General features: G+C 41.7%; 47 protein-coding genes. 24 read left to right on the top strand and 23 right to left on the bottom strand.

Annotation, left to right across the window (positions count from 1 at the left end; translation table 11 throughout):
* Positions 1 to 130: 130 nt before the first annotated feature.
* From hisA to AWN68_RS08870, 6 genes are all read left to right on the top strand, one after another.
* Entirely contained in the window at positions 131 to 844 is a 714-nt protein-coding gene (gene hisA, locus AWN68_RS08895) for a 1-(5-phosphoribosyl)-5-[(5-phosphoribosylamino)methylideneamino]imidazole-4-carboxamide isomerase (RefSeq protein ID WP_068414250.1), read from the top strand.
* Between the two features lie 33 nt (positions 845 to 877).
* Positions 878 to 1,639 (top strand): imidazole glycerol phosphate synthase subunit HisF, encoded by a 762-nt coding sequence (gene hisF, locus AWN68_RS08890; RefSeq protein WP_068414245.1) that lies wholly within the window; start codon positions 878 to 880, stop codon positions 1,637 to 1,639.
* Positions 1,636 to 2,250, top strand: a complete 615-nt coding sequence (hisIE, locus tag AWN68_RS08885; protein ID WP_068414242.1) for a bifunctional phosphoribosyl-AMP cyclohydrolase/phosphoribosyl-ATP diphosphatase HisIE — start codon at positions 1,636 to 1,638, stop codon at positions 2,248 to 2,250. Before hisF ends, hisIE begins: the two co-directional genes overlap by 4 nt.
* Before the next feature lie 60 nt (positions 2,251 to 2,310).
* Complete coding sequence (locus AWN68_RS08880) at positions 2,311 to 3,132, top strand: transporter (RefSeq protein WP_068414240.1); 822 nt, start codon at positions 2,311 to 2,313, stop codon at positions 3,130 to 3,132.
* Positions 3,133 to 3,146: 14 nt separating this feature from the next.
* The gene (gene ctlX, locus AWN68_RS08875; protein WP_157716144.1) at positions 3,147 to 4,061 is read left to right on the top strand and encodes a citrulline utilization hydrolase CtlX; all 915 of its coding nucleotides are present in this window, start codon (positions 3,147 to 3,149) and stop codon (positions 4,059 to 4,061) included.
* A gap of 241 nt (positions 4,062 to 4,302) precedes the next feature.
* Positions 4,303 to 4,668, top strand: a complete 366-nt coding sequence (locus AWN68_RS08870; protein WP_068414236.1) for a hypothetical protein — start codon at positions 4,303 to 4,305, stop codon at positions 4,666 to 4,668.
* Between the two features lie 60 nt (positions 4,669 to 4,728).
* Here the strand turns inward: AWN68_RS08870 and AWN68_RS08865 are convergent, their stop codons facing one another.
* The 4 genes from AWN68_RS08865 to AWN68_RS08850 form a co-directional block, all read right to left on the bottom strand.
* Positions 4,729 to 8,004 (bottom strand): S41 family peptidase, encoded by a 3,276-nt coding sequence (locus AWN68_RS08865; RefSeq protein WP_068414260.1) that lies wholly within the window; start codon positions 8,002 to 8,004, stop codon positions 4,729 to 4,731.
* 218 nt (positions 8,005 to 8,222) lie between these two features.
* Positions 8,223 to 8,729 carry a hypothetical protein gene (locus tag AWN68_RS08860; RefSeq protein ID WP_068414235.1) on the bottom strand — a complete coding sequence of 169 codons (507 nt, stop codon included), beginning with the start codon at positions 8,727 to 8,729 and terminating at the stop codon, positions 8,223 to 8,225.
* A gap of 167 nt (positions 8,730 to 8,896) precedes the next feature.
* Positions 8,897 to 11,620 carry a WD40/YVTN/BNR-like repeat-containing protein gene (locus AWN68_RS08855; protein ID WP_084362810.1) on the bottom strand — a complete coding sequence of 908 codons (2,724 nt, stop codon included), beginning with the start codon at positions 11,618 to 11,620 and terminating at the stop codon, positions 8,897 to 8,899.
* A gap of 167 nt (positions 11,621 to 11,787) precedes the next feature.
* Complete coding sequence (locus tag AWN68_RS08850; RefSeq protein WP_068414232.1) at positions 11,788 to 12,198, bottom strand: DUF3052 family protein; 411 nt, start codon at positions 12,196 to 12,198, stop codon at positions 11,788 to 11,790.
* A gap of 176 nt (positions 12,199 to 12,374) precedes the next feature.
* Here AWN68_RS08850 and guaA point away from each other — a divergent pair, with 176 nt between their 5' ends.
* The 3 genes from guaA to hemL are packed head-to-tail and all read left to right on the top strand — an operon-like array spanning position 12,375 to position 17,032.
* Positions 12,375 to 13,904, top strand: a complete 1,530-nt coding sequence (gene guaA, locus AWN68_RS08845) for a glutamine-hydrolyzing GMP synthase (protein WP_068414231.1) — start codon at positions 12,375 to 12,377, stop codon at positions 13,902 to 13,904.
* A gap of 2 nt (positions 13,905 to 13,906) precedes the next feature.
* Entirely contained in the window at positions 13,907 to 15,733 is a 1,827-nt protein-coding gene (locus tag AWN68_RS08840; protein WP_157716143.1) for an ABC transporter substrate-binding protein, read from the top strand.
* 6 nt (positions 15,734 to 15,739) lie between these two features.
* On the top strand, positions 15,740 to 17,032 hold the full coding sequence (gene hemL / locus AWN68_RS08835) for a glutamate-1-semialdehyde 2,1-aminomutase (protein WP_068414228.1): 1,293 nt from the start codon (positions 15,740 to 15,742) through the stop codon (positions 17,030 to 17,032).
* Here the strand turns inward: hemL and AWN68_RS08830 are convergent.
* From AWN68_RS08830 to AWN68_RS08820, 3 genes are all read right to left on the bottom strand, one after another.
* Complete coding sequence (locus AWN68_RS08830) at positions 17,029 to 18,195, bottom strand: DUF3667 domain-containing protein (protein WP_068414225.1); 1,167 nt, start codon at positions 18,193 to 18,195, stop codon at positions 17,029 to 17,031. The genes hemL and AWN68_RS08830 overlap by 4 nt on opposite strands.
* Positions 18,196 to 18,371: 176 nt before the next feature.
* Positions 18,372 to 19,523, bottom strand: coding sequence for a DUF2911 domain-containing protein (locus AWN68_RS08825; protein WP_068414220.1), 1,152 nt, complete (start codon positions 19,521 to 19,523; stop codon positions 18,372 to 18,374).
* A 74-nt stretch (positions 19,524 to 19,597) separates the two neighbouring features.
* Entirely contained in the window at positions 19,598 to 20,107 is a 510-nt protein-coding gene (locus tag AWN68_RS08820; protein ID WP_068414217.1) for a DUF4442 domain-containing protein, read from the bottom strand.
* 50 nt (positions 20,108 to 20,157) lie between these two features.
* Here AWN68_RS08820 and AWN68_RS08815 point away from each other — a divergent pair, with 50 nt between their 5' ends.
* Genes AWN68_RS08815 through AWN68_RS08800 form a run of 4 tightly spaced genes read left to right on the top strand, consistent with a single transcriptional unit; the run spans position 20,158 to position 25,128 of the window.
* Complete coding sequence (locus AWN68_RS08815; protein WP_068414211.1) at positions 20,158 to 21,273, top strand: NAD(P)/FAD-dependent oxidoreductase; 1,116 nt, start codon at positions 20,158 to 20,160, stop codon at positions 21,271 to 21,273.
* A gap of 41 nt (positions 21,274 to 21,314) precedes the next feature.
* Positions 21,315 to 22,793 carry a Na+/H+ antiporter NhaC gene (gene nhaC, locus AWN68_RS08810; RefSeq protein WP_068414210.1) on the top strand — a complete coding sequence of 493 codons (1,479 nt, stop codon included), beginning with the start codon at positions 21,315 to 21,317 and terminating at the stop codon, positions 22,791 to 22,793.
* 32 nt (positions 22,794 to 22,825) lie between these two features.
* Positions 22,826 to 23,377 carry a 3'-5' exonuclease gene (locus tag AWN68_RS08805; RefSeq protein ID WP_157716142.1) on the top strand — a complete coding sequence of 184 codons (552 nt, stop codon included), beginning with the start codon at positions 22,826 to 22,828 and terminating at the stop codon, positions 23,375 to 23,377.
* Positions 23,378 to 23,412: 35 nt separating this feature from the next.
* On the top strand, positions 23,413 to 25,128 hold the full coding sequence (locus AWN68_RS08800) for a M28 family peptidase (protein ID WP_068414204.1): 1,716 nt from the start codon (positions 23,413 to 23,415) through the stop codon (positions 25,126 to 25,128).
* A gap of 75 nt (positions 25,129 to 25,203) precedes the next feature.
* On the opposite strand, the gene AWN68_RS08795 is transcribed toward AWN68_RS08800, so the two are convergent.
* Positions 25,204 to 25,638, bottom strand: coding sequence for a peptidylprolyl isomerase (locus AWN68_RS08795; RefSeq protein WP_068414202.1), 435 nt, complete (start codon positions 25,636 to 25,638; stop codon positions 25,204 to 25,206).
* Between the two features lie 81 nt (positions 25,639 to 25,719).
* Here AWN68_RS08795 and AWN68_RS08790 point away from each other — a divergent pair, with 81 nt between their 5' ends.
* Positions 25,720 to 26,169, top strand: a complete 450-nt coding sequence (locus tag AWN68_RS08790) for a DUF4442 domain-containing protein (protein ID WP_068414199.1) — start codon at positions 25,720 to 25,722, stop codon at positions 26,167 to 26,169.
* 11 nt (positions 26,170 to 26,180) lie between these two features.
* Here the strand turns inward: AWN68_RS08790 and AWN68_RS08785 are convergent, their stop codons facing one another.
* The 7 genes from AWN68_RS08785 to AWN68_RS08755 form a co-directional block, all read right to left on the bottom strand.
* Positions 26,181 to 26,687: a GreA/GreB family elongation factor gene (locus tag AWN68_RS08785; RefSeq protein ID WP_068414196.1), complete on the bottom strand. Its 507-nt coding sequence runs from the start codon at positions 26,685 to 26,687 to the stop codon at positions 26,181 to 26,183.
* A gap of 202 nt (positions 26,688 to 26,889) precedes the next feature.
* On the bottom strand, positions 26,890 to 27,423 hold the full coding sequence (locus AWN68_RS08780) for a DUF1003 domain-containing protein (protein ID WP_068414190.1): 534 nt from the start codon (positions 27,421 to 27,423) through the stop codon (positions 26,890 to 26,892).
* Between the two features lie 76 nt (positions 27,424 to 27,499).
* Positions 27,500 to 27,904: an OsmC family protein gene (locus AWN68_RS08775; protein WP_068414187.1), complete on the bottom strand. Its 405-nt coding sequence runs from the start codon at positions 27,902 to 27,904 to the stop codon at positions 27,500 to 27,502.
* Positions 27,905 to 28,627: 723 nt separating this feature from the next.
* On the bottom strand, positions 28,628 to 28,924 hold the full coding sequence (locus AWN68_RS08770) for a hypothetical protein (RefSeq protein WP_068414180.1): 297 nt from the start codon (positions 28,922 to 28,924) through the stop codon (positions 28,628 to 28,630).
* 6 nt (positions 28,925 to 28,930) lie between these two features.
* Entirely contained in the window at positions 28,931 to 29,431 is a 501-nt protein-coding gene (locus tag AWN68_RS08765; protein ID WP_245657990.1) for a sigma-70 family RNA polymerase sigma factor, read from the bottom strand.
* Positions 29,432 to 29,950: 519 nt separating this feature from the next.
* A complete protein-coding gene (locus tag AWN68_RS08760; RefSeq protein WP_068414179.1) occupies positions 29,951 to 31,117 on the bottom strand; it encodes an alpha/beta hydrolase-fold protein in 1,167 nt (388 codons plus the stop codon).
* Between the two features lie 458 nt (positions 31,118 to 31,575).
* Positions 31,576 to 32,298: a hypothetical protein gene (locus AWN68_RS08755; protein WP_068414177.1), complete on the bottom strand. Its 723-nt coding sequence runs from the start codon at positions 32,296 to 32,298 to the stop codon at positions 31,576 to 31,578.
* Between the two features lie 289 nt (positions 32,299 to 32,587).
* Here AWN68_RS08755 and AWN68_RS08750 point away from each other — a divergent pair, with 289 nt between their 5' ends.
* On the top strand, positions 32,588 to 33,925 hold the full coding sequence (locus AWN68_RS08750) for a M24 family metallopeptidase (protein WP_084362811.1): 1,338 nt from the start codon (positions 32,588 to 32,590) through the stop codon (positions 33,923 to 33,925).
* A 693-nt stretch (positions 33,926 to 34,618) separates the two neighbouring features.
* Here AWN68_RS08750 and AWN68_RS08745 read toward each other — a convergent pair.
* The 5 genes from AWN68_RS08745 to AWN68_RS18985 form a co-directional block, all read right to left on the bottom strand.
* On the bottom strand, positions 34,619 to 34,990 hold the full coding sequence (locus AWN68_RS08745) for a type II toxin-antitoxin system death-on-curing family toxin (protein WP_068414175.1): 372 nt from the start codon (positions 34,988 to 34,990) through the stop codon (positions 34,619 to 34,621).
* The gene (locus AWN68_RS08740; protein ID WP_053224831.1) at positions 34,987 to 35,175 is read right to left on the bottom strand and encodes a hypothetical protein; all 189 of its coding nucleotides are present in this window, start codon (positions 35,173 to 35,175) and stop codon (positions 34,987 to 34,989) included. The genes AWN68_RS08745 and AWN68_RS08740 overlap by 4 nt, the downstream gene beginning before the upstream one ends.
* Before the next feature lie 533 nt (positions 35,176 to 35,708).
* Entirely contained in the window at positions 35,709 to 36,173 is a 465-nt protein-coding gene (locus AWN68_RS08735) for a MaoC family dehydratase (protein ID WP_068414174.1), read from the bottom strand.
* Positions 36,174 to 36,239: 66 nt separating this feature from the next.
* Positions 36,240 to 37,349: a DNA polymerase IV gene (gene dinB / locus AWN68_RS08730; RefSeq protein WP_068414172.1), complete on the bottom strand. Its 1,110-nt coding sequence runs from the start codon at positions 37,347 to 37,349 to the stop codon at positions 36,240 to 36,242.
* A 49-nt stretch (positions 37,350 to 37,398) separates the two neighbouring features.
* Positions 37,399 to 37,554, bottom strand: a complete 156-nt coding sequence (locus AWN68_RS18985; protein ID WP_157716141.1) for a hypothetical protein — start codon at positions 37,552 to 37,554, stop codon at positions 37,399 to 37,401.
* Positions 37,555 to 37,580: 26 nt separating this feature from the next.
* On the opposite strand from AWN68_RS18985, the gene AWN68_RS08725 reads away from it, so the two are divergent.
* The 8 genes from AWN68_RS08725 to AWN68_RS08690 all read left to right on the top strand — a co-directional run bounded on the left by AWN68_RS08725 (position 37,581) and on the right by AWN68_RS08690 (position 43,554).
* Positions 37,581 to 37,769 (top strand): hypothetical protein, encoded by a 189-nt coding sequence (locus AWN68_RS08725; RefSeq protein WP_068414169.1) that lies wholly within the window; start codon positions 37,581 to 37,583, stop codon positions 37,767 to 37,769.
* A gap of 34 nt (positions 37,770 to 37,803) precedes the next feature.
* Positions 37,804 to 38,268 (top strand): DUF2452 domain-containing protein, encoded by a 465-nt coding sequence (locus AWN68_RS08720; protein ID WP_068414163.1) that lies wholly within the window; start codon positions 37,804 to 37,806, stop codon positions 38,266 to 38,268.
* 64 nt (positions 38,269 to 38,332) lie between these two features.
* Positions 38,333 to 39,799 (top strand): alpha-L-fucosidase, encoded by a 1,467-nt coding sequence (locus AWN68_RS08715; protein ID WP_084362809.1) that lies wholly within the window; start codon positions 38,333 to 38,335, stop codon positions 39,797 to 39,799.
* Between the two features lie 86 nt (positions 39,800 to 39,885).
* Positions 39,886 to 40,674 carry a SprB repeat-containing protein gene (locus AWN68_RS08710; RefSeq protein WP_068414158.1) on the top strand — a complete coding sequence of 263 codons (789 nt, stop codon included), beginning with the start codon at positions 39,886 to 39,888 and terminating at the stop codon, positions 40,672 to 40,674.
* 10 nt (positions 40,675 to 40,684) lie between these two features.
* Positions 40,685 to 41,107, top strand: coding sequence for an OB-fold protein (locus AWN68_RS08705; RefSeq protein WP_157716140.1), 423 nt, complete (start codon positions 40,685 to 40,687; stop codon positions 41,105 to 41,107).
* 9 nt (positions 41,108 to 41,116) lie between these two features.
* Positions 41,117 to 41,674 carry a YceI family protein gene (locus tag AWN68_RS08700; protein WP_068414152.1) on the top strand — a complete coding sequence of 186 codons (558 nt, stop codon included), beginning with the start codon at positions 41,117 to 41,119 and terminating at the stop codon, positions 41,672 to 41,674.
* Between the two features lie 4 nt (positions 41,675 to 41,678).
* The gene (locus tag AWN68_RS08695) at positions 41,679 to 42,539 is read left to right on the top strand and encodes a DUF5777 family beta-barrel protein (protein WP_068414150.1); all 861 of its coding nucleotides are present in this window, start codon (positions 41,679 to 41,681) and stop codon (positions 42,537 to 42,539) included.
* 217 nt (positions 42,540 to 42,756) lie between these two features.
* Positions 42,757 to 43,554: an endonuclease/exonuclease/phosphatase family protein gene (locus tag AWN68_RS08690; protein WP_068414147.1), complete on the top strand. Its 798-nt coding sequence runs from the start codon at positions 42,757 to 42,759 to the stop codon at positions 43,552 to 43,554.
* A gap of 74 nt (positions 43,555 to 43,628) precedes the next feature.
* Here AWN68_RS08690 and AWN68_RS08685 read toward each other — a convergent pair whose 3' ends face one another.
* The 3 genes from AWN68_RS08685 to AWN68_RS08675 all read right to left on the bottom strand — a co-directional run bounded on the left by AWN68_RS08685 (position 43,629) and on the right by AWN68_RS08675 (position 48,535).
* Complete coding sequence (locus AWN68_RS08685) at positions 43,629 to 46,394, bottom strand: M14 family zinc carboxypeptidase (protein WP_068414144.1); 2,766 nt, start codon at positions 46,392 to 46,394, stop codon at positions 43,629 to 43,631.
* Between the two features lie 89 nt (positions 46,395 to 46,483).
* Positions 46,484 to 47,227: a sulfite exporter TauE/SafE family protein gene (locus AWN68_RS08680; RefSeq protein ID WP_068414141.1), complete on the bottom strand. Its 744-nt coding sequence runs from the start codon at positions 47,225 to 47,227 to the stop codon at positions 46,484 to 46,486.
* Positions 47,228 to 47,275: 48 nt separating this feature from the next.
* Entirely contained in the window at positions 47,276 to 48,535 is a 1,260-nt protein-coding gene (locus AWN68_RS08675; RefSeq protein ID WP_068414252.1) for an aspartate kinase, read from the bottom strand.
* 74 nt (positions 48,536 to 48,609) lie between these two features.
* On the opposite strand from AWN68_RS08675, the gene fbp reads away from it, so the two are divergent.
* Positions 48,610 to 49,605 carry a class 1 fructose-bisphosphatase gene (fbp, locus tag AWN68_RS08670; protein WP_068414138.1) on the top strand — a complete coding sequence of 332 codons (996 nt, stop codon included), beginning with the start codon at positions 48,610 to 48,612 and terminating at the stop codon, positions 49,603 to 49,605.
* Positions 49,606 to 49,926 lie beyond the last annotated feature (321 nt).

Raw genomic sequence — 49,926 nt, 5'->3', positions numbered from 1 at the left:
AAAAGTTTCCCTAATTGACTATTGACTATTGACTATTGACTATTGACTATTGACTATTGACTATTGACTATTGACTATTGACTATTGACTATTGACTATTGACTAATTACCAAATACTAGACAGCAAACAATGCACATCATACCAGCCATAGATATTATAGATGGAAAATGCGTTCGGCTCACGCAGGGCGATTACGCTCAAAAGACCGAATACGCTTCAGATCCGCTTGTTGTAGCCCAAAAATTTGAGGAAGCAGGCATCAAACGACTTCATGTAGTCGACTTGGATGGCGCCAAAGCCAGCAAGATCGTAAACGAGCCTACTCTCAATAGAATCGCTTCAAACACCAATCTGCATGTCGATTTTGGCGGAGGCGTAAAGTCCGATGAAGCCATTGATATGGCTTTTTCGGCTGGCGCAGCACAAATAACGGCTGGGAGTATTGCCGTAAAAGACAAAGCTCTAGTGCTGAGTTGGCTTAAGAAGTATGGTACCGATAAAATCATCCTCGGTGCCGATGTGCATCACAACGAAGTCCGCATCAACGGTTGGCAAGAAGGTTCGGGAATGAATATTTTTGATTTTCTGGAAGACTATGTGAGCGCAGGAATTGAATACGTGATATGTACCGATGTAAGCAAAGATGGCCTGTTACAAGGGCCTTCATTCGATTTATATGATGATATTCTGAAGCGTTATCCGAAGCTAAAGCTGATTGCGAGTGGTGGAGTGGCTGAATTGGACGACCTCAAGAAGCTTGAGCAGGCAGGTATGTTCGGAACCATTGTGGGTAAAGCCTATTATGAAGGAAGAATTAGTCTAGACGAGCTAGCCTCATTTTGAATGAACAATAAACAAAGAACTTAAAACAAAGAAGTGTTAACAAAACGAATCATACCCTGTCTCGACATTAAAAATGGGCGCACCGTTAAGGGAGTCAACTTTGTTGATTTGCGCGATGCAGGCGACCCAGTAGAGCTTGCTGCGATATACGCGGCCGAAGGAGCCGATGAATTGGTGTTTCTGGACATTACCGCTACGGTAGAAAAACGAAAGACGCTGATAGAATTGGTGAAGCGCGTGGCGTCCCAAATCAATATACCGTTTACGGTGGGCGGAGGCATCTCTTCCATTGCCGATGTGTCTGCTTTGCTGAATGCAGGAGCGGATAAGATTTCGATCAACTCATCAGCCGTGATGCGTCCCGAATTGGTGACCGAGCTGGCGGGGGAATTCGGAAGTCAGTGTGTAGTGGTGGCCATCGACTCTCGGTTTGTAGAGGGCGAACACATCGTTCATGTGAGTGGTGGACGCACCGCTACCGAAAGAAGAACTTTGCTTTGGGCGAAAGAAGTGGAAGAGCGAGGCGCTGGAGAAATACTCCTGACCTCCATGGATCATGACGGAACCAAAGCCGGTTTTGCCAATGAACTTACGGCTAAAGTTTCGGGCTCAGTTTCAATTCCTGTCATTGCTTCGGGCGGAGCGGGCAACCAAGAACACTTCCTCGATAGCTTTACAATTGGCCTTGCCGATGCCGCTTTGGCAGCCAGTATTTTTCACTTCAAAGAGGTGTCAATTCCAGATTTAAAAAATTATTTAAAGGGCTATAATATCCCAGTAAGAATAGAGAAATGAGAGTACTGAAAAACACAAACGAAGTAGACTTTTCAAAAGGGGATGGGCTAGTTCCTGTCATCATTCAAGACCAAGTTTCGAACAAGGTTTTGATGCTTGGTTATATGAATGCTGAGGCCCTGGAAAAAACCTTATCAGAAGGCAAAGTGACTTTCTTTAGTCGTTCTAAAAATCGACTATGGACAAAAGGGGAGACTTCTAATAATTACATTAATGCCAAAGAGGTTTTGATTGATTGTGATAGCGATACCTTATTGATAAAAGCAAAACCAGAAGGTCCAACTTGTCATAAGGGAGATGATACATGTTTCGAAGAAAGTAACGAAATTGGAGTTGAGTTTCTGGATCAGTTGACAAAAGTGATTAAAGAGCGAAGAACAAAATCACCAGAAGAATCGTATGTCTCTCATCTGTTTTCTAAGGGCATGAATAAGATTGCCCAGAAGGTAGGAGAGGAAGCGATTGAGTTAGTGATTGAAGCAAAAGACAATGACGAATCACTGTTTTTGAATGAGGGTGCTGACCTCTTATTTCATTACATGGTGCTCTTGGAAGCTAAAGGCTACACTTTGAAAGATGTGATTTCAATTCTTAAAGAAAGACATAAGTAAATGATAGTTAAATATCTGATTTATAATTTTTAATGTTAAATTTTTAGACGAGTCTAAAAAATGAAAAAAGGTGTATTTTTTACCATGTTGGCTTTCAGTTTGTTGGCCAATGGAGTTTTGGCGCAAGAAGCCAATGAAGGATCAGTGGGAGCGCTAATTACGGATCGTCCTACACAGACTTACTCTTCGTTTGTATTGCCAAAAGGTGCTTTTCAAATTGAATCTGGGATCGGGTATTCAAGGATTGACTTTCCTGCGAATGGAGCTTTAACTGATAAATTCATGGCGGAAACTTTTACTTTAAATTTCCTTCAGATGAGGTATGGAGTGAGTGATAAGGTGGAGTTGAGGTTGGCTCAGAATGTTTATGTAAACCGTGGAAAAGTCGGTGGCGATGTAGTCAGTAATGGAAATGTTCAATTTGCTTCAACTTGGATAGGTGCAAAGTTTCATGTCTTAAACGAAGATGGGTTTGTTCCTCAGACCTCGTTTTTAGCAGAGTATGTTACCGATGTTTTTGATCAAGATATGGGACAGGACTTGATTAATCTCAGGCTGAACTTCTCCAATACTTTGAACGAAAAATTGACTTTAGGCTACGGCCTTGGAGGCTTCGTTCCTGTCAAAAGTGGTCCTTTTTATTTAGAGTATTCTGTGGTGGGTTCATATGCTTTTCAACCCAATTGGGGAGCCTTCCTTGAGCTGTATGGGACCCTAAGAAACGACTGGGTAAATACCCATAATGTAGACATGGGTTTAAGTTATTTGGTGAACAACAATTTTCAATTGGATGTGTATACTGGATTTGATTTGACTAATAATCTTGGCGATACAGATTTTATTTTTGGTCTTGGTTTTTCTACTCGAATTCTCAAAAAATAATGTTTCCTTGCGGCATGTCTAAACAAGCTGCCAAACGAATCATGATGATGAGGCCGAAACACTTCGGTTTCGATCCTTCTACTGCTCGTTCAAATTCTTTCCAAAGTCAAGAGGGTGCCAATGAAATTGCTGCCATCGAGAACAAGGCCAAACTGGAGTTTGAAGAGGCGGTGAGTAAGCTGCGCTCTGAGGGAATTGATGTGATTGCTTTAGATGATTCGGACAACCCGGTGAAACCGAATGCAGTTTTCCCAAACAACTGGGTTTCGTTTCATGACGATGGGAGAGTACTCCTCTATCCAATGATGACGGAGAGCAGAAGATCGGAGAGGAGAGAAGAGGTGTTGACTCAGCTTGCTGAAGAAGGAATTAAGGTGGATGAGGTTATCGATCTTTCTGGATATGAGGCGGAGGAGAAATTTTTAGAGAGTACTGGCAGTATCATCCTCGATTATGACCACAAACTTCTCTATGCCTGTATTTCCACAAGAACTCATCCAGCGGTATTGGATAAGTTTTGCGAACTGATGGGCTATGAAGCCGTTGTTTTTGAGGCCTTTAATAAAACTGATGAGGCCATTTACCATACCAATGTGTTGATGTGCTTGGCCGCTAAGTATGCTGTAATTTGCCTAGATGCGATTCCTCTTATTCAACGCGAAGATGTATCAAGTGCTTTAGAGCGCACGGATCACGAAGTGATTGAGATCACCATGGATCAAATGTATGCTTTTGCCGGTAATATGTTAGAAGTACTCAATAGTGAAGGGGAGTCAGTACTGGTGATGTCCCAAACTGCATATGAATCACTCTCTACTATTCAAAAATCAAAACTCTCCAGCTATTCGAAGCTGGTTTCTATTCCAATTCCTACCATTGAGAAGTATGGTGGTGGGAGTATCCGTTGCATGATGTGTAAGGTGGAATAATTCTCTTTTTTGCAGTCCAAAAACGAAATTGGTTACTTTTTTATTTGTTTGATCGGTTGTTTACTTTATGTGAGCGGTAATTTCCCGATTTTATATTTGGTGTATCTCTGATTGACAATAGGTTCATTTTGTTGTTTAGATTATCTTTAGAATTATTTATAACTATCTGGTTACGAGTAGCTATGTATTGATTGTAGTTCATTTTACCTTAACTTTGTTGGCTTAAAATAAGGGAAAGTGTATGCTGTTGATGGTGGGGTATGATGATGAGTTGAATCATGTGTTTGGAAAGATAGAGGGGGCTTTGACCAAAGACATTGCATCTAGCTATCTATCTAAAGTGGCAGAAATTGCCCAAGAGAATAAGTGTCGTAAAGTAATTACTGATCTTCGGGAGGCAGAGTTATTTGCTAACCAGAAGGAAATAGAAATTTTGAGTAAAGAACTAAAGGGAATAGGTATTGAATTTGGCCTTAAACGGGCAGTTCTAATCTCCAAAAACATAAATGATTATAAAGTCTGGGAGAATTATAATTTCCGCAATGGCTTCAAAGACATACGCTTATTCTCTGATGAAGGAGTAGCTTTGGAATGGATGAAATTATAAAAAAGAGATACCCTTGAATAAAAAGAAGGCCGTGTGAATTGATTCACACGGCCTTCTTTTTTAGTTTCCTTTTTTAGCAGGAGTTGGATACGAAGGAGGAGTGACTTTCTTCGCTCCCTGTGCACTCAACAGTTTTAACACTTCTTGCACCGCTCTTTCTAATTGAGGGTCATTGCCTTGAGACAATGCTTTAGCGTCCTGTCTTACAGTAATATCTGGGGCTACCCCTTTATTTTCAGCTACCCATTCATTTTTAATAGGGTCGAAAACAGCGTTGTCTGGTGCGGTAAGTGAACCGCCATCTACCAAAGCATAATGCGTTGAAGATTTAACAAGGCCACCCCAGGTGGTCGCGCCAATCAATTGTCCTGCTTTCTGCTGACGGAATACCCAAGGGAAGAAGTCTCCTCCAGAACCAGCCATTTCGTTGATCAATAACACTTTTGGTCCCAAAATACCTGCTGGTAACTGAAATGGTCTACCATTCGGTACTTCATTGGTGAGTCCTGCTCTTACCTCACGGGTCATTAAATCCACCATGTAATCATCAAGCAAACCACCACCATTAAAACGTTCGTCAATTACAGCTCCTTCTTTATGTTGCTGAGCGAAGTAGTATCGGTTAAATGATACATAACCAGGGCCACTGGTGTTAGGGATCCATACATAAGCCAAACGGCCATTTGAAAGCTCATCTACTTTACGCCTGTTGTCTTCCACCCAAGCCCTTTGTCTCAAGGCATTCTCACTACTGATTGGTTCTGCAATTTCTGTCCATGAATCTTTAAAACTTGGCTTGTCATTGAAGTGCAATAGAGTTTGCTGACCTAATGTGCCATCCAGAAATTCAAATGGGTTTTCCGAGGTCGTTAGCTCTTTCCCATTAATTCCAACCAAATAATAGCCTTCCTTCACTTTCATGCCGGGTCTGTCTAATGGACTAGTAAGTCCAGGATTCCAGCTTTCCGTGGTAAAGATTCTAGTAATCTTCCAGTAGTTTTTATCAGCTACAAGGTTAGCGCCTAGCAACCCTACTTTAGAGCGATCAACGGAAGGAAAATCCCCACCACCAACAAAACTATGGCCTACGGACATTTCTCCATTGACTTGGTCTAATATGTAATTCAGATCGGTTCTGTGACGGATGTACGGAACAAGTGGAGCATATCTTTCATATACTTTCTGCCAATCACGACCGTGCATATTCGGGTCATAGAAATAGTCTCTTTCATAACGCCAAGCTTCTTCGAACATCTGCTTCCATTCCTGTCCACGGTCTAGTTTCATTTGAAGGTCTACTTTGACCGATTTGCCGCCTTTTCCGCTTGAACCAGATGGGCTAGTTACCTGCCAGCTACCATTCACCTGAACTAACATTTTTTTACCATCTGCTGAAATGGAGTATTGACCTACTCCTGTAAGGAATTCTTCAGACTCCCTTTTTTCTAGGGTGAATTTGTTGAGGGTTAAGCTCCAACTTCCCGCTTTTCTTTCGCTAATAAATACGCTTCCTTTCGGGCCAGCCATTGTAGAAGTATAGTTGGAAACTGGTAGCGGAAGGGTAATGGTGCGTCTTTCAATGTTTTGAACATCAATGCGCAATGCCTCATCTTTCTTCTCTTCTGTAACTTCCTTATCCTTATCCTTGTCTTTATCTTCTTTGTCTTCCTCCTCTTTCTTTTTCACCTCTTCTTCATCGCTGCGCGGAACAAAAGGAGATATGGCATCTTCTTGAAGTAGCATAACATAGGCCGCGTATTGAGGATCAGCAGACATGGAGCTGGTGTTTGCCCAACCAGAAGCCAAAGCCAAATCTGTACTCGCCAAGAAATACATATGTTTTCCATCTAAATCCCAAGCAGGAGAGAAGGAGTCTGCCATTTCGTTGGTAACGGTTTTAATGCTTTTGTCAACGGATGACCACACCATGATTCTTCGGAGGTTATTGAAGCCTGATTTGGCATAGGCCAGATATTTTGAATCGGGAGACCATGTAATGCCTGTTGAACCTCGTTCTAGATTACTCCCGCCAACATCAGCAGTGATAATCGTTTTACTTTCTAAGTCCAACACTCTAATCCTTACATCATCGTCTACAAAAGCGATTTTCTTACCGTCAGGCGACCAAGTAGGTTCCCACGCCATTTTTGATTCTCCAATGTTAATGCTTTCTGCTTCAGAAAGGCCGTCTTGCTTGGCGAGCATTAATGCATATCCTTTCCCGCTGGCGTCTGAAAACCAAGCAATTTGATCTCCATTTGGTGACCATATTGGTGCACGATCGGCTGTATTTGAGCTTTGCGTAATATTTCGGGCATCACCAAATTCGGTAGGGACCGTAAATATTTCACCCCTGGCCTCCATGATTACCCTTTTGCCCGAAGCAGAAAGTGAAACCGAGCGTGCCCTTCTGCTTACATCTTCCCATTGGGTTTCGAACCAAGGAAAATCGCCCACCACATTAATATTCAGTTGCGTTGTTTTTCCACTGGTAGGGTTTAGCTTATGCAAATACCCTTCTCTTTCAATAATCAATTCATTGTCACCCTTGCCTAACCATTTAACATCGGTGTCTTTGAATTTGGTGATCTGTTTGAATTGACCTGAGCGTGTTTCGTAAGCCCATACATTCATGATCCAATCTCGGTCTGAAAGGAAGTAGATCGTTTCGCCCATCCATACGGGCAAAATGTCAATGGTCTTTTCGTTAGAAAGTAGCGTCTCATTTTGGCTGTTCAAATCCAGAATAATGAGGGGAGTGTTCTGTCCGCCTCTGTAATTTCTAAATTCACTTTCCCAACGGCTCATTCGATCTAGAATGATTTGATTTCCATTCGGAGAATAGTCTCCATTATTTCCCCATTGGGCACTTACTTGGGTAGAAGGGCCTCCATCTTTAGGGATAGTCCACAAATGATTGATTGAAGTAGGAGCACTTTCTCTGGAACTAGCATAGAGCACCTTTTTGCCATCGGGTGTCCAGCCTCTCGCTATGGCCCCGGAAGGGTGGAATGTGAGTCGTTTGGGCATACCGCCAGTTACTGGGATGGTAAACACCGAGTTGCCTCCAGAGCGATTCGAGGTGAAAGCAATTAAGTTACCATCGGGTGAAAAATGTGGATCACTTTCAACGGCAGGAGTACTTGTTAAACGCACTAGGTTTTGACCATTGCTATCGGTAAGCCATAAATCTCCTCCATAAATAAAAGCGATGTGTTGTTTGCTCATGGTGGGTTGGCGCAATAACCTTGTTCCTTGTGCTTTTACACTAAAGCCAGAGCAGCAGACTAACAGTAGCGCTAAGAAATGATTTCTGAATTTTTTGATGTGTTGCATGATTGAGTTGATGGTTTTAGATTTTGATAAAAAAATGGGCATCATGTTCCAATGAGTATTGAATGTTTAAATGACATTCCGTACCAAAAGATAACAAATCTTTAGCGTTTTGAAGAATTTAGGGCAGGATGGAGTTGAGAAGGTCGCTCAAATAAGCATACTTCTTAACCTCATGGAGTTGAGGTTATGTGTAAAAGTGATAAAAGTGAAGTATTGAATTAGCGGGTTGACTTGTAATCAAGTCGGAGCTCTCTGTCGTTCAATTGATCAGATACTCCTTTGAATACTTGCATTCCGCCTCTGTAGAAACCCGTGTTTCTCTTGGCCTCAATCAGCACACAGTACTCTAGGTCGCCCAAATCGAACTGATAGAATCCAGTCTTGTTTGGAATCACGGTCAACTTTGGGTTGATATCCATTTTCTCAAGCTTCTTGAGGTCATAAAACGTAGTTCCATTGCTTTGATAAGCAACTCCTTCTATGGCTTCTTTATGTGTTATGTCATAAAGCAGAATGCTGTTTTGAACAGGAACTCCAACACTATCTTGACCGACAAACTCCTTCAAATGGCCATAAAAACCACTTATGATGGTAGCGTCATTGATCCTTTTAGACATTTTAACCTTAAAGCTGAAGTCTACTGGTTTTTGGGGAACGCTTTCTTTTTTACAGCTTACTGCTACTGCGAAAATTAAAAGGGCTGAAAGGATAGTCTTAATGCGCATTGAATACTGATTTTTGAGATCACGAAGTAAACAAAATTATTTGAGCAATCCGTTTTCTTTGTTTTAAGACTTGTTAAATCTTTCTCATTAATGTTGGGCCACTAGTAAAACAAAAGAGGTTGACCATAAATGACCAACCTCTTTATATACTAATTCAAAATCGATTCTTATTTGTACCAGATGTCTTGAAGTACTCTAGTGTCTTTACTTTGTGTCTTTCCATTCATTTCAAGGATAACAGTAAACTCACCTGGCTGAGTTGGTTTAGTGATATATCTCGATTGAGCAACCCTTTCTTCCAATTCTTCAGCACTCAAACCAAAACGGCCAAAACGCTGTCTCATTTGATTTAATTGAGCTTCTGTTCTTTCACTTACGATTTCGTCCATTCCCCAAATCATTTGGTTTAGTCCCGCTTTAGCATTGATTTCAGTTTTATAGATTTCTCTAGTACCCTTCAATACTTTAATAGTCGCTTTACCAGTATTCTTGCTGTGGAAATTAATATGAACACCATCTGCACGGCTTTCGCCATTAAAGTTAGTGTAGGCCGAAGTGTTGCTTAAACCACGTACCCACTGCACGGCAGGCTGTACATCGAATAAGGTCGCATCTGAACTGAATGCATCAGAAGTTAAACCTTGAAGTGGAGTAATGTCGGCAATGAAAATACCTCTACCATGTGTAGCGACAACAAGTTCATTCTCTCTTGGGTGAATCACCATGTCATAAGCAGGGTTAGTAGGGTAGTTGTTGCTGAGTTTTGCCCAGTTTTTACCACCATCAACACTCGCATAAACAGAAAGCTCAGTACCCACAAATAGCAAGTTAGGGTTTTTGTGATCTTCACGGATTACGTTTACAGGCTCATTTGGAAGACCTGCCGCCAATGACGTCCATGTTTTCCCGTAGTCTGTAGTTTTGTAAAGGTATGCTGTGAAAACATCTCTACGCATACCGTTATAAGAAAGGTAAGCAGTACCTGGTGTGTGAGCTGAAGCTTCAATTCTTGTTACCCAGTATTCAGGGTTGTTTGGAATGTTAGCATTTAGGTTCGTCCATGTTTTGCCACCGTCAGTTGTTACTTGTACGTTTCCGTCATCTGTTCCAGCCCAAAGCTCATTGGCATCGATAGGTGATTCTTCCAATGTGGTAATCGTTCCGTACTGAATATTACCAGTACCGTTGGCTTTTACAGGATCGTTTTTGCTTAGGTCACCACTGATTTCAGTCCAGCTTTCGCCTCTGAAATTAGATTTAACCACTTTGTTACCTGCATGATAAATTACATCACTATTGTGTTGAGATACTACAATAGGAGCATTCCAGTTCCAACGCATGTTACGATCACCACTATAGCGTATACCTTTGCTTTCGCCAGTTTCTAAATCAAGTCTAGAAAGCGGTCCGAATTGAGACTCATTGTATAAGTAACGGTTATTGCTTCTGTCAATTACGTTGTACATTCCGTCTCCACCACCTGTTCGGTTCCAATCTTCTAGGCCAATAGAAGAACCACCTCTTTTAGAGCTTGGGCCTCTTACAGAACCGTTGTCTTGCAGACCACCATATACGTTGTATGGGAAATTCATGTCAACATCTACTGCGTAGAATTGGGCCAATGGAATTTCATCAGGATGATACCAAGTTTTACCACCGTCATATGTAATTCCCATTCCATGGTCATAACCTAAAAGCATATGCTCAGGGTCAGCTGGGTCAATCCACATAGCGTGGTTGTCTCCACCAAATCTGAAAGGTGTTTCCCAAGTCTCTCCACCGTTTCTCGATTCCCACATACCAATACCGATTACATATACATGGTCAGGGTTTTTTGGATTAACTCTTACTTGCTGATAGTAGTAAGAAGGAGCACCACCAATGTCTACTCCATCGGGACTGATTTTCTTCCAAGATTCTCCACCATCGTCAGAACGGTACATTTCTGTTCCGTCAACTGATTGGCCTCTTTCTAAAGGAATACCAACTTCTAACATTCTTCTTCTTTCTTCTGTAGAGATGCCGTCAACGTTTACGTTTTCAACGTTGGCATAAACTACTTTAGAGTTACTTGGTGCATAGGCTACTCCAATTCTACCTAAGAAACCACCTGGAAGACCTTTAGAAAGTTTTTTCCAAGTTTTACCACCGTTGGTTGATTTGTATATTCCACTTCCTTCTCCACCTTCATTAAAAGTCCAAGGTGTTCTGATTTTATCATAAGCGGCTGCAATTAGCGTGTTTGGATCTTTAGGGCTCATGGCCACGTCAACCACACCAATGAATTTCCCGTCATCTTTTTTAACCTCGAGAACTTTAGTCCAGCTTTTACCACCATTAGTAGTTTTGTATAAGCCTCTTTCTGGATTATCTGAATAAAGCTTACCCAATGCTGCTACATATACAACGTCTGAGTTTTTAGGATCAATAAGGATTCTCCCAATGTGATGAGATTCAGGAAGTCCCATGTTAGTCCATGTCTTTCCTGCATCTGTAGACTTATAAATGCCATTTCCCCAGTATGAACTTCTAGAGTTGTTGGCTTCACCTGAGCCTACCCAAACTACATCATTGTTGCGTTGGTCTACGGCAATAGCGCCTACTGAAATAATGTTTTCTTTGTCGAAAAGCGATTCCCATGAAATTCCGTTATTCACAGATTTCCATACGCCACCCGATGCTGTTGCGGCATAGATGATTTTTGTTGATTTGTCTACTACTGCGAAATCCACATATCGTCCACCTTGTCGGGTTGGGCCGATGTCTCTAAAGTGAATTCTGTCGGCTACGTTGGCCGGAATCTTTTGCGCTTGGGCAAACGGAGCTGCAAAGCACAATAAGACAAGCAAAAAGCTAGCGATCTTAATGTTTTTTGTAAATCTAAATTTCATAGTTATTGATTTGAATCGTGTTAAATTACTTCAATTTAGACCGTGGGCAAAAAACGGGTGCAAAGATTACATGAATGGTTTGATCTGGATAGTATTCAATAATGTATCAATAGGTCTGGTAATGTATCATTTGGCAAATATGTCTCTTGGCCAAATAAACATTCAGATTAGATACGGTCTTTTAAACGAAAAACGAATTTTAACCCGGACCAAACTTCATCTACGGCACAAACCTTTACATCCACTAAACCGCTCTCTAACCCTACTTTTCGGACAATGCTATCGTCAACATCGGTGGGGACTTTCGATGCTTTTTTAGGCCAAGAGACCCAAATCATTCCAGATGGTTTGAGTTTTGATTTTAAGTCTAGAATTTTGCTTTGAAGCTCTTCCTCAGATTTTGTGAAAAAATGAATGAAATCAACTTGACCTTGGGTGCCTTCATCTAAAAGCTCGATGTCGCTGGGTAGACTTTCAAATAGGTCTAAATAATAGTCTGGTTGGTTTAAAAGAATGATTTTGAAACCTTCTTTAATTCCTAATTTTTTGGCCAATGGAGTGCCCGAGTATCCGCTCATTACATTATTGATTTGAGTAGGTTCTGATTCAGTATTGTCAATATTAAGTTAAGGAAGTTGATTTTGATTGCCAACACAGATCGCTCTTGATTAATTTAATCTTTTCGTCTAAAAAGATGCGACACAATTACTTGTTATTTATTAGTGATTAGTCGACTTGAATATTATTTTTGCGCATGGCTGAACAGATACTTATTCTGGATTTCGGTTCTCAGTATACTCAACTAATTGCCCGTAGAGTAAGAGAACTCAATGTCTATTGCGAAATCCACCCTTTTAACAACATTCCACCCATTACAGACGACATTAAAGGAGTCATTCTTTCAGGAAGTCCTTGCTCTGTAAGAGATGCAGGTTCGCCTGACTTAGATCTTAGTCAATTCAGAGGTAAGTTGCCTTTATTAGGTGTTTGCTACGGTGCTCAGCTTATGGCACAGAAGTTTGGCGGGAATGTATTGCCCTCTGAAATCAGAGAATATGGACGTGCTAAACTGAATCATGTGGACATGCACTCTGATTTGATGAAAGAAATCAATTTGGGTTCTCAGGTTTGGATGTCGCACGGAGATACGATCTCTGACCTTCCAGCTGATTTTGAGGTTATAGCTAGCACACCAAGTGTTAAGGTAGCCGCTTTTAAAATTCAGAATGAAGATACTTACGGTATTCAGTTCCACCCTGAGGTGACACATTCAACCGAAGGAAAAGAGTTACTAAGAAATTTCGTGGTTCACATTGCTGGTTGCAGTCAAGATTGGACGCCAGATGTATTCGTGGAATCTACCATCACTGAACTCAAAGAAAAGTTAGGCAATGATAAGGTAGTTTTGGGTCTTTCTGGAGGAGTAGACTCTTCCGTTGCTGCCGTGCTTATTCATAAGGCCATTGGCGAAAATCTACATTGTATTTTCGTTGATAACGGACTGTTAAGAAAAAATGAGTTCGAAAGCGTTTTAGAGTCCTATAAGGGAATGGGCTTGAACGTAAAAGGTGTGAATGCCAAAGATCAGTTCTATAAAGCACTAGAAGGAATTTCAGACCCTGAAGGAAAACGTAAGGCGATTGGTCGTGTTTTCATTGAGGTATTTGATCAAGAAGCACAGAAGATACAGGGGGTTAAATGGTTAGGTCAAGGAACTATTTATCCAGATATTATTGAATCGGTTTCGGTTAATGGCCCATCGGCTACAATAAAGTCGCATCACAACGTTGGTGGTTTACCGGATAAAATGAACTTGAAAGTTGTTGAGCCATTAAACACGCTTTTCAAGGATGGTGTAAGACTTGTAGGTAAAACTTTGGAAATCGACCAAAATATTTTGGGGAGACATCCTTTTCCCGGCCCAGGGTTGGGGATTCGGATTTTGGGAGATATTACCGCTGAAAAAGTGGCCATTCTTCAAGAAGTAGATTACATCTTTATCAATGGCTTGAAAGAAGCGGGTTTGTATGATGATGTATGGCAAGCAGGAGCAATGTTACTTCCGGTACAATCGGTTGGCGTAATGGGAGATGAGCGTACTTACGAAAAAGTGGTGGCACTTAGAGCGGTAAGCAGCGTAGACGGTATGACAGCCGACTGGTGTAATTTACCGTATGAGTTCTTGCAGGATGTTTCGAATAAAATTATCAATCAAGTAAAAGGAGTAAACAGAGTGGTTTATGACATCAGTTCTAAACCACCCGCGACAATAGAATGGGAGTAAACATGATTATAAAGACCCGCTGTTTTATAGTATTAATTTTCTTGTCCCTTGTTGGTCATTCATCTTTTGCTCAAGACATTAAAATCATGTTTGATGAAGCAAAGGCTTTGTTGGACCGGGAACAATATGCCTTGGCAATGGGTAGATTTAATCAAATCAGTGCTTTAGGGCAGGATAATGATTTGGTCAGGTATGCAAATTTTTATCATGCGATTTCAGCATATCACTCTGGTGATGCTGCTATGGCGCAAGGGTTGTTCACTCAGTTAGAAGAAAATTACCCCGATTGGTCTGAGTCTGCGAATGAGATTAACTTATGGCAGGCGAAGATTGCTTTTGAAAATGGTGAGCTTGAAAATGGCTTGAATCATTTAGAAACGATTACTGATGACAATTTCAAAGAAGAAATTGATGCACTGAAAATAGAGTACTTGACTAAAGAAAAGGACAGAGAGCGACTAAAATCCCTGTTGCTACATTATCCAGACCCAATTATTGCATCCAATTTATTGACATCCTTACTCTCGGAGAATGTGATGGATCGAAATTTTGTCTTGATTGATAGTTTGATCACTACTTTCAACATCACGCCCAAAGTAAATATTGATGGAATGAATCTCTCTCCAAAAAAGGAGGTCTATAACATTGGTTTGTTCTTTCCATTTCAATACAATGGTGATTCTGCCAATCTAGTTCGTATGATGAACGATTGGCCGGTTAGGTTCTTACAAGGGATGAAATTAGGCCTAGAGAAATTGGCAGAAGAGAATATCAATATCAATTTGATGACCTTCGATACTAAAACTAGTGCCACCACCACCCGTGCTATTTTGGCTGATCCAAAACTTAAAGAACTTGATTTAATTGTTGGTCCAGCATATCCTGGCCCCATTGGTGAAGTGGTTAGGTTTTCGAAAGAGAATAAAATCAATTTTATTAACCCTTTGTCGTCCAATGGTGAAATCTTGATCGATAATCCATTTGCGTTTCTATACTACCCTAGTAATGAATCCTTAGCCATTAGTGCTGCGGAGTATACTCGAAAGCACCTGACCAAAAATAAGAATGTGGCAATTTTCTATGCCAGTGAAGCGGATAAACCTAGAGCACAACTCTACAGGAAACTCATTGAAAAGGATTCTTTCAATGTAGTGATTGAGCAAATGATTCGACCTAATGAATCGGTGAAAATTCAGCAGATGCTGGTAGAGAAAATCAAAGTGGATAAAGACTCTGCTGAGCGTGCTAGAATGATTGCTGAAATGGATTCTTTATTGGATGCCGGGGTTAAGAAGTGGGAAAAGTACTCGAAGGATGATTTTCTGAATGAAGAATTGGGGATCATGCCCGATAGCCTTGGCCATATCTTTATCGCCTCAGATATACCCTCGCTGTCTGCTAGTGTAATTAGCGGCATTGATGCCAGAGAAGATACTATCTATTATGTTGGTTCATCACGTTGGTTGAGTTCAGAGCAATCCATCTCTTTCCAGCAATTAGAGAGGGTAGAAGCTGTTTTTACGGGTTCAAATTGGATTGACTATGAAAAACCTTCAGTAAAAGAGTTTAGAGAGCGCTTTTTAAAGAAGTTTTCTGCTGTGCCTAAAAAGGAAGACAGACTTGGCGATGCCTACATTGGCTATGATATCATGGTGACATATGGCAGGCTGTTGTCTCAATATGGAAAATACTTTCAGTTTGGACTAAAAACGAAGCAAATGGTGCCTGGCGAATTGACAGATAATTTCAGTTATCAACTGTCCAACGACAATAGATACACCCCGATTTTGAGGATGGTGGATTCTAAAGTAAAACAATCAAATAATTAATTTCAGATGCTCAATACTTCTCGCAGTCAAAAGCTATTTGACCAAGCTCAAAAATCTATTCCAGGTGGTGTAAACTCACCTGTTCGTGCTTTTAAATCTGTAGGGGGAAATCCGCTATTTATTAAAAGAGCGAAAGGGGCATTTATGTACGATGAAGATGATAATGCCTTTATTGAGCTGATCAATTCTTGGGGGCCAATGCTCTTTGGTCATGCCAATGAGAAGATTGAAGCGGCTGTTATAAATGCAGTTAAGACATCTCTTTCCTTTGGTGCGCCCACCAATGCCGAAATTGAAATGGCAGAAATGATTTGCAGCATGTTTCCTTCCATTGAAAAGGTGAGAATGGTGAACTCTGGAACTGAAGCTACCATGTCGGCTGTGCGTTTAGCGAGAGGGTACACAGGAAGAGATAAGATTATAAAGTTTGAAGGTTGCTACCACGGTCATGGTGATTCATTTTTGATTGCAGCAGGCTCGGGTGCTATGACAATGGGTGCCCCAGATAGTCCAGGTGTAACCAAAGGTACCGCTGCTGATACACTTACGCTTCCTTTTAATGACCTAGAAAAAGCAAAAGATTTACTTTCTAAAGTAGGAAATGAAATTGCGGCTATAATTCTTGAGCCTGTTGCTGGTAATATGGGTTGTATTCTACCTAAAGAAGGCTACTTACAAGGATTAAGAGCGCTGTGTGATAAGTATGGAATTATCCTCATTTTTGATGAAGTGATGACGGGGTTCCGTTTGTCGAAGTCAGGAGCACAGGGTGTTTTCGATGTACAGGCTGACTTGACTACTTTAGGTAAAATTATTGGAGGCGGAATGCCTGTTGGTGCATACGGTGGAAAGAAGGAATTGATGGATTTTGTATCGCCAGTGGGGCCAGTATATCAAGCAGGAACGCTTTCTGGCAATCCAGTAGCCATGGCTGCAGGCTTGGCCATGCTTAACCAAATCCAAAATGAAAATGGTTTGTATGAGCGTTTGGCCAATATTACTCAGCGAATAGAAGAGGGCTTTCAAAAGAACCTCGATACGTTGGGCTTACCTTATACCATGAATAGAATTGGCTCTATGATCAGTATTTTCTTTACAAACCAGAAAGTAACAGATTTCGATTCGGCCAAAACTTGTGATACAGCCTTGTTTGGGAAGTACTTTAGAGAGATGCTTAACAATGGCGTTTATTTAGCGCCTTCTCAATTTGAGACCCTCTTTATTTCAGATTCAATTACAGAAGAATTAGCCGATAAAATTATTGAAGCCAACTACAAAGCTTTAAAAGCCATTCACTAGTAATACCAGAAGCTGATTAGTATTTCTAGGTTGAAGAAACCCATTAGGAGGAGCATGTAGATAAAGCCTACAATGTTAAACTTGACGAGGGTTTTGAACCAACCTTGTTTGTACACATTTAAGAAGGAAACATACACATAAGTACTCACGCCAATAAAAGTGAATATTCCAACTGTAGTCTGCCAACCGGTGTGGCCAACGAGTAGTTTAAACATCACGAGTAAGCTGATGCCATATATAAAGTAAGCAAAGGAGTGCACATGAAGCGCATGTACTATGTGTTTTATATAGAGGTGATTACGTCTTGCATACACTACTTTAAGTACTAATGCAAATAAAGGAATAAGTAAGAACATCATAATAGGAAGGTTACCAAGAATAAAGCCCTTAAAGCCTTCCTCATTTTTTAAAACCTTTCTAACCTGTGCTTTTAAATGCTGACTGTTTTCATTTGTGTTCTCTGAACTTGTGTTTCCAAAGAATTTGAACGTACCGTTTTTGCCCAAGAGGGAATCCATGAAAGCATCATCGCTTAAGCTTCGATCCCTGGCCCAGCGATTGGTTTTATCAAGAAAGTGCTCATTCTCGTCAGTGGCAATAAGGTCAACTGCATTTAGTGCTACCTCAGTGTTGTTGATAATAGCGGAATCATACTTGCTGACCAGAGAATCATAGAGCACGTTGAAGTTGCTTATGCCAGCAAATTGCATGACCAGAGAGTCATTTAAGGCCTCAATTTTTAATGAATCCGTTAGGATGGCAAAATCAGGATCGTTGCGGAGTTCTTCTATGTCAGCCCTAGATGGAATGTTGAAGCTATCATCCCCTAATTCCCTTAGATCAAAACTGAGTAGATATGAGATGACGAAAAAATAGAATACACTGAGTACCAGATAGAGCCTAACTGGATGAATGAAGTGCTTAATTTTCCCGTCCTGAAATCTATTTGTCAATTTCCCTGGGCTGAATAAAAACGGCATTATACTATTGGCCATCTTAGAGTCAACACCAAGGTAGTTGTCTAAAAACTCCCTAATCAGAATCGAAAAGGTAATATTATTGTCGGTATTGGACTGACCACAGGTAGGACAGAAGTTATAACTTTCGTCCAGTGGGCTATCGCAATTACTACAATGCGTACTTCTACGCTTTTTGGTTTTCATCAAAAAAAAAATTGTTTTCAGGAAAGTTAAAGATAGTGGCTAAATACCATTCCCCAAACTGGGGCAAAGAAAAAGAGCCTGAAAATCTCCCGGCTCTTCTAATGAGTAGTGTTTAGATGTAAGGTTTTTAGGTTCTGATTTAACTCAGCCTATTTTCCTTTTATCAAAATGATTCTTTAAAGCACTATAAAATCAATTGAGAAAACTGTTTGATCCCATATTAGCTGGATAACGCCACCGTTATCTGATTCTTCAACATTAATAGTAAAAGGTTCAGTGATTTTGGTTTGCTGACTGATCTTCATTGGAACACGCCCTAAATTTCGCTCTTGGTTATAGGATTGGCCGTTTTGGCCTGTTTGCTTATTGATAATCAGGGTTCCGCCATTAGGCTCTGGAATGGTGAAGAAGGTATACTCACCAGCAGGTACGTCTAGATCCCCAATTTTAAGATCTTTTGAAGTCTTGAAATGGGTGGCTCTATTGGCGCCAGTTCTCCAAAGCTGTCCCCAAGGCACTATACCACCAAAAATTTCTCTTCCTCTTTTTTGCGGTGAGCCATAAGAGATATCAAATTCTGCACCCTTAAATTCAAAATGACCTTCAGGTGCGCTGGATAATTCACCAAAGGTTTTGCCGTTTCTGTCGGCTTGTGCAAAAGAGTCTGCAATCTTATTGATATCTACACTTTTAACCCTGTGCACTTTTAACTTCCTGGTGGTAAGCGCTGCGTCTAATAATTGGATGTTACCATTCTTTTCAATGTCCACACCCATTACACCTCTAGAGGGGTGACGGATGGTGAGGCTATCTTCCCCTTCCTTGGCAATTATAAAAGTAGAAAAGCTTCTTCCCGTCCAAAGCCTTTGGTTAATACTGTCACTTGGGCTTCGAACTGCTTTGTTGAAAGCCAAATCAAAAGGCCAGTGCACCATGTCTATAAAAGGAAGCATGTCTTTTTCAAAAGCCACCGTTCTGACCGTTGCACCATCTCTACCTTCTGATTCTACAAGAAGACTGTCTTGTTGTCGCGTCATCCTTTGAACTAAAGTTTCTGGCCCATTGAAACCTTCAGTCGGATCGAACTGGGTAACTTCAAGTTTATAAAAGTCATCATTACTATAAGTGAGATAATACTTCCTGAGTGATAGACTTGGTGAACGCAGCACCACTTTGGCTGTAAAATAACCATCCGACTTGCTGAAAGACTCTACCGCTAAGGTGTCATTTCCCAATAATGTGATGAAACCAGCCTCGTTTGAGGTGTTTGGAGATTTGCACGAAACAACAACTGTGGCAACTAATAAGGCAAGGAATAACTTTTTCATAAGGCTTGTCAAATTTCTATCTTGAGAAAGATAAACGAAAGCCCTAATGCTACAAACTGGCTTTATATCAGCGGTTAAGCTTTCGTTTTAACTTTGTTCCAAGCCTTGATTTGCCAATAGATATTGCCTGTAGTCAGGTGGTTTCCTGCGCTGTCGTGGGTTTTTACTTCACAGTTCACCACAATAGACTCTTGCGTTTCTAATGGTTTGATTACTTCATTCTGTAGCCATTCTTCAGTGACAGAAAATTCAGCGAAAGAATCCATTTTACCTTGGTAGTGGTAGTTCATTTCCATTTTCTGCATAATAATTCGGTATTGCTTCGCATCTAAAGTGGAAAGTAAAACAATGCCCGTAGTGAATTCAGAAACAGTGGCCAAACCGCAAGCATGTAAACCTTTGATGTGATTGAAATTGCTTCGCTTGTATGGAAATAGGGTCTTTACTGACTTATCACCAATGGCTACAATCTTAATACCATGAGGTTTATTGAAAGGAATCATCCTCGAAAGCCCAAAATTAAGGAGTGCCATATGACGTTTTGATGTTTTTGCTTTTTCTAAGAGTTGGGCTGGATCGAACATAGTCTACATTTTTCAATTAATTTAGGCAAGTTTCTTTAAATACATAGAATATGCTCAGTTTTTGGGAAAGACAATCATTTATAAATTTCGACCATATAATAATAGGAGGGGGGATAGTTGGGCTTTCTACTGCCGTGGCCATCAAGGAGAAATTCCCGAATCAGTCCGTTGCAATTTTGGAACGAGGTACTTTTCCGACTGGTGCCAGTACTAAAAATGCTGGTTTTGCCTGTTTTGGTAGTCTAACAGAAATCATGAATGATTTGAAGGGGATGACAGAAACGGAGGTGCAAGATCTCGTTGAATTCCGCTGGAAAGGCTTAGAATTGCTTCGATCTCGTTTGGGCGATGATCATATTGGCTTCAAAAATTATGGGGGCTATGAATTGCTTTTCGAAAGTGATTTGGATGCATTGAACTCGATTGAAAAAGTTAATGAATTGCTAAAGCCTCTTTTTGGTCAGCATGTTTATTCAGAAGCAGCGGGTTTAATTAGTGAATTTGGTTTTGATCAACAGCAAGTAAAATCATTGATCAAAAACCCATTGGAAGCGCAAATCGACACGGGGAAAATGATGAAGGCACTCGAAGCCCTTGCGCAGCAATTGGGTATTAAGTTATTTACCAATTGCGAAGTGCTTTCTTTCGAAGAAACCCCAGAAGGCGTAACCGTAAATACACCTGAAGTAAGTTTTAAGGCCAGAAAACTGGCCATTTGTAGCAATGCATTTACCCGAAAGCTATTACCCGAAATAGCGCTAAAGCCTGGTAGGGGTGTGGTTTTGGTAACAAAGCCGATTACAGGCCTTCCTTTTAAAGGTACTTTCCATTATGAAGAAGGTTATTACTATTTCCGGAATTATCAAGACCGAATCATTTTTGGCGGAGGAAGAAACCTAGATATTGGAGGGGAGGAGAGTACCGAGTTCGAAGTGAGGGAATTGATTTTAGATAAACTGAAATCTGATTTGAAAAACATCATTCTTCCAAATCAAAAAATTGAGGTGGATATGGCTTGGGCAGGCATTATGGCTTTTGGGAAAACCAAACAACCCATTGTTCAGAAGCACAGCGAAAATATTGTGTTAGGCGTGAGGTTAGGAGGAATGGGAGTTGCCGTTGGAAGCAAAGTTGGGCAGCGTTTGGCATCTCTAATGCTCGAATAAAATAAATCTTCTTATCTTCAAATCCTGACTTTAAAATAACTATGACGAACACTCACAGTAAGCCTACTCTTTTTCAGGCTTTTATACCAATTATCTTTTTAGTAGTAGCTCTTTTTATCAATGTCCGAATCTTTGGAGATTCTTCACTTGATGGCTCAAATCAAATTATTCTGATTCTTTCGGGGGGCGTTGCAACCTTAGTGGCGCTCAAGTTGGGATATAAATGGGATACCATTCAGAATGGAATTGTAAAAAGTATTAGCTCGGCAATGGCCTCCATTATCATTCTACTTTTGATAGGCTGCTTGGCAGGTACTTGGCTTTTAAGCGGAATTGTACCCGCCATGATTTATTATGGATTGCAAATCCTTAACCCTACTATATTCCTTTTTGCGGCTTGTATTATTTGTGCTGTTGTTTCAATGGCCACCGGTAGCTCTTGGACCACCGCAGCCACTGTGGGGATTGCCTTAATTGGTATTGGTCAAGCTTTGGGATTGAACGAAGGTATGGTTGCTGGAGCGATCTTGTCAGGCGCTTATTTTGGAGATAAAATGTCACCATTGTCAGATACTACGAACTTGGCGCCAGCCATGGCAGGTACGGATTTGTTTACCCACATCAGGTACATGACTTTAACGACTGTGCCGTCAATTGCCATTGCCTTAATTCTGTTTTTAATCTTAGGCTTCACGAATTCAGGAAGTGGTGAAATCACCGAAACAGGAGAGATTTTGACAGCCATCACTTCACGATTCAATATTAATGGATGGTTATTTTTAGTGCCGTTGGCGGTAATTGGAATGATCTTAAAGAAAGTACCGGCTATTCCAGCCATTTTAATTGGAGCACTTTTGGGCGCTGTTTTCGCTTTGATTTTTCAGCCAGAGGTAGTCACTTCGGTTGCTGGTTGGGAAGGGGCCAATTGGGAAGTCACTTTTGTAGGGATCATGAAGTCACTTTACGGAGATATTAGTGTGGTTACTGGTCATGCCATGGTGGATGAACTTCTAACTTCCGGAGGAATGGCGGGTATGTTAAACACTGTTTGGCTTATTCTTTCAGCCATGATTTTCGGTGGTGTAATGGAAAGAACAGGGTTACTAAAGCGAATTGCAGCCGCGGTAATTTCAAAGGTAAGCTCAACGGGTTCTTTGGTGGCAGCTACAGCTGGAACGACCATATTTTTTAATGGTACGGCATCGGACCAATACTTAGCCATTGTGGTACCAGGGAGAATGTATGCGGATATTTATAGGCAAAAGGGCTTAGCTCCAGAAAACCTATCAAGAACTTTAGAAGATTCGGGAACAGTAACCTCGGTACTCATTCCTTGGAATACTTGTGGAGCCTATCATTCGGGTGTTTTGGGCGTAGCAACAGGTGCTTATTTGCCTTATGCTTTCTTCAATTTAATCAGCCCATTAATGACCGTAGCCTTTGCGTACCTCAATATCAAAATCAGAAAAATAGATCCTTCAAAAGCTGAAGAGACCGAAGAAGCCCTAGCTGAAGAATGAGTTTTACCAAATCAATAACCAAGCAAGAAATTATGGAATTACCACTTTCTGGCTATAAAGGGAAGGTGGTCATCGCAAGTACAGAGGAGTCCATTAAAAAAGCGATGGATGAAATCAATGAGTTCACCGCAGTTGGTTTCGATACTGAAGCAAGGCCAACCTTTAAGAAAGGGCAAGTCAGGTATATTTCCTTAATTCAGATCGGTACACCTGAGAAGGTGTATTTATTAAGAATTATGCAGACTGGGCTTTTGCCGTGTATCATTGATTTTTTGGAGAACCCAGAAATTACTAAAATTGGTATTGGGTTGGATGATGATTTCAACTTGTTGAATAACCTCAAAGCGTTCAATCATCAGGGCTTTTTAGACTTGAATAAGAAGTTCGTTGAGATTGGGGCTGAAAATATTGGTGCTAGAAACTTAGCCGGAATGATCATGGGGATTCGTATTTCGAAATCTGCCCAGACGTCTAACTGGGAGTTAGAGCAACTGACTGAAAAGCAAATTCGCTATGCTGCTACCGATGCTTGGATTTGCTTAGAAATTTACGAGAAGCTCTATACATGGGGTTTTGTAGAATAGACAATCTTTCAACAACCGTATTTGATAAATAGAAGATGAAAAGGACACTTATTTTGTTTTTGGGGATTACGTTGTCTGTATTTCAGGCCAATGCCCAGCAGTTAGACTCTTTTATTGAGGATTACTACACGATGGCCGATGCTGAATTCAATCAAGAATCGGCCTTTGAGACTGTGGATTATGTGCAGCAATATTGGCGATTGGCAGGAAACGAAGGTTTCAATAACAGTATTTACCATGTGGTGGAAAAATTAAAAAATGCGGGCTATGTGTTGGAAGAAAACGCAAAAGCAACAGACAGGCTTACTTATAGAATTGAGAAGCGACCGATGTCACGCCCTACTTGGGAGCCGGTTTCGGGATCCTTGAAAATTGGAAATAAGGAGTTACTCAACCTGAAAACCAATTTCAATATGATTGCTTCCTATTCTTATAGCACGGGTGGCGAAAAGGAATATGAAGTAGTGTATGTAGAAAAGGTTTCTGCTGAAAGCCTAGATGGTATGGACTTAAAAGGCAAAGTCGTAATGACTGAAGGTAGCCCGGGGCGTACGTTTAATGAAGCCGTTAAAAAGCACGGAGCTGCTGGTGTAATTACTTATGGTTTGCCAGCCTATAACCAACCTGAGAAACATCAAAACTCCATTTCGTTTACAGGGATATCTAATGATGAAGAAGCTAAAGCTTTTGGCGTATTACTTTCTTATAAGGCACATGAAATATTGAAAAAAACAGTTTTAGCAGGACAGACTAAAGTAAAGATCAACCTAGAAACGAAAATTTACGAATCAGAAGAATTGACTTTGGTGGCGGAAGTAAAAGGAAGTGCATTGCCGAATGAGCGCTTTGTATTCAGTGCGCACGTGCAAGAGCCGGGTGCCAACGATAACGCAACTGGAGTAGGTGCTTTGGGTGAAGTGGCTTCTTCTACTGCCCGACTTTTAAAAGCAGGAAAGGTGAATCCTGCACGCACCATTACCTACCTTTTTGGTGATGAAATTGTGTCGACACGTAGATACGTGCAAGAAGACGCTGAACGCGCAAAAGGAATCAAATGGGGAATGAGCTTAGACATGGTGGGAGAGAATACTGCGATCACTGGCGGTTCTTTCTTAATCGAAAAAATGCCTGATCCAGGAGCCATCTGGACGCGTGGAAAAGAGAAACATTCGGAGTGGGGTGGAAGACCATTGAAGAAAGAACAGTTGAAACCACACTACTTCAACGACCTGACCATCGGTGTTTTCGATATGATTGGCGAGAGAAAGAATTGGGAAGTGAATTACAATCCATTTGAGGGGGGCAGCGATCACACACCATTCCTTCAGGCCAATATCCCTGGCTTGTTGCTATGGCATTTCACCGATCAGTTTTACCATACCGACCAAGATAGAATCGATAAGGTATCGCCTGTGACTTTAAAGAATGTAGGAATAGGCGCAATGATCATCTCTTTCGCATTAACCGAAAATAACGATCGCTTAGCACACGTAATGCTTTCGGAAGCTTCAATGGCAGCTACTATGCGTTTACAAGCAGAATTGAAATTGAGTCAAGAAGCCCTTGCCAACGGAGGTGACCTTGCCGAGCAAAAAGATATTATCAATACTTGGGCAGACTATTACAGAGATGTTTTTAATGCTACGCTAGATATTGAGCCTAAAGGCATGGCGGCATTCAAAGAGAACCTACAAGCGACTCAAGATGCCTTAATGGGCTATCGCAATATGATTATGGGGCAATTGAAGTAGATTTGTATTGTCTGAAAGAAACAAAAAAGCCTCGGTCTGAATCTTCAAACCGAGGCTTTTATATGATAATGCTTCTTAAGCTTCGCTTACAACGATCTTATTGATTTTATCACCTTCTTTGATTTCGTCAACAATATCTATACCCTCTACAACTTTACCAAAGCAAGTGTGGTTTCTGTCTAAGTGAGCAGTATTGTCTCTGCTGTGGCAAATAAAGAACTGAGAACCACCAGTGTTTCTACCTGCATGCGCCATAGAAAGTACACCACGATCGTGGTATTGGTTTTCACCGTCTAACTCACAGTCGATTTTGTAACCAGGACCGCCAGCGCCAGTTCCATTAGGGCAACCGCCTTGGATTACGAAGTTTGGAAGTACACGATGGAAAGTAAGACCATCATAAAAGCCTTTTTTAGCCAAGTCAGTAAAATTCTTTACTGTGTTTGGGGCGTCCTTTTCAAAGAACTCAACTTTCATTACCCCTTTTTCGGTTTGTATTTCTGCTGTCATGAAATGTTATGATAAATTTGAACTGCAAAGCTAAGGGTTTCAGAACAAAACACGTTTCACCTTTTAAAAAGAATAAACATTATGCCGCTACTTTCCCGAAAACAAAAAGTGAAACTGATCAATTGGTATCCTCCATTTATGGGAGCGGGTATTAAACTCACTTATTTGTCTGATGATTTCATGAAGGCCGAAGTGCAATTGAAACTTCGTTGGTGGAACAAAAACCTAGTAGGAGTTCACTTTGGAGGTTCTTTGTTAGCGATGTGCGATCCGTTCTATATGCTTTTGTTGATGAATACCTTAGGTCATGATTATATTGTTTGGGACAAAGCTGCTTCCATTCGTTTTAAGAAACCAGGAAGAGGAACCGTAAAATGTGTTTTTGAATTGACAGAGCCACTTTTAGCCCAAATACGGGAAGAAGTAACTGCAGCAGGTAAAAAGGATTATTTCTTCGACCTGACAGTAACTGATGGAGAAGGGGAGGTTGTCTGCGAAGTACATAAGACGATTTATGTGAGGAAGAAGTAGCCGAATTGTCCCTACAGTGTATAGTCAATCTTCATAATCTCAAATACCCGATCTTCTTTTGCCAACTTTAATATGGCTTTTTCTCCAACTTTCTTGTTTGTCAATATTTGAGCAATGGGTGAAATGAATGAAATCTTTCCTTTAGAAATATCAGCTTCGTCTACACCCACAATCTGATAGCGCTGGAGTTTGGTTTGGGTACCTATTTTTAAAGTTACCCAAGCACCGAACCGTACTTCATGTTTTGGCTGCTCTTCTAGTTCTATAAGCTTTGCGGTAGAAATTCTGTTATTCAGCAATTGCAGCTTTGCGTTGATATGATTGACCGCAATTCGTTTTTCGTTTTCACTCGTAAGCCCCAGCTGGTCTTTCTCATCGATAAGCTTCTGTTTTTCTTCCAAAAGTTCATCCATACCCACCTGAGTAACATAATTGGTTACGCCTTCCGGTAAGTTGACTCTTGCGGGTACAAGAGGTATTTCTTCCTGATCGTCTTCTTTAACAAATCCTCTGCTCATGTTTCAATTTACGAATTCCATAGATAGGGCTGTTACCCTGATCCCGAAGCTTGAGAGTTCAGGATATGTCTGCTACTTCCAATAAACATTAGAACATTAAACTCGCTCTGATGTTCACCCTTAGATCAGTAGATGGTGAGAAACTTGTGTTTAAGAGCAAGAACCTGAGTTCTAACTTTATCAAAAGCCCACGATAATAATCTCATCCCTGTCTCTGATCAATCTTTTTCAACAGTTCTAGTTGTAGCGCTTGACTTTCAAACAGTGTTTGTATTTGTTCTTCCATCAAAAGGTCAATTTTTTCGTTCAGCGCCTTAATTTCTAATTCCGCTTTTAAGTTAATGAGGTAGTCATTTTCACCGCGTTTCCTGTCTTTTTCCTCCTGTCTGTTTTGGCTCATCATAATTACTGGAGCTTGCAGTGCCGCAATACAAGAAAGAATGAGGTTCATTAATATGAATGGATAGGGATCGAAATTATCGCGGATGGGAGTCAGTGTATTAAAGAGAATCCAAACAATGAGTATAGCAAAGAATGTAATAATGAATGCCCAACTGCCGCCAAACTTGGCGACTTTATCTGAAATGCTTTGCCCTGTAGAGAGAATCTCTTTAGGTGGATTTAAAAGGTTAGTGGTAATTAAGGTTTCATCTTCGATTGCCTTTTTTACAATGCTCTGAAGCTTCCTGATGTGTTCTGATTTGGCGGTTAACAGGTTGGTGATGTCGTTGTCCATTTGATTTTTTAATAAATGTATCAAAATGGTTTTAGTAAATGTATGGTAGGGCGCGGGTGCCCCTTATTTAGATATTCTATTCGGCTATTTTCTTGACTTCGCCAGTGATAGAACAGGCTAATTTCGCAGTGTTAAATATCGTCCCAAATTTTTCAATATTCTTTTTGAGTAGATCAATATTCAGACTCTCATCTTGACTGTACACCTTCAATTCATAATTGATTTCGTCCATTCTTGGTGGCTTTTCCAGTCGTGTTGCATTCACGGTTATTTCCGCATGGCTGTATTCAAACTTCATCATCACAGAAAAACGCTCCACATTTTTAAGAATGCAGGCGGAAAAGGAACCCAAAAACAATTCAGCTGGGTTAGGTAAACTATCAGCCGTTTCGGGTGTAATCCCAAAAGCGATGTCTGATTGCTTCACCTTAATCGAGGCCTTGTTTTTTGAAGACGAGTCTGCTTTGGTTGAATACTTCATAAATAAATCTTGTTGTTACTTTACACCCCTAAAAACCTCAGAGATGAGATGAGTAGAAGGTAAGAATAGTTTCTGGATTATTGCACACCGCTAAGAACAGTTGGTTGGCGGCTTGTTGGTGAAGAACACCAACAAGGGCGAAGAACGCAAAGCTATGCATCGTCCTTACAGGACTTCCATAAAGGTATGGTTCGGTTAACGAAGGGTTTCACCCTTCGTTTTGTTATTGCGCCCTTTCAGGGCTGGCTAAAGCGAAATTCCTTTGTTCATTCAACAATGACAAGCTAAATAATAGTAAACCAAAAGCCCCAACGGGGCGAAATATCCAAGGAATGGGTGCAACCCATTCCTGATTCAATATAAGGTTAATTAAGCCCTGAAAGGGCGTAATAGGTTTAGACTATTCACTGTTTTTTATGATAAAAGTAGAGCACCAAGCTTGCTATAAGTCACCCTGTAAGGGTCTTTTTCAGAAACACAGATAACCAGCTTGAATTACCAAACTAACCGCAGAGAACGCAGCGAAACGCAAAGCGTTAATTTGAGGGATAGCGAGTACCCCGAAGTTTCACGGGCGGCATGACGCTCCGATTGGGCTTTTTTAAACAGTCATCCTCTCCGAAGTTTCGGAGACGAGGCACGAGGAAGAAAGCTCCGAAGCTTCGGAGCGTCTGCTACTCCGAACAAACATTAGAACCCTGAAACCCGCGCAACGGAAAGTAACTACTCCTTATTCCTTTTAAATAGGTTGAGAAACTTTCTAAGTAGGGTAGTAATTCTAGCCATATCCTTATTGATCGAGTCCTTTTCAAACTGACTTGTCATGCCTTTAAATTGCACCCAATGGGTTTTTAGTGTCGCTACATCAGATTTGATCGAATTTTTTTCGAACTGACTAACTTTCCCTTTGAGCTCATCCAATAAGCTAGACATTTGAATATTAATCTTCTTTGTTTGAGCGGAGTTCACCCAGATGTCTTTTAATTCCTCCCATTCGAATTTCTGTTCTTTATTAGCCATCTTATTTTAATTTAGTAGTGATACAGTTGAGTAGTATTTTTTGATTCTTTTCATTTTGACAGCAATGTGATTTGCTGTCAATCCAGTGATCTTCGCTATTTCTTTATACGACAGTTCATCCAAGGATAAAATCACAATAGACTGATCTACAGTATTCAGTACATGGATACAGTCATGCAGCGCTTTATATTTTTCTTGGTGCTCAGTATCTGGAATTGAAGCTACGGGTTCAAATTGTATGGCCTCTAATCGGATCGTTTTTTCGTTAGCATTCTCCAGCTTGCTTTTCGCATTCATGCAGACATTTAAGGCAATTCTATAGATCCATGTGCTTACATTAGATTTGCCCTCAAACGTTGGAAAAGCCCGCCAAATGTGAAGTGTTACTTCCTGAAAAAGGTCTTCTGGTTCAATCGGAGCAACAGCATAGATCTTACAAATTCTATAAATTCTGACCTTGTTGTCCTCAAGGGTTTGATCAAAAGTGGGTTTTACCTTTCTCTGCATTTTGTGTTTTTTTAGCACTCTACTCGGTTAGTGGGCTGGATTGAAAAAATATGACAGCAGAATTGTGATTTATTTTAAAAAGGGCTGTGGAAAAGGTAAGAAGACTTTATGGATTATTGCCCACCGCTAAGGACAGTAATCCCTGTAGGTTCCGAGGCTTCGGAATTTTCCCGAAACACAAATCGTTGGCGGCTTGTTGGTGAAAGTACGCTGAGTTATGTATCGTCCTTACAGGACTTCTGTAAAGGTGTGGGTCGGTTTACGAAGGGTTGCACCCTTCGTTTAGTTATTACGCCCTTTCAGGGCTGGTTGAAGTGAAGTCCCTCAGTTCATAAAACAGGGATAAGCTAAATAATAGCAAGCCAAAAGCCCCAACGGGGCGAAATATCCTAGGAATGGGTGCAACCCATTCCTGATTCAATATAAGGTTAATTAAGCCCTGAAAGGGCGTAATAAGTTTAGACGCTTCACTGGTCGATTATGATAAAAACTGAGCACCATTGCTTGCTATAAGTCACTCTACTTCGTAACCTCTTTAGCCCTTTTGAAATACTTATCCGCTTCAACCTTGTTGCCCAAAGCCAAATAAGCATTTCCTGTTCTTGTTAGAAGTGACTCCGAATCTGGGGAGTCTATCAGCAGAGACTTATATATTTCGATAGCCTTATTGTACGCTGCATGGGCTTCGTAATAATTCACAATGTCCAATGCTCGATTCCCTAAATCCCTGATGAATTCATCCGAAAAAAAGGTGTTTGCAAAGCTTTCGAAATAGGGATAATCCTCCGCTCTAATAGCACTGCGGATAATGGTATACTTAGACCATGTGGGCAGTTCGGGTGGCGCTCCATAAATAAGCGCCCGCTGCTTGGTATGTGCATAAGCATATTCTAAGCCCCCATTGCCTATAAAGGCTTGAAGGTTGTTTACTTGAAATTCTGGGTAATACTTAAAGTACGTCCTAAGGCTGTGGTAGAGTGTGGGGTAGGCCGTAGACTGATGCTCTTCGTTGACAAGCTCAAAGTATGACCAGTCTAAGCCACTAATTTTTTTGATGGAAAGCAGTGAGTCCAATTTATTGGTGCCATGATTTACTTCGTATTCATTTGGGCTCACAGCGAAATAAAGGGCCTTGTTTGTAATTGTGATGCTATCCAAGGCAGCGACTTTATCTTTAATGGGGAAGGGGCTTGCGATAAAATAAGCATCAAATGGAATCGTCTTGTTGAGCATAATATCGAATCCAAGACTTCCGGCATATTGCCAACCAAAAAGGAGTTTTTCATCATTTACGCGAAAGCTTTTCTCAACATAAGGGATTAGCTCTTTCCCCATAAACCCAATGAAGTTATCCGTTCCATTGATATAATTGGCATAACGCTGACGGTAGGGGGTGTTGATACCCACGATGATAAAATCAGGGGTTAAATCGAACTGCTTGAAAGTGTTACTTAAGCTCACGGCATAAGTGAAAAGCTGTTGACCATCTAGTAAATAGAGAACGGGGTAGTCTTTGTCTGTTTCGGAATAGCCTGGAGGAAGGTAGACTTGGATTTGCTTTGTTTCTTCTAAAATCTCAGAGTCGATAAAATGATTCGTCCCAACGATGTTATTTGTTTCTGCCTTTTGCGCTTGTAAATAAAGAACGGTGAATAGACTGATGATTACTATGATGGTTTTTTTCATGTCCACCCTAGTAACGGTCTCCTAACTTAAGGGTTACGGAGGTGTTTTTAGTAACACAGATAACCAAAACTAACCGTCATTCTGAAATTTTAGGCCGATGATAATCGGGCTAAAATGAAAGAATCTGTCTGTTCAAGGCCTCGGCTGTCAAGAACTGACAGATTCTTTCTTCACCTTACGCTATGCTTCAGGTTCATCAGAATGACGCTCCGATTGGGCTTTTTTTAGACCGTCATCCTGAGCCTGGCTCAGGATCCGTCTGCTACTCAGTCATCCCTGTAGGGATCCTTTCCCGAAACACAAGTTGTTAGGTGGCTTGTTGGTGAAGAACACCAACAAGGGCGGAAAAAAATTCTCGGTCAGCCTGAAGAACACCAAAAAGGGCGGAGGGGTAGCTTGCTAATTGGTCAGACCACTCCAAGTGGTCTGACCAATGGGCCAATGGCGGCTAATGGCTGTTACCCCAACGAATTATACTCAACCACTTTAAAATCAGGGTCAGTGAGGTCAATTAAGAAGTGATGGATCTTATCTTTCTTGTCGAATTCGCCATTCTTATCAATGTCTTCTAAAGTGCGGAAGTACAAACGTTTGTTGACGATCAAAATCTTCCAATCTAGTAGTTCTTGAAGTTCGAAGGTTAGTTTCTTAAAATTCTGGCCACTCAGATGTGATAAGTAAAGCGACTCAATATCATCATTCGTAAGTTTGCCATCATTGTTGGTGTCTCTGTCGGTGACGGTCATGACCACCAGTTGTTGACCGGTTTTCTTGCGGATGGATTCCAAAAACTGGAAGCTTCTGATTTTAAGATGCTGCTCCGTAATAGGTCTGAAATTGGAAGAGTCTAAATGCTGAATCATGATTTTACTCAAGCTGCCGGTATAGGAACTTCCACTTAAATAGCCACTTGAAAAGGAGAAGTCCCCTGAACCTCCCGACCCTAAATAAAGCTTGCTTCCCGCGCGACTCGAAACCCGAATTTCTCCAATGGGAAAGAGCAGGTAATCGGTGCTGTCAAAATAGACAGGGAGGTCGCCTGTAAGCACTAAAGTGCTGTCTACAATCAGTGCTTGCTCGCCCACTTGTCCATTGTCATCCGTAGGATAAACCACGGTTGGCTTAGTGTCACATGACCAAAATAGGAGCGAAACACTTAGGGCTAAAAGGATGGTTTTCATAAAAAGTAGTTACGTTTCAAACGGTAAGTAAGTTAATGCCTTTGTTATAATTATCACCAATCATAAAGCCAGCGACAGTGTTGCAGCAAAACTAGGTGCCAAGCGCTCATGCTAAGTCACCCTGCTCCGAGACTTCGGAGATCTTTCCCGAAACACAAGTTGTTAGGTGGCTTAAGGGTGGAAACAAGGGGGTAGTAGGCGGAGAGTGCATTTTTCTAAAACGTTACAGTCGGAAAGGGTAAAACCGAAAATCTATATTATTTTTAGAATTATGATAAACCGCTTTACCATGATTTCTACCAAAACACCGATACTCCTTCTGATGCTTACGTTCGTGACATTATCCTCTTGCGTACCGAAAGAAGAAAACACCACAGCCATTAATCCAGAGGCATATTGGGGTGAAAGTCCTTGGCCAGAAATCAGAAAACAACGGATCAATCAATTGCTGCCACAAGCCATGGAAGCTGCCAATGTAGATTGCTGGTTGGTGGTGTGTAGAGAAAACAACAATGACCCAATTGCTGACCATGTTGGCGGTGAAAATGCAGGTGGAACCGCTGCCTTTTTATTTTATAGAGATGCCGATGGTTTTCATTCCAAAGTATTTTCTCCTTCAGGCGAAGCCACTGCTTTGGATGAAATGGACATACATGATGAAGTTGTGAAAGTATCTGGAAGTTCGGCAATGGGCATGGCTGCCGATTTTATTAAAGAGAAAAATTTCAGCCGCGTAGCAGTTAACTCTTCGAGCAGCAACTCAATGGCCGATGGACTAACTTATACGCAACGCATGAGCTTAGAAGGTTTACTAGGAGCCGAAAGTAAGAAACTCGTTTCGTCTACTGATTTAATCTATGAATGGCTTTCTATAAAACTACCTGAAGAGGTAGAGGTACTTAAAAAGGCTGCAAAATTAACAGCCGAATGGCAAGTGGAGGCTTACGAACAAATCATTCCAGGAAAATCTACCGATGCCGATATTGCCAGATTTTTAAAGCAAAAAATGGCTGAATATGGAGTTACGGATGGTTGGGCTGCTGACCAAAATCCAAATGTAAATTCGGGGCCAGATCGTGGGCATTCTCATGCTACCGACAAAGTAATTATGCCTGGCGATGTAATACAAATAGATTTCGGCATCAAGGTTTATAACCGCTGGGTAAGCGATATTCAGCGGTTTGCTTATGTATTGAAGGACGGGGAAGAAACGGCTCCAGAAGAAATTCAATTTTACTGGAACAGCAGCAAAGCAGGAAATAGAGCCGCATTTAATGCCATGAAACCCGGAGCTACAGGAGCAGAGGTGGATAGAGCGCAACGCCTGTTAATGCAAGAAGCTAAATCTGAAAATGTGCCATGGAGTACGGGGCATCCGGTGGGTTATGTAGCGCACGATGTTGGGCCAAGCTTAGGCGGTGGTATGTCAACCCGAGTACGGACTGTTTCTACCAAATTATTAAAAGAAGGGATGACCTTTGCCTTCGATGGTTTCCACGCTTGGAAGCGCGAGGATGGAACCGAAAAAACTATCTCTGTGGAAGAAATGGCAGTAATTACGGCCAATGGTGCAGCGTACTTAATCGCCCCACAAGAGGAATTGATTTTGGTGAGAACAAAGAAGTAGGTAATCTAACAGCAAAGTACACTGAGAAACGCAAAGCGTTAATTTGAGGGATACCGAAACCCCCGAAGCTTCGCGGGCGGCATGACACTCCGATTGGGCTTTTTTCAGACCGTCATCCTGAGCCTGTCTCAGCATCCGTCTGCTACTCAGTCATCCCTGTAGGGATCCTTTCCCGAAACACAGTTGTTAGGTGGCTTGTTGGTGAAGAACACCAACAAGGGCGGAAACTCGCACGGATGTCCGCCCTTCTTGCCTTCGCGAAGCTTCGGCAAAGCAAGGGGGGGCGGTTGGTGGGGGATTGCTACCGAACTCTGCTTTACAAAAGAGACAACATTATTACACACTGCTCAGAACAGTCACCCCGAAGGGGGCTTTTTCAGTAATACAGATTGCCAAAACTAGCCGTCATTCTGATGACGAGGCACGAGGAAGAAAGAATCCGTCCGTTTAAGGCCTCGGCTGTCAACAACTGACGGATTCTTTCTTCACCTTACGCTGTGCTTCAGGTTCATCAGAATGACGCTCCGGTTGGGCTTTCTCAGCAATACAAATGGTTGGTGGCTTGTTGGTGAAGAACACCAACAAGGGCGGAAACTCGCACGGATGTCCGCCCTTCTTGCCTTAGCGAAGCTTCGACAAAGTAAAGGGGCGGTTGGTGGGGGATTTGTACGGAATTACAATCTATGATGAGGGCTACTTAGAATTCTTGTCAAGCCATTCTTTGATTTGATCGAAGTTGAGTTCTCCAGTAGAAGTTGAAATTACAAATTGATATTTGTCCTTTTGATTTGCATGTATATCGCGCTGTTCATTCATTAACAGAAGCCTGGCAAGCACATAACCAGTTCGTTTATTCCCATCAACAAAAGGATGATTCTTTACTATGCTTTCAATAATTGCCGCTGCTTTATCGACTGGACTAGGATAAAGCTCTTGTCCATCAAAAGTTTGATAAGGACGGTTCAATGCGGAATCTAACAGTTCTTGGTCTCGAACTCCTTCAGAACCCCCAAACCGTCCAATTAAAATGGAATGTATTTCAAGAACTTCGCGCTCCGAGATCATTGGGCTAGTCTTTCAAGAAGCTCTTTGTCTTCCGTTAAGATGGTTCTTAGGTTTTGAGATAAGCTCACAGATTTGTCAGACTTGCCTTGAACAGACTTTAGGTAGTCGTAAACTTCTTGGAGTGCTTTTTCCGGTGTATTGTCCAACAATTGGTTGATTGCTGTTTTTACTTCTTCTCTGCTCATGGTTCAATTTACGAAATTCATGGAAATATGGTTAACCAAATGCTGGGTTCATGGATTAAACCATGGGCTAAAATTCACCGTCATTTTCTCCGAAGTTTCGGAGCGTCTGTGTAAGGCAAAGCGTTAATTTGAGGGATACCGAAACTAGTTTGGCATGACACTCCGATTAGGCTTTTTACAGACCGTCATCCTGAGCCTGTCTCAGGATCCGTCTGCTACTCAGTCATCCCTGTAGGGATCCTTTCCCGAAACACAAGTTGTTAGGAGGCTTGTTGGTGAAGAACACCAACAAGGGCGGAAAACTAACCGTCATTCTGATGACGAGGTACGAGGAAGAAAGAATCCGTCTGTTCAAGGCCTCGGCTGTCAAGAACTGACAGATTCTTTCTTCACCTTACGCTATGCTTCAGGTTCATCAGAATGACGCTCCCATTGGGCTGTATGGTTGGTGATGATCTCATGGAAAAGTCAACAAAAAAGCCCAACTCTTTCGAGTTAGGCTTTGCGTATTTTATTCCCTTTTAAAATGAGGCTTATGCGAAATGGTATAAGAAGATCATTTCACCTGTAAAGGCAGGTTTAGGGTTGTCTTTGATTTCAAGTTTTACATTCAGCTGGCATTTGGTAATGCCTCGTAAATCGGCCAAAGAAGTGAGTTTCACCCTTAATCTTACTTCAGAATCTGCCACTACAGGCTGATTGAATTTAAGCCTTTCGATGCCGTAGTTAATCATCATTTTGATGTTACGGATATCGGCAATTTGCTCCCATAAATGCGGAAGAATAGATAAAGTTAAATAACCATGGGCAATGGTGTTTCCAAAACCGCCTTCAGATTTGGCTCTTTCAGGGTCGGTATGAATCCATTGGTGGTCTAGTGTGGCATCGGCAAAAACATTGATTCTCTCTTGGTCGATTTTAAGGTATTCTGAAACACCCAATTCCTTACCAATGTGTTCTGCAAATTCTGCGTGGCTTGCTATAACTAACTTTTCCATATTGAGTTTCAATAATGCTCAAATTTACTCGATTTAGCGATTAAATTTTATTCTATTTTAACAATTCTAAAAGTCAATTGTCAATTGGTATCCCGTTTTTTTGATATTTTCTTCGGCTTCGTCTTGCTCAAAATTGGAACAGGTAACGCCCAACAAGCGCACGCCTTCCGGGAAATCTTCCCAGTTCACCTGCTCAAGTAAATTGAAAGTCAGTTGTTTAAGTATTTCGCTACTTACAATGTTCTCGGTTTGGGTAATGCTTCGGGTAATCTGGCTAAAGTCTTTGAATTTTATTTTAAGGGTAAGCGTCTTGCCAAATTTGTCGGCTTTCTCTAGTCTTTTATGAACGGTTTGAAGAATGGGGTCCATGGCCATTTTCATGTCTTCAATTTCTACCAAGTCTTGATCAAAAGTGTTTTCGGCCCCCAACGATTTTCTGATTCTATTGGGGTTCACTGGGCGCTGGTCTTCCCCCCGAACAATGTCGTAATAGAAGGGGCCTGCTTTGCCAAATTTAAGCCTCAGGGCTTCCTTGGTCCATTGCTTTAAGTCGAGCCCTGTGTGGATGCCCAAGCTGTGCATTTTCTTGGCGGTTACTTTCCCCACTCCAAAGAACTTATCTACTTCCAATTGCTCTAAAAAAGAGACGGCTTTTTCGGGGCCAATCAGTGTAATGCCGTTGGGCTTTTGGTAGTCGCTGGCAATTTTAGCTAGAAACTTATTGATGGAAATGCCTGCTGAGGCCGTTAGGCCAGTTTCCTCAAAAATCTGTTTCCGAATGGCTTTGGCAATCAGGGTGGCCGAAGCAATGCCCATTTTGTTTTCGGTTACGTCCAGAAAGGCTTCGTCTAAAGAGAGCGGTTCCACCAAATCGGTGTATTCCAGAAAAATGCTGCGGATAACAGCCGAAACCTCCTTGTACCTTTCGAACCGAGGCGGGGTGAAAATGATATGCGGACATTTTTGATAGGCCGTTTTAGAAGGCATGGCCGAGCGCACTCCGTATTTACGGGCCTCATAGCTGGCAGCAGCCACAACGCCCCGCTCTTTACTTCCGCCAACCGCCACGGGTTTGCCTCTAAATTCAGGGTTATCCAGCTGTTCTACTGAAGCAAAAAAGGCATCCATATCGATATGAATGATTTTGCGATCAGAATTGGGCAGCTTTTTCTCCATTGGTTCGAAATTAAGCAACGATTTTATGAACTTTACGAACTGAGTTCGATTAATAAAGCGACATTAAGTTGAATTGCGCAGGGCGGAACATTTGGACTAACCCTCCAAAAGTTCTTAACGAAAGTTCCGCTTGCGGATAAAGACCCTCTAAAGTAGAAATATCAACTTTTGGAGGGTTGCGTTTAAAGTCGATTTCAGATTTCATTCTTCAAAAGATTGTCACATTCGTTTATGAAGCGTCAAAAAAAGATATTCGTCATTGTAGCCATTTTGTTCATTCTGGCCACCATTCTTGTGGGCTATGATATTACCACCAGAACGAGTTTTCCGGGCTCTAAAAAACTGTTGAAGGAATCGATAGCGCCTTCGGAACCCGATACCCAAGATTCGCTTAAAATCGATAGCCTCAAAGAAAAGTAAAACAGTTTTATTAAACTTGAGTTAATCTTTCAGCATGACAAAAACGGGCAAAAAGATAGACCTAGATCAGATTGATTTAGAAAAAATGAGCGAGATGACGACCGAGAACCCGGGGCTCATCAGTTTTCCGCATACGGTAGGTGGCGCCATGATTAAGCCAGAAGACAAAGGCAGAATTAAGGGCAGGGCGGTGTCGGCCATGCATGAGCAAACCGAAATGCAGGTCAAACAGATTTATGATCAAATGCGACTGTTGGCCGAACAAGTCAAGACCATTCAGCAAAGGGTAGAGGTGTCGGAACGGATTTATATGGCTAAAATGAGTTTTGAGCCTTTGATCGGAAAAACCTACCACCTCTACGAACGAGAAGACGGAACAGATTTGCTTTCCCTAATTGGCCCAAAGGAATGGGGGAGGTCTAAACCCTTCAAAAAATTTATCTCCAGCGTAAAACTTTTAGCCGACCATACTTGGGAGGTTTTGGAAGAGGCCGTTTGACGTTTTGTTTTGAAACTTCACATTTTGCTAAAGATGATTATCTTGGGATTCAATCTTAAGCTTTATGAACCTTCGTACTCTTCAATTTCTATTTTTTACGTCAATTTTCTGCTTTTCTTGCGTTAAAGAAGTTCCACCGCCAGCACCCATTGGGCCGTTGCCAACTACCCAACAATTGAATTGGCACGAGTTAGAATATTACGCTTTCGTCCACTTTAATATGAACACCTTTACGGATATGGAATGGGGACTTGGAGGAGAATCACCAAGTCTTTTCAACCCTACGGAATTGGACACCCGCCAATGGGCAAGAGTAGCCAAAGAGGCTGGAATGAAAGGCATTATCCTGACCGCAAAGCACCACGATGGCTTCTCGCTGTGGCCTTCTGCTTATACCGAACATTCTGTAAAAAACAGCCCTTGGAAGAACGGAGAAGGCGATGTGATTAAAGAATTAGCGGCAGCATGTAAAGAATATGGTCTTAAAATGGGGCTTTACCTTTCGCCTTGGGACAGGAACCATGCCGACTACGGAAATCCTGAATACATTACTTATTACCGTAACCAGTTGAGGGAATTGTTGACCAATTATGGTGAGGTGTTTGAACTTTGGGTAGATGGAGCCAATGGTGGTGACGGCTATTATGGTGGCGCTAATGAAACCCGAAATGTAGACCGAAAAACCTATTACGATTGGGAGAATACTTTTGCTTTGGCCAAAGAACTTCAGCCCGATATCGTGGTCTTTAGCGATGGCGGTCCAGATGTCCGTTGGGTAGGGAATGAAAACGGTTTTGCTGATGCTACCAACTGGGCACCACTAAGGCGCAATGAGTTTGCTCCAGGGATTGGTCCTTATCAACAATTGACTTCTGGCCATGAAGATGGAACGCATTGGGTGCCTGCCGAATGTGATGTGTCCATCAGACCGGGCTGGTATTACCATGAAAGTCAAGATGATAAAGTGAAATCCTTGTCGGAACTGCTGGACATCTATTATAAATCCGTTGGGAGAAACGGCAACTTGCTGCTCAACTTACCTGTCGATCGGAGAGGTTTGGTACATGAGAATGATGTGAAGGCCTTGATGGAACTGCGCAAGACCTTAGACGAAAGCTTTGCAGTGAATTTGGCCAAAGGCGCAAAAGCAGTGGCCTCGAACACTAGGGGATATGACTATCTGTCTTCCAATATTTTGGATGAGTATAACGACAGCTATTGGGCGACAGAAGATGAGGTGACTGAAAGCGAGCTAGTGATCAACTTTAGTAAAGAAACTACTTTTAATCGCTTGGTGCTTCAAGAATACATTCCGCTGGGGCAACGCATTAAAGCATTTAAAGTGGAAGTGAAAGAAGAGGACGGTTATAAGGAAATTGCCAATGAAACCACCATAGGCTACAAACGCATCCTTCGATTGCCGCAAGTAACCACCAGTCAATTGAAGATTACTTTCACCGATGCCAAGGGAAGCCCAACCATCAGTAATGTGGAGGTTTACTTGGCTACGAGCGAACCGCCAGCCGAGTAAACCATAAGAATTTTGTTTTTGAGACGCAGCCTTTCCAAAAGAAAGGCTGTACTGTTTTATACAGTCCTAGGATTTCAAAATCAACCATGAAGAAACTAAAACTGATTTCTGCCTTATTTTTCATTTGCCTTGTCTTGTGGCAATGTACTTTCGAAACAGAACCTGTGCCCGATAATTGCACGGGCGCATTAACCATAGCCCTTCAAACCAAGAGCGATGCAAGCTGTGGCGCTACGGATGGAACGATTACGGTAATGGCTTCAGGCACTTCCACCGATTTAACCTATGCCATTAGCGGAGGCGCTCCTCAGTCATCACCGACCTTCAGTGGCTTAACTGCCGGTGCATATATTATTACTGTTTTTGAAGGAGATTGCTCAGCGGAAATTACGGTGACCATTGAAAATCAAAATGGAGTGAATGCCACTACCCAAGCCAATATCAGTGAATGTGGCTCGAATAATGGGTCAATATCCGTTTCCGCAGTGGGCGGGGTAGGGCCGTATGAATATAAAATTGGCAGTGGTGCCTTTCAAAGTGCTTCTACTTTTGCTGATTTGGCTCCGAATACCTATCAGGTAACGGTAAAAGATGCTGGAGGCTGTGAAGTCATTCTACAAACCAAGGTGCTTTCAGATGTCGATTTTGGAATTATTAAATCCATCGTGCAAACCACTTGCGCGGTTTCTGGCTGTCACAATGGAAGTCAGTCGCCCAATTTCACGAGTGACAGTAATATCATCAGCAATGCTACTAATATTCGGGCCAGAACGGGAGCGAAAACAATGCCTCCACAGTCGAGCGGACAATCGCTTTCCAATGATCAAATCAGTCAAATCGCCTGCTGGGTAGCAGATGGTGCTTCAAGTAACTAAGAAAACAATCATGAAAAAACGATCACTCATAGCCCTAACCATCGTGGTGACCTTGGCCACTGGTTATTTTATATACGCCAGCATGACCCAAGGGCCAGCCAAAATGAAGAATCTCAAAGCTGAACATAGCCTCACTGCGGTTGATTTTTATTCAGAATATGAAACGGACGAAACGGCCGCAAACACGAAGTATCAGAACAAAATAGTAGAGGTCAAGGGTGTGGTGGAGTCCATCACGCTAGATGAAGAAAGTAAGCCCAGCATCAGCTTGAGAACCGAAGGTTTTGGGGTGGTGAAATGCACTTTAGAATCCAACGAAGATAATTCCTTAGATAATGTCAAGCTCAATTCTACCCTGACTGTGCGTGGGGAATGTATCGGAATGTTGCTAGATGTTTTGTTAGAGCGCACCATCATTATTGAACCCAAATAGTCGACCCATATGAAAACCTTAAAATTAACCCTAACCATCGTCTTGCTTTTGAATGCTGTTGCGCTTCAGGCCCAAGACCGATATTTAACAAGAACAGGCCATATCAAATTCTTTTCTGCCGCGCCTTTAGAAGACATTGAAGCCAATAATAATAAGGTACTCAGCATTGTAGATCTTTCTAATGGACAGGTGGCTGTTGATTTACTGATCAAAGCTTTTGAGTTTGAAAAGAAGCTGATGCAGGAGCATTTCAATGAAAACTATTTAGAATCAGATAGATATCCAAAATCTACATTTAAGGGCACTTTTTCCGTACCTGAAGGACTGAAGTCTATGACCGATGGTGTTTATGAATTGGACGTGAAAGGGCAGCTGAATATCCATGGCGTGACTAAGGACATTGAAACGAAATCTAGCTTAACAGTAAAAGGAGGGAAGCTTTCTGGCGAATTGAAATTCTTTGTGGCAGTGAAAGATTACAAGATCAAGATCCCCAATGTAGTGGTGAAGAATATTGCCGAACAGGTTGAAGTAACTGCCAATTTTGAATACGAACCATACAAGTAATCCCATGAGAAAAATCTATATACTCCTTGTTGTCATCACCTTGGCCTCAATTAATCTAAAGGCTCAAGAAGACCTTTTGGACATTCTGAATTCGGAACAAACCGAGGAGGTGAATACCACCATGGCCATTTTTAAAGGCGCTCGTTTGATCAGTGGCCATACCATCGTTACCAGAAAAATGGGTGAATTAGAATTCGTAATTTCTCATCGTTTTGGAAGAATTAATTCGGGGATTGATGAGTTTTTTGGTTTGGATGGTGCCAATGTTCGCTTTTCGCTGGAATATGGAATTACCGATAACCTGACCGCAGGCATTGGCCGAAACTCCTTCGAAAAAGTGTATGATGGTTTTCTAAAGTACAGCCTTTTAAAGCAGTCCACAGGAGAGAAAAATATGCCTGTTTCACTCACTGCTTTCAGTAGCATGGCCATTCGCACATTAAAAGATCCTGATTTTACAGAAGATGATTTCAACTCGAAAGTTTCTTACACGCATCAAGTATTGATTGCCCGTAAGTTCAACGATAAATTCTCCTTCCAACTGGCTCCTACTTACGTGCATCGGAACAAGGTGCTGGAGAATCAAGAAAATGACATCCTTGCTTTGGGGATTGGTGGAAGAATGAAATTGAATACCCGAGTTTCGTTGAATGCTGAATATTACTATCGGCTTACCGAAGAATTAGATGCGAGTTATAAAGACTCATTAGGGGTTGGGATTGAAATTGAAACTGGAGGCCATGTTTTCCATTTGAACTTCACCAATTCAAGATCGATGGTTGAGCGCGGTTTTATTACCGAAACGGATGGCAATTTCTTCAAAGGAGATATTCACTTTGGCTTTAACATCAGCCGTGTTTTTTAAAGGCTCCGTTAAGGAACCCTCCAAAAGTTCTTACATAAATTTCAGATGAATCTATTGCTCCTGATGGTGTAAGGGCATCAACATTTGGAGGGTTTTTCCATTTTTAAAGCTCAATTCAGGTGAATTGAATTGGTGGATTTTTTTGCTCATAATTTTCTGTGTTTGGATTCATTTCTGAATACCTTTAAGCGTAGGAACTCATCAACCAGATTTCATTATGAACTACTTTCGAAGCCTCAGTTTTCTATTCGTGACCCTTCTGCTTGGGAGTCAACTTTCGGCCCAAACCCCAGATTCTTCCAGAATTGTACGGGTATTGACTTACAATATCCTGCACGGAAAAACGCTGAAAGGCGACTTTGATTTAGACCTAATCGCCTCGGTGATTAGTAAGGAAAAGCCAGACTTGGTGGCACTTCAGGAAGTGGATTACAAAACCAACCGCTCTAAAAAATACGATTTGGTAACCGAATTGGGCATCCGCACAGGTCTGTCGCCACTTTTTGCTCGGGCCATGTATTATGATGACGGAGAATATGGAGAAGGCATTCTTTCAAAATACACTTTCCTGACCACCACAAACCACCCTTTGCCTTATACCGAAGGAAAAGAACCAAGGGCTGCAGCCGAGGTGAATGTGGTGATCAAAAGTGGCGACACCATTCGTTTTGTAGGTACTCACTTAGATCATGAAGCGGACGGCCATAACCGCTTTATTCAAGCCGAAGAAGTAAATAGGGTATTGAAAAGAGATGATGTGCCGACCATATTGGTGGGCGACTTAAATGAAACCCCTGAAAACAGGGCCATGCAATTGCTTTTTAAGGATTGGGAGCGCTCATTTGCCGATAATGTATTCACCTTTCCTTCAGACGAACCCATCAAGAAGATTGATTATGTACTTTTTCGCCCTGCTAATCGGTGGAGGGTTTTAGAGAAACGCGTCATTGATGAGCGTGTAGCTTCCGACCATAGGCCCGTTTTAGTGGTGTTGGAATTGCTGCCTGATAATTAAGCTATATAGCTTTATAGGCAAAAGAAAACCCTCCAAAAACAAAAAGCTTTTGGAGGGTTTTTTCATCCAATGGGTCAATTTCCTAAGTGATTCCAATTGATCAAAACGTTCCAGACCAAAGGCGCATCGTGGTGGTTCAAATAGCGATGCAGCGGATCGAAAGTAAAGGCGATAATACGACCGTTACCCTGCGGTACATTGAAGATGCCGCCATGACCGATGATCGTTTGCTCATTGCGCACCATTCCTGAAAGCACATAAGGTGGGGCTTTGGTGTCGTCTTTCTTTGGTGCTTCCACTTTTCTGTCTGGCATTCCCATTACTGGGCCTGTGTAATCAATTTCATCCTTTAGAGGCTTCGTGCCGTATTGCATCACTATCATGTCCCTGTTGTATTTATCCACTTGATACAATGGGCCATTGCCTCTAAAAATATGAGAGATTTCAGGGTATCCGTACATGATAGGGCTATCCGTTCTTCTTGTTTTGGTGGTCACGACCGAACCGGGGTGGAAAAGGCCAGAGGCATTGTAAGGCTTTAACTCTCTGGCGATACCCGTTTCTGCAGCCATGGTAGTAGAGTTATCGAGCGTAACCAGTACGCCACCTGCATCTACGAATTTCTTTAGTTCATTCATGCCATCCATGCCAGGCCCACCTGTCATATCAGTAGTTGCGTCTGGTGTTCCATGCGAAGGAAACTCAGCCGTTTTGGTGAAAGGCATTGGGCCTAATTTAGAATCTACACCATAAATAAAATCACTAACTGAACCACGCATTCTAGGTACAAGAATCACATCAAACTTCTCTCTCAATTTACCCGACTTTAAGTCGTCTTTATCAATTGAAGTATAAGGAAGTTTTCGTTGCTCGAAGGTATACCTGGACCAACCCTCATCTTGCGTACTGAACCAGCTGTGGTAGATGGCTACTTTTGGTGGGCTTACTTCATGCTGTATTCCATTGGGAGAAGCCGCTTTTAGGTCAAAGCCGAAATCTTTTCCCATTTGGTCTGCTTGTGCTTTGGTGATGTCTTTGAAAATAACAGAACCGACCTGAAGTGTATCTCCATTGATTATTTGTTGTTCGTCCAGTACACTGATTTTCGCCTTTTTATTCTCAGATTTAATCCAGTACATGGCCGATAAAACGGTGTTTTGTGCTTTGTAATTCAGTACATAACTGTTTCCGCTTCCTTCAACATTGCCCACGTATTTCACATCGCTAGTTACTAAGCTCATATTACGCTTTTGGAACTTAACGGTGTCTTCTTTTTTCACATCCACCCCGTAGATATAATCCAAGCTCCAAGCTATGTCATCGTAAGGAGGGAACTTGGCATCTTTTGGATAGTTCTGCTGCGCCAACAAGGTAACCGCTAGGTTTCTGTAAGGCTGATCAAGAAACACCACATAATCGCCTGCATTCGATCCTGAATTTGCTTTATGCACTTCGATGCCCTGCACCCGTAATTGATTCACCAAATAAGCCGCCATCGCTGGGTCTCTTTGTTCTTTAGGAATCACGAAGGCTTTAGGGTTTTCTTCTACGCCTCTTTTAATGCTATTCACTCCTTTTTGGTAGAAGTTGCGCAACAATAGCTTCTGATTGTCGGCAGTATAGGTAAGGGAAGCCAATACACCTGCCTGCATGTAGTTGGTGTTGTTTCTTGAAGACCAGTTGATCAATTCGGTAGGAGGGGCCGGGCGGTACCATTCGCGGCTTGTGGCGGGGTCGCCAGCGTAGCTCTGTCTAGATAAGTCTCGGAGGTAAGTATTTGCTCCAGCATTCCCGAAAGTCTCGTAAAAACGTCCGATACTGTTGTGGTTGTTCGCTACCCACATGGCATATCCCGGCCACCAACCGTCAAAGAAGGCCCAAGTAAAAGTGCCCGGCAATCCTTGCGAGGCTAGGGTGGTAATGTCATGATTGGCCATGACCTGCCATTCTCCAATCGCAATAGGATCCATATTGTCATTGTAAGGGCCTGTTCCCGTGGAGATATAAAGTAAGGGCACAGATTCATGTAAATCCAACATGACGGTCGGGTGCCAATCGAAATAGGCTTTGAAAATGGCTTTGGAAAGTTCTTGTGATACCTGAAGTCCATCTCTGTTATTGTCGTGGAAAACGTATTTGCCCCAATAAGGCGTGCTTCTCGGGAAACCATCATCATATTCTGTTCTGGATTTGGTATAGCGGTAATACCAATCTACTTGCTTGTCTCGCCCATCGGGTTCCGAAGTAGGGTTAATCAGCACAATTACATTTTCTCGAATGTTCTTGATGTCTTCGGATTGATCCGTAATTAGGCGGTAGGCCAGTTCCATCAACATTTCTGGAGAGCCCATTTCGGTAGAATGCAATCCCCCGTTGAGGTAAAAGATGGGCTTAGTGTCGGTGATGATTTTATCCGCTTCAGCGCTAGATATTTTTCTAGGGTCAGAAAGTTTGGCAAGTTGCTGTTTGTAATGATCGATTCGATTCATGGATTCATCATTCCCAATCACGACTAAATTGATGGCGCGACCTTCTTCCGTAGTGCCAATCTGTTCCACTTTAATGAAGGGAGAGGCTTTGGCCAATTCTTGGTAGTAAGCGTAAATCTCGGAAGTGCGGTGCATTACGCCCGGTGCACCTATAATTTGTCCAAAATATTTTCTGGGGGAAGGTACATTAGGATCGTCTACTAGATTAAGTACCGAAGCCGGTAAAAAGCGCGGATCAGTAGTGTATTCCTTTATTTTCTTGTTGTACTCTTTATCAATCTTCTGGGCAAACAGCGCGGGACTGCTCATTAAAAAAATAAGGCAGATCAGTAAGTAATGGTGTTTTCGCATGATAGTCAATGGTTTAAGGAAACCTAATATAACACTATCTTAGAAAGTACGCTTGGTTAGACTTGAAAGTGACCGGATTTAAAATCGGTTTAGGTAAAGTAGATGAGAATCGCACCAATGGCGGTCATCACCAAAATGAATTGCCTAAAAAGCTTATCGTTGACTTTTTTGAGTAGTCTTACTCCGATAAAAAGGCCTAAGAGAATGACGGGTATGGCCACTAAATTTATTTTGAGGGTTTCCCAAGTAATGGTGCCCCAACTAAATACATGAAAGGGTACTTTAAAAAGGTTGATGATCAGAAAGAGCCAAGCGGTAGTGCCAATAAAGGCGTCTTTGGGGAGGCGCATGGCCAAGAAGAAGATATTGGAGAACGAACCAGCTAAATTGCCCACCATGGAAGTAAAACCCGCGGTTAAGCCCATCAACCCTGCAAAACCAATGTGTTTGGGGACAGCTTTGGATTTCCGCCTGTCCCACCAAAACATGACGACCACAGAAATAAAAATAACAATGGCCATGCTTTTTCTGAACGACTCCTCGTCCATTCCCTTGCCTACAAAAGTACCGAGAACCACACCAAGCATCATAAACGGGAGTAGCCTGATCAGGTATTTCCATTGAACGTGTCTATTGTAATAGATCACCGCACAGATGTCACCTACAAGAAGCATAGGAATTAAAATTCCTGTGGAGGCTTTCGCATCAAAAACAAAGACCAATAGGGCAACAATAATGACACTAATGCCTTTGATACCCGATTTGGAGAGTCCTAAAACAAATGCAGCGGCCAATACCACAGACCAATCGGTGAATGTTAATACTGAAAACACAATTTCAAATTAGCGGGTGGAGGTGGTGCGACTCTAATGACAAAAGCTTTAGAATTTATAAACCATCTGGAAGTTGTTCCTACTTCTTTGCTCAATAATGATTTGTTTGCCCCACATCAAGGAGTCTATTGTGGCTTGATTATAATTTTTGATCGTAATCATTTCTAGGCCTTCATTATAATAGATCAAGAAATCATCTTTCAAGGCCATTCTAAGCTGCTCCCTTTTTATAGGGTTGTCGTCAATGCAGATGGTAAATGAGATGGCCGAATTTTGCATCAAATTAATCGTCAGGTGATTTCTGTTGATGTGTTCAAAAATCAAATGAATGTGCTGCTCGTTGATGAAAGAGAAGTCACTGATTTTGAACGAAATAACCGTCTGTTTCCCTTTATGAATAATGGCTGGCGCCAAATTTGGGATAACACATTCGTTAATGAGTGTTCCATTCGCGTGGGGGTTTTCGAAGGACTTCACGTACAGCGGAATCCCTTTTTGTGCTAGTGGCTTTATGGTTTTCGGGTGAATAACAGAAGCACCATAGTAAGTCATTTCAGCGGCCTCTTTGTAAGGCAACTGGTCAAACAATACAGTGTCTGGAAATTTCTTTGGGTCGGCATTGAGTACGCCCGGTACATCCTTCCATATAGTAACCGACTCAGCATTTAGCGAAGTAGCAAAAATTGCCGCACTAAAATCACTTCCTTCTCGCCCTAAAGTGGTGGTATTGAACTTGGCGTTCGAACCAATAAAACCTTGAGTAAGCACTACGCTACTGTCTGTGTGTTGCGACACTTGCGAACGAATAATGTTCTGAGTGGCACCCCAATCTACAAGGGCTTGTCTGTGAATGTTATCGGTTTTTACCATTTTACGCGCATCCAACCATGTGGTTTTGATCTGGCGGGTACCTAAATAGGCAGCTACTATTCGAGAAGAGAATATTTCACCGAAAGAAACGGTTTGGTCATAGATAAAATCATAGCCCATAGAAGAGCTAAAGCGAGCCAGCTCATTGTCAATCGTTTCAAAATCAGTATTGATTTCTTGGTGGAGTTGTTGGTTCCCTGACAAACCAAGGTCAGAGATAATCCCAAAGTGGAAATCTTTGATGTACTGAAGTGCTTCAGTATGATCTTCTTCGTCAATCAATTTTTGGAGAACAGCCTCAAAGGCATTGGTCATTTTGCCCATGGCAGAGACAATGACCACTAATTGATCCGAAATATTGGCTTCAATTATAGAAGTCATATTTTTTACCGAATCGGCATCTTTAACAGATGCGCCTCCAAACTTAAATACTTTCAATGCTCGTGAGTTATTTTTGTTAATTTCGCGCTGCAAGTTATCAACGTTTTCTGAGATTAAAATTATTGTTGCACATGTCTAAAGCTGAAAATTCCCGAATCGCACTTCCAGTAGGTACCAACCTCGATCGTTTTATCATGAAGAATCAGGAGTCATTTCCTTTTGCTTCGGGTGAATTATCACAACTGATCAGGGACTTAGCCTATGCGGGCAAGGTGGTGAACCGAGAAATCAACCGTGCTGGTTTGGCCGATATTACTGGCGCTTATGGTGCAGATAATGTTCAAGGCGAAGCGCAGCAAAATTTAGATGTGGCTGCAAATATTCGTTTTACACGTGCTTTGCAAAAGGGTGGGGAAGTAGCGGCCATCATTTCTGAGGAAAATGAAGACATAATTGACCTAAATACGCCTAGCGCAAAATATATCATTGCTATGGATCCGTTAGATGGTTCTTCAAACATTGATGTAAACGTTTCGGTAGGAACTATCTTTTCGATTTACAGAAGGGTTTCACCAGTGGGTAGCCCCGTAACAATGGAGGATGTATTGCAGCCGGGCACTGCTCAGATTGCTGCGGGATATATTTTGTATGGTTCGTCTACCATGTTTGTGTATACGACAGGTAAAGGTGTGAACGGCTTTACTTATGAACCTTCTTTGGGTGAATATTTACTGTCGCATCAAAACATGAAAATGCCTGAGGACGGCACTATTTACTCTGTGAATGAAGGTGGTTCTAAAAGCTTTCCGCAGTCAGTTACGGATTACATTGATAAGTGTAAGGACAGAGGTTACTCTGCACGTTATATCGGTTCTTTAGTGGCCGACTTCCACAGGAATTTATTGAAAGGCGGGATTTATTTTTACCCATCTACCGCCAAAGCACCTAACGGTAAATTACGTTTGATGTATGAGTGCAACTGTTTAGCCATGATTGCTGAGCAAGCTGGAGGCTTAGCCACCGATGGCAAACAACGAATTATGGAAATTCAACCGACTTCGCTTCACCAAAGGGTGCCGTTTTTTATAGGCAGCAAGAATATGGTGAAGGAAGCTTCTGAGGGGTAGTTGTTAGTTCCTCGTTTGATTAATCTGTATATGTTTTTTAGATCCTTCGTGCCTCAGGAAAGGAAAAGGGTTTGGGTGTTAGACTTCAAATCAATTATTTGTGTTTCTGAAAATTCCGAGACTTCGGAACTTACAGCATGACTTAGCGTTGAAGGTTATGCCTTATAATTCAATTTAGTGCGTCATTTACTTATTCGAATCTGATTTTATATGCACAATGCTTTTCATCCTGAGTGAACCGCGTTCGCAGAAGCTTTAGCGGATGAGAAGCAAAGGAACTAATCGCTAGCATTATTCTAGATCCTTCGTACCTCAGGAAAA

Source organism: Roseivirga echinicomitans (genome assembly GCF_001592935.1).
GTDB classification, from domain to species: Bacteria; Bacteroidota; Bacteroidia; order Cytophagales; family Cyclobacteriaceae; genus Roseivirga; species Roseivirga echinicomitans.
Note: the sequence above shows the minus strand (reverse complement) of the source record. Positions and strands in the feature narration are given on the sequence as shown.

Coding starts and splice junctions, on each gene's coding strand:
- AWN68_RS08870 (WP_068414236.1), top strand. CDS start 4,303: ATGCTGTTGATGGTGGGGTATGATGATGAGTTGAATCATGTGTTTGGA.
- AWN68_RS08745 (WP_068414175.1), bottom strand. CDS start 34,990: ATGATCTCGGAGCGCGAAGTTCTTGAAATACATTCCATTTTAATTGGA.
- hemL (WP_068414228.1), top strand. CDS start 15,740: ATGCTCAATACTTCTCGCAGTCAAAAGCTATTTGACCAAGCTCAAAAA.
- AWN68_RS08725 (WP_068414169.1), top strand. CDS start 37,581: ATGAAGCGTCAAAAAAAGATATTCGTCATTGTAGCCATTTTGTTCATT.
- AWN68_RS08880 (WP_068414240.1), top strand. CDS start 2,311: ATGAAAAAAGGTGTATTTTTTACCATGTTGGCTTTCAGTTTGTTGGCC.
- AWN68_RS08750 (WP_084362811.1), top strand. CDS start 32,588: ATGATTTCTACCAAAACACCGATACTCCTTCTGATGCTTACGTTCGTG.
- AWN68_RS08770 (WP_068414180.1), bottom strand. CDS start 28,924: ATGGCTAATAAAGAACAGAAATTCGAATGGGAGGAATTAAAAGACATC.
- hisA (WP_068414250.1), top strand. CDS start 131: ATGCACATCATACCAGCCATAGATATTATAGATGGAAAATGCGTTCGG.
- nhaC (WP_068414210.1), top strand. CDS start 21,315: ATGACGAACACTCACAGTAAGCCTACTCTTTTTCAGGCTTTTATACCA.
- fbp (WP_068414138.1), top strand. CDS start 48,610: ATGTCTAAAGCTGAAAATTCCCGAATCGCACTTCCAGTAGGTACCAAC.
- AWN68_RS08760 (WP_068414179.1), bottom strand. CDS start 31,117: ATGAAAAAAACCATCATAGTAATCATCAGTCTATTCACCGTTCTTTAT.
- AWN68_RS08685 (WP_068414144.1), bottom strand. CDS start 46,394: ATGCGAAAACACCATTACTTACTGATCTGCCTTATTTTTTTAATGAGC.
- hisIE (WP_068414242.1), top strand. CDS start 1,636: ATGAGAGTACTGAAAAACACAAACGAAGTAGACTTTTCAAAAGGGGAT.
- AWN68_RS08790 (WP_068414199.1), top strand. CDS start 25,720: ATGCCGCTACTTTCCCGAAAACAAAAAGTGAAACTGATCAATTGGTAT.
- ctlX (WP_157716144.1), top strand. CDS start 3,147: ATGTCTAAACAAGCTGCCAAACGAATCATGATGATGAGGCCGAAACAC.
- AWN68_RS08765 (WP_245657990.1), bottom strand. CDS start 29,431: ATGCAGAGAAAGGTAAAACCCACTTTTGATCAAACCCTTGAGGACAAC.
- AWN68_RS18985 (WP_157716141.1), bottom strand. CDS start 37,554: ATGAAATCTGAAATCGACTTTAAACGCAACCCTCCAAAAGTTGATATT.
- AWN68_RS08735 (WP_068414174.1), bottom strand. CDS start 36,173: ATGGAAAAGTTAGTTATAGCAAGCCACGCAGAATTTGCAGAACACATT.
- AWN68_RS08820 (WP_068414217.1), bottom strand. CDS start 20,107: ATGTTCGATCCAGCCCAACTCTTAGAAAAAGCAAAAACATCAAAACGT.
- AWN68_RS08715 (WP_084362809.1), top strand. CDS start 38,333: ATGAACCTTCGTACTCTTCAATTTCTATTTTTTACGTCAATTTTCTGC.
- AWN68_RS08825 (WP_068414220.1), bottom strand. CDS start 19,523: ATGAAAAAGTTATTCCTTGCCTTATTAGTTGCCACAGTTGTTGTTTCG.
- AWN68_RS08780 (WP_068414190.1), bottom strand. CDS start 27,423: ATGGACAACGACATCACCAACCTGTTAACCGCCAAATCAGAACACATC.
- AWN68_RS08705 (WP_157716140.1), top strand. CDS start 40,685: ATGAAAAAACGATCACTCATAGCCCTAACCATCGTGGTGACCTTGGCC.
- AWN68_RS08830 (WP_068414225.1), bottom strand. CDS start 18,195: ATGAAAACCAAAAAGCGTAGAAGTACGCATTGTAGTAATTGCGATAGC.
- AWN68_RS08755 (WP_068414177.1), bottom strand. CDS start 32,298: ATGAAAACCATCCTTTTAGCCCTAAGTGTTTCGCTCCTATTTTGGTCA.
- AWN68_RS08805 (WP_157716142.1), top strand. CDS start 22,826: ATGGAATTACCACTTTCTGGCTATAAAGGGAAGGTGGTCATCGCAAGT.
- AWN68_RS08795 (WP_068414202.1), bottom strand. CDS start 25,638: ATGACAGCAGAAATACAAACCGAAAAAGGGGTAATGAAAGTTGAGTTC.
- AWN68_RS08850 (WP_068414232.1), bottom strand. CDS start 12,198: ATGAGCGGATACTCGGGCACTCCATTGGCCAAAAAATTAGGAATTAAA.
- AWN68_RS08775 (WP_068414187.1), bottom strand. CDS start 27,904: ATGAAGTATTCAACCAAAGCAGACTCGTCTTCAAAAAACAAGGCCTCG.
- AWN68_RS08860 (WP_068414235.1), bottom strand. CDS start 8,729: ATGCGCATTAAGACTATCCTTTCAGCCCTTTTAATTTTCGCAGTAGCA.
- AWN68_RS08785 (WP_068414196.1), bottom strand. CDS start 26,687: ATGAGCAGAGGATTTGTTAAAGAAGACGATCAGGAAGAAATACCTCTT.
- AWN68_RS08840 (WP_157716143.1), top strand. CDS start 13,907: ATGATTATAAAGACCCGCTGTTTTATAGTATTAATTTTCTTGTCCCTT.
- AWN68_RS08720 (WP_068414163.1), top strand. CDS start 37,804: ATGACAAAAACGGGCAAAAAGATAGACCTAGATCAGATTGATTTAGAA.
- guaA (WP_068414231.1), top strand. CDS start 12,375: ATGGCTGAACAGATACTTATTCTGGATTTCGGTTCTCAGTATACTCAA.
- AWN68_RS08690 (WP_068414147.1), top strand. CDS start 42,757: ATGAACTACTTTCGAAGCCTCAGTTTTCTATTCGTGACCCTTCTGCTT.
- AWN68_RS08815 (WP_068414211.1), top strand. CDS start 20,158: ATGCTCAGTTTTTGGGAAAGACAATCATTTATAAATTTCGACCATATA.
- AWN68_RS08855 (WP_084362810.1), bottom strand. CDS start 11,620: ATGAAATTTAGATTTACAAAAAACATTAAGATCGCTAGCTTTTTGCTT.
- AWN68_RS08710 (WP_068414158.1), top strand. CDS start 39,886: ATGAAGAAACTAAAACTGATTTCTGCCTTATTTTTCATTTGCCTTGTC.
- AWN68_RS08865 (WP_068414260.1), bottom strand. CDS start 8,004: ATGCAACACATCAAAAAATTCAGAAATCATTTCTTAGCGCTACTGTTA.
- AWN68_RS08700 (WP_068414152.1), top strand. CDS start 41,117: ATGAAAACCTTAAAATTAACCCTAACCATCGTCTTGCTTTTGAATGCT.
- AWN68_RS08740 (WP_053224831.1), bottom strand. CDS start 35,175: ATGAGCAGAGAAGAAGTAAAAACAGCAATCAACCAATTGTTGGACAAT.
- AWN68_RS08695 (WP_068414150.1), top strand. CDS start 41,679: ATGAGAAAAATCTATATACTCCTTGTTGTCATCACCTTGGCCTCAATT.
- AWN68_RS08800 (WP_068414204.1), top strand. CDS start 23,413: ATGAAAAGGACACTTATTTTGTTTTTGGGGATTACGTTGTCTGTATTT.
- dinB (WP_068414172.1), bottom strand. CDS start 37,349: ATGGAGAAAAAGCTGCCCAATTCTGATCGCAAAATCATTCATATCGAT.